Source organism: Parafrigoribacterium soli (genome assembly GCF_040227235.1).
GTDB classification, from domain to species: domain Bacteria; phylum Actinomycetota; class Actinomycetes; order Actinomycetales; family Microbacteriaceae; genus Parafrigoribacterium_A; species Parafrigoribacterium_A soli.
This window is the reverse complement of sequence record NZ_JBELNZ010000002.1, coordinates 115,344-171,977: the sequence shown is the minus strand read 5'-3', so window position 1 is coordinate 171,977 and position 56,634 is coordinate 115,344. Positions and strand designations below refer to the sequence as shown.

Here is a 56,634-nt window from a genome sequence, read left to right as displayed (position 1 = left end):
GGACCATCCAAGCAGATCGTGCAGTGCGGATGCGCGAGCGGGTGATCGCCTAGTGCGAATGTGCCGTCGCGGCGGCGCGGAGGAGTTCGATCTGGGCCGCGGGATCAACGGCGTTGAACACACTGGAACCGGCGACGAAGGTGTCCGCACCCGCCTCCGCGGCGATGCCGATCGTCTTCTCGTTGACTCCGCCGTCCACCTGGAGCCAGACATCCAGGCCGGTTCGCTGTGCAGCCGCGCGAAGCTGCGCGAGCTTCGGCATGGTCTCCTCCATGAACGACTGCCCGCCGAAGCCGGGCTCGACCGTCATGACGAGCACCTGGTCGAATTCGCCGAGCAGGTCGAGGTACGCCTCGGCCGGTGTCGCGGGCTTCAGCGCGATGCCGGCGCGAGCGCCTATCTGGCGGAGGCGCCGCGCGAGTGCTACGGCATCCGTCGTCGCCTCGGCGTGGAAGGTAACCGAGTAGGCGCCGAGCTCGGCGTACCCCGGAGCCCAGCGGTCCGCGTCGTCGATCATCAGGTGCACGTCGAGCGGCTTCGGCGTCACGGCCTGCAGGCTCTCGACCATCCGCGGCCCGAAGGTCAGGTTCGGCACGAAGTGATTGTCCATGACATCGACGTGGATGAGGTCGGAGTTCGCGATGCGTCCCAGTTCTTGCTCGAGGTTCGCGAAATCCGCCGTCAGGATGCTCGGGTTGATGCGCACTGCCATGCGATTACCCTAACCGGGACGCGCTCACTCGTGCTTCTGGAACAGGCAGATGAACATGGCGTCCGTGCCGTGGCGATGCGGCCACAGCTGCACGTGACCATCGGTCTCCGGAAGGTCGAGCGGATGCGTCGTCACGGTGTCGAGCACGGCCGAGGTGTCAAGCCGGGTCACCTTCTCACCCCGCCTTGCCAGCGCCTCGGCGACGACGCTCCGGGTCTCGCCGAGGTGCGGCGAGCAGGTGACGTAGGCGAGTATTCCGCCGGGCTTCAAGGCGGTGAGGGCGGAATCGAGCAGCGCGGACTGGAGCCTCGACAGCTCGGCGACATCGGCCGGTCGCTTGCGCCAGCGCGCTTCGGGGCGTCGCCGCAGCGCGCCGAGTCCCGTGCATGGCGCGTCGAGAAGGACGCGATCGAACTGGCCCGGGAGTTGCTTGCCGAGTTGTACGCCGTCCTGTACGAGCACCTGTGGCGGGTCAGGCAACGCGGCAAGGGCCTTCTCCACGAGCTTTGCCCGTGCCGGGGCGACCTCGTTGGCGACGAGAGTCGCTCCCCCGGCGATCGCCTCCGCGGCGAGAAGCGCCGCCTTACCGCCTGGACCGGCGCACATATCCAGCCAGCGCTCCCCTGGCGCGATCGGTCGAGCCCGGCTCAGGGCAAGCGCGGCGAGCTGGGACCCCTCGTCCTGCACTCGAGCGCGACCCTCTCGCACGGCCGCGAAGTCCGAGGGGTCTCCCCCGTCGATCGTCGCGCCCACGGGCGAATAGATCGCGTCATGCGCTCCGTCGAGTTCCGCGACCGAGGCGATTGCCGGAAGGGCGACAAGACTCACGCGCGGCGCCACGTTGTCGGCCGTGAGGAGGTCGGCCAACTCGTCGGCACGCCCCTCAGCGGTCAGGGCCTGCCGAAACGCCCTGACGATCCAGACCGGATGCGAGTGCTCGACCGACAGCCGCTCGTCCTGGCCGCGGGCGGACGTGAGCACCCTGTGCTGCCACTCCTCGCTGGAACTGCGAGTGATGGTGCGCAGAACGGCGTTGACGAACCCGGATGCGGAGCGAGACGCGACCTCGCGCGCGAGCGACACCGATTCGTTGACGGCGGCGTGCGAGGCGACCCGCATCGAGAGCAACTGGTGGGCGCCGAGCCGGAGCACGTCGAGCACCTGTGCGTCGATGCTGTCGATGGAGCGCCCGGCGGCAATCTCGATCACCGCGTCGTAGTAGCCCTGGCGGCGCAGCGTGCCGTAGCTGAGTTCGGTCGCGAAGGCTGCATCCTGGCTGTTCAGGCGCGCGCGCTGGAGCTTGACGGGCAGCAGAAGGTTCGCGTAGGCATCCGACTCGCGCACCGCAGTGATGATCTCGAAGGCGATGCGGCGAGCCTGCTGCACGTGCCCGGCGGGGGCCGGCCGCGCGTTCATTCGGCCACCGACCCGGATTTCGCGCTGCGCCCACGCCACCAGTCGATCGCGGGCATGGGCTTCTTGCCCGCCGGCTGCACGGTGAACAACTCGAGTGGACTCGTGCCGGTTCCGACGAGCACGCTGCGTCCCTCCGCTGCCAGCGCGCCGGGTTGGAGCGGCGCGGCGCTCTGCGCCGGCGCAGCCCGCAGCACCTTGAATCGTGCGCCGTCTATGGTCGTGAATGCCCCGGGCTCCGGCGTCACGCCCCGGATCAGGCGATCGATCGTGCCGACATCCGCCGCCCAGTCGATGCGGCCGTCGTCGAGCGTCAGCTTGGGAGCGAGGGTCACGTCACCCTGCTGTGCCTCCGCTCGCGCGGTGCCGTCGGCGATGGCATCGACCACGCGCAGCAGCAGTTCGGCACCGGCTTCGGCGAGCGAGTCGAGCAATTCGCCTGAGGTCTCGTGGGCTCCGATCGACTGCGTCAGCTGACCGTAGACGTCACCCGCGTCGAGTTCCTCGACGAGACGAAAGACGGATGCTCCGGTCAGGTCGTCACCGGCCATGATGGCGTGCTGCACCGGTGCCGCGCCTCGCCAGCGCGGGAGGAGCGAGAAGTGCAGATTGATCCAGCCCAGTCGCGGCGCGCTCAACAGCGGTTCACGCACGAGGCCGCCGTACGCGACGATGACGCCGAGATCCGCGTTCAGCTCCGAGATCTGCTCGGTGGCACTGCCGGTGAGTCGGTTCGCCTTGATGGCCGGGAGGCCGAGCGCGCCCGCGGCATCCGCCACCGCCGTCGGGGTCACGGTGCGGCGTCGGCCCTGCGCCGAATCCTCGCGGGTGACGACCGCCGCAATCCGGTGGCCACTCGCATGGAGCGCGACGAGGCTCGGGACGGCGACGGCGGGACTGCCGGCGAAGACAAGGGAGAGAGCTGGCACAGGAACCGTTCCTCACGGTCGGCACCGTGATCAATCAGCGAATGGCTCCGTGTCGTCGAAGCGCACTTTAAGTGTAGGCATCGGCGGCTGCCCGGCGGCACCGGCGGCACGTTTGCGGCGGCTCGTGGCATTGCGGATGACCTCGGCCCTCAGCGCAGCGGCGACCCTGGCGCCCGCGGCATAGTCAAATCTCGCGATGGCGCGCACTCCCCCGCTCGGGATTGCCACCGGACCCAGCACATCGATCGATGCTTCGTCTTCCGGATGCTCCGCCTGCGGAATGCTCGCCAGCGCTGTCTCGACCGCCGTCGCCGATCCGGTGATCGTGACGACCCGTACCGCGGGCGGGAAACGCAGTGCGCGCCGGTCGGCGAGTTCCTGACGCACGTACTCGGGTAGCTGCCAGGTCGCTAGCGCCGATGCGAGAGCGCCCCCGACACCCACCAGCACGGTCGTTGCACCGCGTGCGGCCAGTGCGGTGGCGTTGGACCACCAGCGCAGACAGTCTTCGGCGACTCGCAGACTCTCTCGCGCAACCATCCGCTCGCCATCGAGCAACAGAACCGCCCTGTAGCCACCGGCCGCCACGGGTTCGGCGCCCCTCGTTGCGATCACGAGCGCCGGCGCGGGGCCGACGGTGAGCAGCGGTCGGTCACCGTCGGCGATGATCACCCTCACACCGGGAAACGCGCGGCCCAGGTCTTCTGCGGTACGCGTCGCGCCCTGTCCGACGAGCCGCAGGCGGCGCCCCTCACAGTTCTCGCAGTGCCACTCCGCAGCGAGTGCGCCGCACCAGGTGCACGCGGGCGCCGATCGGGCGGTCTTCAGTCCGAGCGGGCCTTGGCAGCGCAGACATCGGGCGGCCTGGCCGCAATCCTGGCAGGCCAGGCGGGGTGCGTAACCCGGGCGGGCGACCTGCACGAGCACTGGTCCGTGCTCGAGGGCGGCCCGCGCCTCCTTCCACGCCGTCGTGGGAATGCGCGCCCGTGCTGCGAGCGGGTCCTGCGCCGCCTGCTGTGATGTGGGGATGACCTTCGGCGCGTAACCGCGCAGCGGCCGCAGCGTATCGAGCCACCGGAGTTCCACGAGGCGTTGCACCTCCGCGCTGCGCGAATGAGCGAAGAAGAACAGCGCGCAGCCCTGCTGTTCCTGGCGCACGAGCGCTGCGTCGCGCGAGTGCACGTAGGGGCTCAGCGGCTCGGCGTGTAAGGGATCACCGTCGTCCCAGAGCGCGATGAGTCCCAGGCGCCCCGCCGGTGCGTAGACGACCGAGCGGTTGCCCACGACGACGAGTGCGCGATCGTCGAGGCAGGCGAGCGTCGCGCGGTAGCGATCCGGATTGGACTGGCGCGCATCCAGCCTCACGATCCGTTCGGGAGGGAGCACCGCGGCCAGCGCCGCCAGCAATTGCTCCTGATCCCGATAGTCGGGTACACACAGGATGGCGGTCTGGTCGAGGGCGATCGATTCGCTCGCCGCCGCGGCCATGGCTATCGCCCACTCGCCCACCCAGGCGCCGCCCGGCAACTCCGCAACGAGTGGTGTCACTTCCACCGCGAGCCGCTTGCGGGAGGCGATCGCCTGCTCGAAGGCCTCAGGCGCGTAGCCGGGGGCCTTGGTGGGCTGGACCGGACGAAGCACCGCCGGCGGTCTCTCCTCCGAGGGCTCGGCGAGCCATGCTTTCTCGACCCGCACCTGGCGCTTCGGAACGGCGAGCCTCACGACGTCGTTCGCTGTTCCCGCGGCGCGATCCGCGACCCTCCTGGCCAGTGCCCACACCTCCGGCGCAAGGATGGGCACCGGCGAAACCACTGCGTCGAGCTCGTTCAGCGTGCCGGAGTATTCGACGGTGGAGACCAGCTCGATGATGATGCCGTCGGCGATGCGGTCAGCGGACCGCAGCGGTACGCGCACGCGAACCCCCGGCTTCGCATCCGATGCGAACTGTGCGGGCACCCGGTAGTCGAACAGGCGATCGAGTTGTGGCAGGGATGAGTCGATCAGCACCCGCGCGATGGATGCCGCTGCCATCGCTAGAGCTTTGCTGCGGTGCGCAGAGCCTCCACGCGGTCGAGTCGCTCCCAGGTGAAATCGGGAAGCTCCCGTCCGAAGTGGCCGTAACTGGCGGTCTGCGCGTAGATCGGCCTCAACAGGTCCAGCTCGCGGATGATCGCGCCCGGTCGCAGGTCGAACACCTCGCGAATGGCCGCGATGATCGTCTCGTCGTTCACACGCCCCGTGCCGAAGCTCTCGACGTACAGGCCGACCGGGGCCGCCTTGCCGATGGCGTACGCCACCTGGACCTCGAGGCGATCCGCAAGGCCTGCGGCGACCGCGTTCTTGGCCACCCACCGCAGGGCGTATGCCGCGGAACGATCGACCTTCGACGGGTCCTTGCCGCTGAACGCGCCGCCGCCGTGGCGGGCCGCTCCGCCGTAGGTGTCGACGATGATCTTGCGCCCGGTGAGCCCGGCGTCACCCTGCGGTCCGCCGATGTGGAAGACGCCGGTGGGATTGATGAGGATGCGCGTGTCGCTCGAGTCGAGGTCGATCGTCTCGAGCACGGGACGGATGACGAGCTCTTCGATGCTGTTGCGGAGTTCGGCCGTGCTGATGGATGGCGAGTGCTGGGCCGAGACGACGACGGTCTCGACGGTGCGCGGGATAGCTCCGTCGTAGCCGATGGTCACCTGGGTCTTGCCATCGGGACGCAGGAAGTCGACGACTCCGTCCTTGCGCACGGCGGCTAGTCGCTCCGACAGGCGGTGGGCGAGCCAGATCGGCAGCGGCATGAGCTCGCGCGTCTCGGTGGTCGCGTAGCCGAACATGATGCCCTGGTCTCCCGCACCCTGCAGATCGCCCGCATCGGTGCTCGATTCCTCGCGATTCTCGATCGCGTGGTCGACGCCCTGAGCAATATCCGGTGATTGAGCACCGATCGAGATGGACACTCCGCAGGAACGACCGTCAAACCAGACCTCGGACGAGTTGTACCCGATTTCCGAAATTCTGGCCCGCACGATGGCAGGAATGTCGACGTAGCCGCTCGTCGTGACTTCACCCGCGACGTGCACGAGACCCGTGGTGACGAGCGTTTCAACCGCGACCCTGGAGTGCGGGTCCTCCGTGAGCAGAGCATCGAGGATGCTGTCCGAGATCTGATCGCAGATCTTGTCGGGATGGCCCTCCGTCACGCTTTCCGAGGTGAAAAGTCGCAGTGCAGTGCTCATGTGTTGTGCCTCGCGGGGTGGTATTCGAGTGACTCAGGACAGCAGATCGAGAATACGATCGGCCACCGTCAACTTGCTCCCGGCGGCCTCGCCAACTATATCGCCGGCCCCATTGAGAACGATGACGGCGTTGTCTTCGGTCGAGAAGCCCTCGGCCCATCCGACCCTGTTGAGGACCAGCAGGTCGACGCCCTTGCGCTTCGCCTTCGCGCGACCGAGCGCAAGGAATGAGTCGGGGTCAGACTCGGTCTCCGCACCGAATCCGACGATCACCTGGCCCGCGCGTCTCGCATCAACGAGGCAGCGCAGTATGTCGGGATTCTTCACGAGGTGCAGGTCGAGCGTCTCGCCCTGCTGCTCTTTCTTGATCTTCTCGCCCTCCACGCGCTCCGGACGGTAGTCGGCGACGGCCGCGGCCATGATGATCACGTCGGCCGCATCCGCGTGTGTGTTCATGGCATCGGCCAGTTCGAGGGCACTGCCCACGGCGACGACGTTGAGGTGATCCGGTACTGCGCTCTCGAGATTCGCTCCGACGAGCGTGACCTCTGCACCCCTGGCCGCGGCGGCCTGAGCGATCGAGACGCCCTGCCTGCCGCTCGAGCGATTGCCGATGAAGCGCACCGGATCGAGCGGCTCCCGTGTGCCGCCGGCGGAGACGAGGATGCGCCTGCCCGCCAGGTCTTTCGGGCCGGCTGCCGCCAGCGCGGCGGCCAGGATGTGCTCGGGTTCCGACATTCTGCCCGCGCCGGAATCGGTGCCGGTGAGCTGGCCGGATTCCGGTCCGACGATGATGACTCCGCGCGACCTGAGGAGCGCGATGTTTGCGACTGTTGCGGGGTTGCGCCACATCTCGGTGTGCATGGCGGGCGCGATCACGAGCGGTGCCGTGCTCGCGAGGATCGTGTTGCCGAGCAGGTCATCGGCGAGACCTGCGGCCAGTTTGGCGATGCTGTTCGCCGTGGCGGGGGCGACCACGATCAGGTCGGCCGCCTGCCCGATGGCCACGTGCCGCACCTGGGCGACCCCGTCGTACAGGTCGGTGTGAACGGTGTTGCGACTGATCGCTTCGAGCGTGGGTCTGCCCACGAAGCGGAGCGCGGCATCCGTGGCGACGACGTGGACGTCGTGGCCGGCCAGAACCAGCAGCCGGATGACGCCGACCGCCTTGTACGCTGCAATACCGCCGGTGACTCCGACCACAACGTTCAGGCGACGGCCCATGCAGAGCTCCTTGCGGTTACCGCGGATTGGACGTTCTAGACAGCCGTCTCTGCGAGCGGCTTGACGACGAGCTTGTCTTCGTTGATCTCGTGCATGGCGACCGAGAGCGGCTTGTCGTCGATGGTCGAGTCCACGAGCGGGCCGACGTTGTCGAAGAGGCTTCCCTCGTGCAGGTCGGCGTAGTAGTCGTTGATCTGGCGGGCCCGCTTGGAGGCGAAGATCACCAGGGCGTACTTGGAATCGACCTTCGACAGAAGTTCGTCGATCGGCGGGTCGATGATTCCCTTGGCGCGTTCAACCATGTCGTGTACTCCTCGTGCTTCGTGAATCGATGCTGCCATCCGAGTGGAAATCGGCGCACGCATACTCAAGTCTTTTGTGGGATTGCCATCAAGTCTACGACTTCCTGCGCCGCCTGGCTGACTTCGGTGTTGACGACCTTGTAATCGAACTCGTCCTGAGCGGCCAATTCGACCTTCGCCGTCTCGAGCCTGCGCTGCTGTTCGAGCGTCTCCTCGGTGCCTCGACCGATGAGCCTGCGCACCAATTCCTCCCAGCTGGGCGGGAGCAGGAAGACCAGAACGGCGTCGGGCATCTCCGCACGCACGGAGCGAGCGCCCTGCAGGTCGATCTCGAGCAGAACACTCTTCCCCTCGGCCAGGGCCGCCTCGATGGGGGCACGCGGCGTGCCGTAGCGGTAGGCGTTGTGCACCGTGGCGGTCTCGAGCATCTGCCCGGTGGCGATGAGTCTGTCGAACTCCTCGTCGTCCACGAAGTAGTAGTTCACGCCGTCGACCTCGCCGGGTCGAGGCGCACGCGTCGTCGCCGACACGGAAAGGTGCACCTGCGGATAGTTCTCGCGAATGTAGGTCGAGACGGTGCCCTTGCCCACTGCCGTCGGCCCCGCGAGCACGACGAGCCTCGATGGTTCCGGTCCCTCCGGCCTGTGCTCCCGTTCAACGAGCCAGTCGTACAGGCTCGCTCTCTGCCTGCTACCGAGACCGGCAACCCTCTTGGATTCAGCGATCCCGAGCTCCGCCATGATCCTCCGGGCTCGGGTGGGGCCGACACCGGGGATGCTGGTGAGCAGTTCCCGCACCCGGAGACTTCCCTCGGGGCTGGGTGCGATCGCCGACCATGCGGTCTCGACGACGTCTACTGCCGTGCGCTGGCGGTGACCGATGGCGGACTTCACTGCCGCCCTGCCGCGCCGCGCAGCAACCGCTGCGCGCGAGGCGGCAATGCGGTCCACTTCTGGTGGATCTATCCGCGCCACCGCGCCACCTCTGCAGCCTGGGAACGTACCGCTGCGGCGATTCCGCCAGGACCGGCGGAGAGGATGCTGCGTGACGCGCTCACGACCACGTGGGCTGCGGCGGGGCCGAATCGGGTGCCCAACTGTTCGAAGCTCGCGCCCTGATGGCCGAAGCCGGGCGCGAGAACGGGGGTAGCGACCGCGCCGCACAGCCGCTCTAGGGCGATGCCGTAGCTGTCGAGGTTCACTGTCGCACCGAGCACGAGTCCGATCGAGCCGAGTTGCCCAAGGCGGTCTCGCTCGTTGATGGTCGCCACCTCTTCGACGATACTCGCCGCGACCGTCGCTCCGGCAGTGGGCCCGCTCTGCACGATGGAGCGCTGCAGCTCGAACGACTCCGGGTTGGAGGTGGCAGCGAGCACGAACAGGCCCTTGCCTTCCGCGTGGGCGAGTGCGATCGGAGCGCCGAGCGAGTCGACGCCCTGGTAGGCGGATACCGTCATCGCGTCGACCTCGAGGGAACTGCCGGGGGCCAGCCAGGCCTGCGCGTACGCCTCGACCGTGCTGCCCACGTCACCGCGCTTCACGTCGGCGATCACGAGGAGTCCTGCCGCGCGAGCGGAGGTGATGACCTCCTCCAGCACGAGATAGCCGGCCGCTCCGTGCCGCTCGAAGAACGCGACCTGGGGCTTGACGATCGCGACCTGTGCGGCAGCGGCATCCACGACCTTCAGCGCGAATTCTCGGAGCCCGGCCGGCGTGTTCTGGAGGCCCCAGTCCTCAAGCAGGAACGGGTGTGGGTCGATGCCGACACACAGCTGCCCTCGAGCGTCGAACGCCTCGGCCAGTCGGGCCCCGAAACTCGTGCTCACGCCAGCTGTTCCAGTCGGGCCGCACGATCCGTCGCGTAGTCCTGCAGGGACTTCACCGCGAAGCCCTCGCGCAACGACTCGATGGAGGCCACGGCGGCTCCCACCTGGGCGATCGTCGTGTACAGCGGAAGGTCGGCCGCCACCGCTGCGGCGCGGATCTCATAGCCGTCGGCTCGCGCGCTGCGGCCGCTCGGGGTGTTGATGACCATGTCGACCTCCGCGTTGTTGATCAGGTCGACGATCGACGGCTCGTTCTGCCGCGATGCCTCACCCTGGTCATACTTGCGCACGAGCTCGGCGGCGATGCCGTTGCGGCTGAGCACCTCGGCGGTGCCGAGCGTGGCGAGGATGCGGAACCCGAGCTGCTGCAGGCGCAGTACCGGCAGCACGATGGCGCGCTTGTCGCGGTCGGCGACGGACACGAACACGCTGCCGCTCTGTGGGAGCCGCACGGCCGCGGCCTGCTGACTCTTCGCGAAGGCGCGCGGAAAGTCCGCATCGATGCCCATGACCTCGCCGGTCGAGCGCATCTCCGGGCCGAGGATCGAGTCGATGATCTTGCCCTCCTTGGTGCGGAAGCGCTTGAACGGCAGCACGGCCTCCTTGACAGCCACGGGCGAATCCATCGGCACGATCGCACCGTCGTGGCGCGGCAGCATCCCCTCGTCCATGAGTTCGGCGATGCTGGCACCGGCCATGACGCGCGCGGCCGCCTTCGCGATCTGCGTTCCGGTCGCCTTCGCGACGAACGGCACCGTCCTCGACGCGCGCGGGTTCGCCTCGAGCACGTAGAGCACTCCCGCGCCGATCGCGAACTGCACGTTGAGCAGGCCGCGCACTCCGATTCCGTCGGCGATCGCCCTGGTCGCCCTGCGCACGCGTTCCAGCTGCTCCCTGCCGAGGGTCACCGGAGGAAGGGTGCAGCTCGAGTCACCCGAGTGGATTCCGGCCTCCTCGATGTGCTCCATGATCCCGCCGACGTAGAGCTGCTCGCCGTCGAAGAGGGCGTCGACGTCGATCTCGATCGCGTCGTCGAGGAAGCGGTCGACGAGAAGCGGATGCGACGGGCCGATGATTCCCTGGCCGTCCATCCTGCGGAAGTAGTCCTCAAGGGATGGCCCGTCGTAGACGATCTCCATGCCGCGACCGCCGAGCACGTAAGACGGCCGCACGAGCACTGGATAGCCGATCTCCTCGGCCACCTCGAGGGCTCGGGCGAAGTCGGTGGCCGTGCCGTTGCGCGGCGCGGTGAGGCCGGCGAGGTCCAGGATGCCCTGGAAGAGCCCACGCTCCTCCGCGAGATCGATCGCCTCGGGCGTCGTGCCCAGGATGGGGACTCCCGCCGCCTTCAGGCCCTTGGCGAGCCCGAGCGCGGTCTGTCCGCCGAGTTGCACGATCACCCCGACGAGTTCGCCGCTCTGGCTCTCGGCGTGGATGATCTCGAGCACGTCCTCGAGCGTCAGTGGCTCGAAGTACAGGCGGTCCGAGGTGTCATAGTCGGTCGACACGGTCTCGGGATTGCAGTTGACCATGATCGTCTCGTACCCGGCATCCGAGAGGGCGAAGGACGCGTGGACGCACGAGTAGTCGAACTCGATGCCCTGCCCGATGCGGTTGGGACCGGACCCGAGGATGACGATCTTGCGGCGATCGCTCGGCGCGACCTCGGTCTCCTCGTCGTAGCTCGAGTAGTGGTACGGCGTGAGGGCGGGAAACTCCCCCGCGCACGTGTCGACCGTCTTGTACACGGGACGCACGCCGAAGGAATGCCGGATCGACCTGATCTCCTCCTCCTCCATCCCGCGAAGCTCGGCGATCTGCGCGTCGCTGAATCCGTGGTCCTTCGCGAGCCTCAACAGCTGGGCGTCGAGCGGCGCGAACGAGGCGACCGTGTCGGCGACCTCGTTGATGAGCACGACCTGGTCGATGAACCAGGGGTCGATCGCGGTCGCGTCGAAGACCTCTTCCACCGTGGCGCCCGCACGCAGCGCCTGCTGCACGGTGACCATGCGCCCGTCGGTCGGGGTCTTTGCCAGTTCCAGCAGCGCATCCTTGTCGCCCGGGATGCCCGTCCAGTGAAAGCTGGATCCGCGCTTCTCGAGCGAACGCAGTGCCTTCTGCAGCGCGGTGGAGTAGTTGCGTCCGATCGCCATGGCCTCGCCGACCGACTTCATGGTGGTCGTGAGCGTCGGGTCTGCGGCGGGGAACTTCTCGAAGGCGAAGCGGGGAACCTTGACGACGACGTAGTCGAGCGTCGGCTCGAAGCTCGCCGGGGTGACCTTCGTGATGTCGTTCGGGATCTCGTCGAGGCGGTAGCCGATCGCGAGCTTGGCCGCGATCTTCGCGATCGGGAAGCCCGTGGCCTTCGAGGCGAGAGCGCTAGAACGCGACACTCGCGGGTTCATCTCGATCACGATGACGCGACCGTCCACCGGGTCGATCGCGAACTGGATGTTGCACCCACCGGTGTCGACGCCGACCGCGCGGATGATGTCGATTCCGATATCGCGCAGCTTCTGGTACTCGCGGTCGGTGAGGGTGAGCGCCGGTGCGACGGTGATCGAGTCGCCCGTGTGCACTCCGACCGGGTCGACGTTTTCGATCGAGCAGACGACAACGGTGTTGTCGGCGTTGTCGCGCATGAGCTCGAGCTCGTATTCCTTCCAGCCAAGGATCGACTCCTCGAGGAGCACCTCGGTGGTCGGACTCTGGTGCAGGCCGTCGCCGACCATGCGGATGAGGTCCTCCGGCGTGTAGGCGAAGCCAGACCCGAGCCCACCCATGGTGAACGAGGGGCGGATGACGAGCGGATACCCGAGGTCCTCCGCGAAGCCGAGCGCCTCGTCCACGGTGTGCGCGATGTGCGAGCGCGCGACCTCCGCGCCGCACTCGATGACGAGTTCCTTGAAGACCTGCCGGTCCTCGCCGCGGTGGATGGCGTCGAAGTCGGCGCCGATGAGTTCCACGCCGTACTTCTCGAGAATGCCGTGCTCGTGCAGCTCGATGGCCGCGTTCAGCGCAGTCTGGCCGCCGAGGGTCGGCAGGATCGCGTCCGGCTTCTCCTTCTGGATGATCGACTCGATCACCTGCCAGGTGATCGGCTCCACGTAGGTCGCGTCGGCGAAGTCGGGATCGGTCATGATCGTCGCCGGGTTGGAGTTGATCAGGATGACGCGCACGCCCTCTGCGCGCAGCACGCGGCAGGCCTGGGTTCCCGAGTAGTCGAATTCACAGGCCTGTCCGATGACGATCGGACCGGAGCCGATGACCAGGACGGAATTGATGTCTTCGCGTTTCGGCATTACTTGTCACTTTCGCTGGTCGGGTTCGAATTCGTTTCCGCGCGCTGAGCGAGCACCAGGTCGCGGAACCGGTCGAAGAGGTAGTTCGCATCGTGTGGTCCGGCAGCGGCCTCAGGGTGGTACTGCACGGAGAACGCGGGGATGTCGAGGGCATTGAGTCCCTCGACCACGTTGTCGTTGAGGTTGACGTGGCTCACCTCGACCCGCCCGAAACCGGCGGGCGACTCCGTGACGCCGTCGATCGGAGCGTCGACCGCGAAGCCGTGATTGTGGGAGGTGATCTCCACCCGGCCCGTCGCCCTGTCGACCACCGGCTGGTTAATTCCGCGGTGACCGAACGGGAGCTTGTATGTACCGAAGCCGAGCGCGCGCCCGAGCAGCTGGTTGCCGAAGCAGATGCCGAAGAAGGGGAGCCCGCGTCGAAGTACCGCCTGCAGCAGTTCCACATGGGCATCGGATGCGCCGGGGTCGCCCGGTCCGTTCGAATAGAAGACGGCGCTCGGTTCGATCGCGAGCAGCTCGTCGATCGTGACCTTCTGCGGGAGGACATGCACGTCGAAGCCACGCGCCGAGAGGTAGTTGAGTGTGGATGCCTTCACACCCAGGTCGAGCACGGCGACCGACCCGATCCGCTCGCCCTCTGCGGGAATCGTGAAGGCCTGCGCGGTGGAGACCTGTGCGGACAGGTTGAGGCCCGTCATCTCGGCCGAGCCGCGGACGATCGCAAGCTGCTCGTCTGCCGCAAGCGCGGCATCCGCACCGGAGAAGATGCCTGCGCGCATCGCGCCGCTGTCCCTCAGCCGGCGCGTGACCGCCCTGGTGTCGATGCCGCTGATCCCGACGATGTTCTGCTCGACCAGGTCGGCATCGAGGCTGTTGGTGGCGCGGAAGTTCGACACGACCCTGGAGGGGTCGCGCACGACGAAGCCGGCAACCCAGATCCTCGACGACTCCCTGTCGACCTCGTTGACGCCCGTGTTGCCGATGTGCGGCGCCGTCATCAGCACGATCTGCCCCGCGTAGGAGGGGTCGGTGATGGTCTCCTGGTAGCCGGTCATGCCGGTCGCGAACACTGCTTCACCCAGCGTTCGACCGCGCGCTCCGTATGCTCGGCCGCCGTATCGGCTGCCATCCTCGAGAACGAGTACGGCTGGGTCTGTGGTGAGCACTAGAGACTTCCTTCCTGGTCGGCCGGGCCGACGATCGTGTCGATGGCCGCGATGAGGGCCGAGGGGTCTGGCGGCTGGACTACGCGCAGGTAACTGTCGACCGCGGTGTCTCCGAGCATCCAGGTCAGGCAGACGAGTCCGCCGGTCTCGACTACTCGGTCAATGGTCCAGGTGGCGCGCTCGACGCCGCGAAGTTCGCTCCTGGGAATGAACGCATCGGGCTCGCCCGCAAGCGACAGCACGATGCCGGCCGTTGCCACGGTCACGGATGCGCGGGCCCGATAGCCGAGACCCGACACGGTCACCCGGTTCAGCGGCTCCCCAGAGATCGTGGTCGCGACGTAGAGAAGGTCGAGGCTGATCAGTTCGTCGCCGATGTCGCGCGGCACGGGCAACGCCCGAACGAGCGAGGCCTGCCTGCGCTGCCTGGCGCGCCAGCCGAAGAACATCCCCGCAAAGATCAGCAGGATCAGTACGACGACGACAACGGTGGGAAAGACCTTATCCATGCTGTGCTCCTGCCTCACGCGCCACCCGTTCCGGGTCGAGCAGTTCGCCGTCGAGCACGGTGGGACTGCCGTTGTGGATCGTGGCGATCACGCGCCCGGGGAGCGTCCTGCCGATGTATGGCGAATTACTGCTCTTTCCCCTCAGATCAGCCACACCAAAGACGCGGGATGCTGTCGCGTCGTAGAGCGTGAAGTTCGCCGGGGCGCCCACGACGATCCCGTCGGCGTAACCACCGAGGAGACCGATCTCAGCGGGAACCCTCGAGAGCACTCTCGCGACATCCGACCAGTCGAGCAGGCCGGTGTCGACGACCGAGGCCTGCACGACCGACAGTGCCGACTCGAGCCCGACCATGCCGAACGCGGCGGCGTCCCACTCACAATCCTTCGATTCGACCGGATGCGGCGCGTGGTCGGTCGCCACGATGTCGATGGTGCCATCGGCCAGGCCGTCGCGCAGCGCCTGCACGTCTTCGGCGCGCCGAAGCGGCGGATTCACCTTGAATCGCGAGTCGTAGCCGCTCGCCAGCTGCTCGGTGAGCAGCAGGTGGTGCGGCGTCACCTCCGCCGTCACCCGGATGCCCCGGGCCTTCGCCCAGCGCACGACGTCGACGGAGCCGGCGGTCGACAGGTGGCAGATGTGCAGTCTCGCCCCGACGTGCTCGGCAAGCAGCACGTCGCGCGCGATGATGGCCTCCTCCGCGACGGAGGGCCAGCCCGCCAGTCCGAGTTCGCCCGACAGGGTGCCCTCGTTCATCTGGGCGCCCTCGGTGAGCCTCGGCTCCTGCGCGTGCTGGGCGATCACCCCGCCGAAGGTCGTGACGTATTCGAGTGCGCGGCGCATGAGCAGCGCATCCGAGACGCACTTGCCGTCGTCGGAGAAGACCCGCACGCCGGCGCGACTGCGCGCCATCGCGCCTATTTCCGCGAGCCGCTCCCCCGCCAGTCCCGCGGTGACCGCTCCGATCGGCCGAACCGTGACGTAGCCTGCCGCGTCGCCCAGCGACTTCACCTGTTCAACGACGCCGGCTGTGTCTGCCACCGGCGAGGTGTTGGCCATCGCGTGCACCGCGGTGAAGCCGCCGATAGCGGCGGCGCGCGATCCGCCCAGCACCGTCTCGCTCTGCTCGAATCCAGGTTCGCGGAGGTGGGTGTGCAGGTCGACGAGACCGGGCAGGGCGATGAGCCCGTCGGCGTCGATGACCGTTGCCCCGGATGCGGACAGGCCGGTTCCGATCGCGCCGATGACGCCGTGGTCGACGAGGATGTCGGCGGCAGACCCGTCGACGCCTGCCGCACCCCTAACGAGAATCGCAGTCATGGCTAGTTCTCCTTCGCGTCGGTCGATGCTGGGGTCGCGGGTTCGCTTCGCGATCCGCCCAGCTCCGCAGCGCCGGAGAGCAGGAGGTACAGCACGGCCATCCTTACCGAGACACCGTTGGCGACCTGCTCCAGCACGGTCGACCGGTCAGAGTCGGCGGCCGCGGAGGAGATCTCCAGGCCGCGATTCATCGGGCCGGGGTGCATCACCATGCTAGCGGCGCCGAGGCGTGCGGCCCGTTCGTCGTCGAGGCCCCACTGCCTCGCGTACTCGCGGGCGTTCGGGAAGTAGGCGGCGTGCATCCGTTCGCTCTGGATGCGCAGCATCATCACGACGTCGGGATTCGCGGCGATGGCCGTATCGAGGTCGTACTCTGTGCTGACCGGCCATTCGGCACAGCCGAGGGGCAACAGGGTTGCCGGCGCAACGAGGGTCACGGTGGCACCGAGCGTCGCGAGCAGCCAGGTGTTCGAGCGAGCGACCCTCGAGTGCAGGATGTCGCCCACGATCGTGACCGACACCCCGTCGAGCGCCTTGCCCCGGGAAGCCGGGCCGTGCAGCCTGCGGCGCATCGTGAAGGCGTCGAGCAGGGCCTGGGTCGGGTGCTCATGCATGCCGTCGCCCGCGTTGACGATCCCGGCGTCGATCCAGCCGCTCTCGGCGAGCACGGCGGGTGCACCGGAGGCCGGGTGCCGCACGACGACCGCATCCGCGCCGATCGCCGCGAGGGTCTGAGCGGTGTCTTTCAGGCTCTCGCCCTTCGAGACACTCGAGCCCTTAGCGCTGAAGTTGATGACATCCGCGCTCAGTCGCTTCGCGGCCGCCTCGAAGGAGATGCGCGTGCGGGTCGAGTCCTCGAAGAAGAGGTTCACGACGGTCTTGCCGCGCAGCGTCGGCAGTTTCCTGACCTCGCGCTGGGAGACGTCGGCCATGTCCTCGGCGATGTCCAGGATGGCGACAGCCTGCTCGCGGCTGAGGTCTCGGGTGCTCAGCAGGTGCCTCACGATGCGCTCCCCTCGTCAATGCTCACGTATTCCTCGCCGTCGATCTCGTGCAGTCGCACGTTGATGCGCTCGTGCTGCGCGGATGGCAGGTTCTTACCCACGAAATCGGGTCGGATCGGGAGTTCGCGATGCCCGCGGTCGACGAGCGCCGCCAGCCGCACGATTCCCGGCCGACCGATGTCTCCGAGGGCGTCGAGCGCAGCGCGAATGGTGCGGCCCGAATAGAGCACGTCGTCGACGAGCACGACGGTCTTTCCGTCGATGCCGCCGGCCGGCACGGATGTGGGCGCCGGCGTGCGGGTGGGATTCCGGTGCAGGTCGTCCCGATAGAGCGTCACGTCGAGGGATCCGACGAGGACGGGCGATCCGGATATCGCGGTGAGCTGTTCGGCGACGCGGTTGGCGAGAATCACGCCGCGCGTGGGAATACCGAGGATGACGAGGCCGTCCGAACCGCGATTGGACTCAAGGATCTCGTGGGAGATGCGAGTCAGCGCGCGGGTGATATCAGCTTGCTGCAGCACGATGCGTGCGGGCAATCTGACCTCCTTCCCCGCCTCTCTGGACGGAAATTAAAGGATGTCGTGTGCGGCTAGCTTAGCGGACTGTCAGGACCGCGTCTGCGCGACCCGGCCGAGAAGCCCGTTCACGAAGCCGGCAGAATCCTCGGTGCTGAAGGACTTCGCCGCCTCGACGGCCTCCGAAATCGCCACGCCGGCGGGGACCTCGTCGTTGAACAGGATCTCCCACATGCCGATCCGCACGATCGCGCGATCGATCACGGGCATCCGGTTGATCGTCCAGCCCTGCGCGTAGGTCTCGATCAGTTCATCGATCTCGTCGCCGTGCTCAGCAATTCCCTCGACGATCTGTCGCGCGTACTGCCACGACGACGAGCGCTTCGGGTCCTCGCGGTCGCGCTCCGCCTCAGTGGCTATCGCGGCGTTGAGCGAGATCTCGCGCACGTCGGCTCCGTAGAGCAGGTCGAGCGCGCGCTTGCGCGCCTTGGTTCGTGCACTCATCTGGGTATTCCCGCTCGCCTGAGGGGGCTCAGTCGTTCACGCGACCGAGGTAGTCCCCGGTGCGGGTGTCGACCTTGACCTTCGTGCCCTGCTCAAGAAACAGCGGCACCTGGATCTGGTAGCCGGTCTCGACCGTCGCGGGCTTGGTGCCTCCGGTCGAGCGGTCCCCCTGCAGACCGGGCTCGGTGTAGGTGATCTCCAGCACGACGGATGCGGGCAGCTCGACGTAGAGCGGCTCGCCGTTGTGCAGCGCGATGGTCACGTTCTGGTTCTCGAGCATGAAGTTTGCTGCGTCGCCGACCTGCGCCTCGGTGAGGGTGATCTGGTCGTAGTCGCTGACGTCCATGAACACGAAGCCGTCGCCATCCTTGTACAGGTACTGGAAGTCGCTGCGGTCGACGGTCTCGGTCTCGATCTTCGCGCCCGCGTTGAAGGTGCGGTCGACCGTCTTGCCGGTGCGCACGTTCTTGACTTTGGTGCGCACGAAGGCGCCGCCCTTGCCCGGCTTGACGTGCTGGAACTCGATAACGGTCCAGAGGCCGCCGTCCATGTTGAGAACTACGCCGTTCCTGATGTCAGCGGTTGAAGCCATACGAGTACAGATCCGTTCATGTGGGGATTGATCGAACGCCTGCCGTGAATCGGCGCGTCGAGGAGCCAAGTTTACCGGTTCAACCCAGTTTTCTATTAATGGCGTCGAGCGCGAGGCTGTACGAGTCGAATCCGAAGCCCGCGATGACGCCCGTGGCTACCGCCGAGATGACGCTCGTATGACGGAACTCCTCGCGGACGTGCGGGTTGGAAATGTGCACCTCGATCAGCACCAGACCGGCCTTGGTGACGAGGGCCGCGGCATCCCGAAGTGCGTAGGAGTAGTGCGTGAACGCGGCGGGGTTCAGGATGACCGGCGTCGCCGAATCGACGGCCTCATACAGCCACTGGATCAGTTCGGCTTCGTCGTTGGTCTGCCTCAGGTCAATCGTGACACCGGGTGCGGCATCACGCTCGAGCTGCAGGAGCAGGTCCTCCAGCGTGCCGCTGCCGTAGACGTCCGGCTCGCGCGAGCCCAGTCGGCCGAGGTTCGGTCCATTGAGGACGAGGATGCTGCTCATGACTGTCGAGCCTATAGCTCCCGCGCCCGAGGGCACCTCAGGCGCCGATCTCCTGGTACGCAGCGAACAGCAGGCTCTGATCGGGCCCGGCCAGCACCGTCGGTCTCGCCAGGTCGTCGAGCACGATGAACCTGAGCATGCCGCCCCTCGTCTTCTTGTCCCGCTGCATGACGCCGTGGAGGGTCTCCCACCTGCCGAGCGGATACGTGGTCGGCAACTGCAGCGATTCGAGGATGCTGCGGTGGCGATCCACGATCGTGTCAGAGAGCCGTCCGGCGAGCCGTGCGAGTTCCGCGGCGTACATCATGCCGATGCCGACGGCGGCTCCGTGCCTCCACAGGTAGCGCTCGGCGTATTCGACGGCGTGACCGAGGGTGTGTCCGTAGTTGAGGATCTCCCTCAGGCCAGATTCCTTGAAGTCCTCTCCCACGACGCGCGCCTTGATCTGCACCGAGAGCTCCACGATGCGTCGGAACTCCTCGCTCGCGGGATTCGTCGCGGTCGCGACATCCTTCTCGATGATGTCGAGGATCTCGGGCCGTTCGATGAAGCCGTACTTCACGACCTCACCGAACCCGGCGAGGATCTCCATCTGGCCGAGGTCCTCGAGGGTGTCCAGGTCAGCGAGGACCACGGCGGGCGCGTGGAACGCACCGACGAGGTTCTTGCCCTGTGCCGTGTTCACGCCGGTCTTGCCGCCGATCGCGGCGTCGACCATTCCGACGAGTGAGGTCGGCAGCTGCAAGACGCGCACGCCGCGCAGCCAGCTCGCGGCGACGAAGCCGGCGAGGTCGGTCGTTGCCCCTCCGCCGAAGCCGATCACGACGTCCGTCCTGGTGAAGTCGGAGAGTCCCATGACCTGCCAGCAGAACGCGGCGACCTCGATGCGCTTGGCCGGCTCGCCGTCGGGAATCTCGGCCATGAGCACCTCGTAGTCGCCCTTGAGGCTCTCCCGCAGCGCACTCGCCCTGGCACCGAGCGTCGGCGGGTGCACGATCAGCACCTTCTTCGCATCCGTGCCGATCAGGCTGGGTAGTGTGCCGAGGATGTCCCTGCCGATCACGACGTCGTATGGGTCGTTCCCGGGTACCGTGATCGTCGTTGTCGTCACTCTGACTGCTCCTTTTGCTCGTGCTGTTGCTGCTCGTGCTCTTCGTGCTCGCGCTGTGCCGCGTCCAGCTCCTGCCGCACCCAGTCCGCGATCTCCACGGCGATGTCATCGATGGAACCGGATGAGGTATCCCAAGTGCGGCTCGCGAGGCGGTCGTAGGTCTCACGGCGACTGTCGACGAGCTGCATCCAAGCGGCGATGCCGTCTCTGAGCAAGGGACGCTTTGCGCCGCCGATGCGCTTCTCCACGGCATCCGGCGACACCGTGAGCTGCACGACGCGGGCTCCGGCGAGATCGGCCTGGGTGTCCGGGTCGAGCACGGCGCCGCCGCCGAGCGCCACGACCGCGGTCCGCTCGAGTGAGCGCGCGACGGCATCGCGTTCCAGCATGCGGAAGTGAGCTTCACCGTGGCGTTCGAAGATGTCACTGATCGCGCCATGTTCGGCCACGATCAGCTTGTCGGTGTCAACGAATTCCGTGTCGAGCAAGCGCGCAACCCGCTTTCCCAGCCGGGTCTTGCCCGCGCCGGGTGCCCCGATGAGCACGAGCCTGGCGCGAACCTGTCTGTCACCCGGCATCTAATCCAGCGACCCTGATGCGGATGCCGTCTTCAGCCGATCCGGAATCGCGGCAACGTAGCCGTCGAGATTGCGTTTCGTCTCGACAATCGAGTCTCCCCCGAACTTCTCGAGCACCGAGTTGGCGAGTACGAGAGCGACCATGGCCTCGGCGACGACGCCCGCGGCGGGCACCGCGCAGACATCCGAGCGCTGGTGGTGCGCCTCGGCAGCCGCACCCGTGGCGACGTCGACCGTGCGCAGCGCGTGCGGAACCGTGGAGATGGGTTTCATGCCCGCGCGGACGCGCAGCACCGTGCCGGTGCTCATGCCGCCCTCCGTGCCGCCGGCACGGTCACTCGCCCTCGTTATGCCATCCGACGCCTCGAACAGCTCGTCGTGCGCCTCTGAGCCGCGCCTCGCCGTGGTGAGGAATCCGTCGCCGAGTTCGACGCCCTTGATCGCCTGGATGCCCATGAGGGCGGCGGCGAGCTGCGAGTCGAGCCTGCGGTCCCAGTGCGTGTATGACCCGAGCCCAGGTGGCAGACCGTAGGCCAGCACCTCAACAACACCGCCGAGCGTGTCGCCGTCGTCGTGTGCCCTGTCGACCTCGGCGACCATGAGAGCCGAGGTGGCGGCGTCGAGGCAGCGCAGCGGGTCAGCGTCGAGTCGTTCGACATCCGTCGGCTCGGGAAGCGCTGCACCCTCGGGAACGCGAACGGTTCCGATCGACAGGGTGTGGCTCACGAGCGTGATGCCCAGTTCGGCGAGGAAGGCGCGGGCTATGGCGCCGAGCGCCACGCGGGCGGCGGTCTCACGGGCACTGGCTCGCTCGAGCACGTTGCGCGCCTCCTCGAAGCCGTATTTCTGCATGCCGACGAGATCGGCGTGGCCGGGCCGGGGCCGGGTCAGGGCGGCTCCACGTCCCTTGGGAAGGGTCTCCAGGTCAACGGGCTCCGCGCTCATCACGTCGACCCAGCGCGGCCATTCCGTGTTGCCGATGCGCAGGGCGATCGGGCTGCCCATGCTCAGCCCGAAGCGCACGCCCCCCGAGAAGTTCAGCTCGTCTTCCTCGAACTTCATCCGCGCGCCGCGACCGTAGCCGAGCTTGCGCCGCGCGAGGTCTTCCCGAACGCCATCGAGCGATACCGGGACGCCCGCGGGCAGTCCCTCAAGGATCGCTACGAGTTCGGGGCCGTGTGATTCTCCTGCGGTCAACCATCGAAGCATGTAAGAATCCTCCCACAGCGCGAGGGGCACGGATCGCTCACAGCGGAGGGCGGCTCAGTGCGCGGCGATACTGGCGCGCATTGCTTCGAGTACCCGAACATCGTTGTCGAGTGGGACCTCCGGGTCTCCGCCGACAAAGATTCGCACCTGGCCGAGAGCCTGATGCATCAGCATCTCGAGGCCCCAGACGACGCGTCCACCGACGCTCTGCCACGCGGATGCGAGATGCGTGGGCCAGGGGTCGTAGGTCACCTCGAACAGGAGGCTGCCCTGCATGGTCTCCTCGCTGAAGCTGACCGAGGATGGCGCGCCGCGCGGAATGGTGCTGATGACGGCTTCGCCCTGTGCCTCAATGCGCCCGGACCCGAGCTGCTCGACGCGCACCCGCACCCCGAGCTGTTCGCCCAGTCGCTCGAGCGGAGCGGCCCGCGACGGTGTGCGAGCCGAGATGTCGACCTGGCGGGCGCCGAGTCGCGACACCGCAAGCAGGGCGGATGTGGCCGTCGCCCCCGAGCCGAGCAGCCGAACAGAAGTCAGTTCATGAACGCCCGCAGCACGAAACGCCTCGACGATGCCGTTCACGTCGGTGTTGAACCCGCGCAGGGCTCTTTCGCCGGCCACGTCGTCGAAGAGCACCGTGTTGGCCGCCCCTGTTGCGGCTGCCGTGGCGTCCACACTGTCGAGGAGGGGAATGACGGCGCGTTTGAGCGGCATAGTGAGAGAGAGTCCGCGCCAGTCGCTGGTCCGCGACGCCAGGAACTGGGGCAGAGCATCCTCGGTGAGGTCGATCGCGTCATAGACCCATGGAAGCCCGAGCGCCGCGTACGCTGCCCGGTGCAACAGCGGCGACCGGGAGTGCGAGATCGGCGAGCCGAGCACGCCGAGGCGGTTGCCGGTAGCGCTCACTTGTCGAATCCGGGGTGCGCGCGCAGCCAGCTCTGCCACTGCTTGACCGCGACCTCGTGGTCGGCGCCCGTCGTCGAGAACACGGTCTCCCCCGTCTCGCCATTGACGAGCACGAAGTACAACCACGGGCCATCGGCCGGATGCAGGGTTGCGTCGATCGCCTTCTGCCCAGGGTTGGAGATGGGGCCGATCGGCAGTCCCGGGTTGGCGTAGGTGTTGTACGGATTGCTCTTGTCGGCGCGCTCGGCCGCGGTGGTGGAGATGGTCGTTCCACCGGAACCGTAGCTCACGGTCGCGTCTGACTGCAGGTGCATTCCCTGTGCGATGCGGTTGTCCCACACCCGTGCGACCTTGTAGAAGTCCTGAGTGCTGCCGCCTTCTTTCTGGGTGAGAGCGGCGAGCGTGAGCACCCGATGGCGATCGTCGGGAGCGACGCCGGCCGCGTCGAGCTGCTTGAACATCTCATCGACCATCATCTGGAACACCTGGTGCGCGGAGAGGCCAGGGTCGAGGGAGTACGTGGCAGGGAAGAGGTATCCCTCGAGGCTCGGCGCCTGGGGCGGAAGGCCGTAGCTCTTGTAGTCGGCTGCGGCCGCCGCGACCTCGTCCTTGGTGATGCCGGTCGCCTCGCTGAGGTCTGAGAGCCTCGCAATGACGCCCTTGAGAGTGATGCCTTCGGGCAGCGTCAGCCGGGTCACAACCTTGTTCTTGGGGTCCTGGATGGCCGCCAGGGCCGCCTTGGCGCTCATCTCCTTCTTGAGCGCGTAGCTGCCCGGATGGAAGGCCACCTGAGGGTTCTGCTTCAGCAGCAGCTCGTAGAACGCCGAGACGGATTTCGTCACTCCCGCATCCTTCAGACTGCGTGCGACATCCGCCCCGATCTCGCCATTCTTGACCGTGACGACGACCTTCCCGGTGCCCGAACCCGTGAAGTCGTTCGGCTCTTCCCAGCCGAGCACGTGCCTGATCTGCGGCTGGAAAGTGAACCACACGTAGGTCGAGCCGGCAGCGATGAGAACGAGTATGGACAGGAGCACCCACAGCCAGATCAGTCGTCGGCGCGGTGGTTTCGGACGGCGAGGGTCTGCTTGCGCGACGCTCGCGCGCTCCCTGAGCTGGCGACGGGTCTGCGGACCCGGATCGCCCGCAGCGGACGGCTCCTCCGGTTGGGAGGTGAAGATGTCGTCCCAGCTCGGCTCATTCGCCACGATTCGAACCTTCTTCGGAGTGGACCAGGACGCCGGGCGGATTTCCAGCGCCGCGCTCGAAATCCAGCGCGTGTTGCAAAATTATAACGGCGGCCACCTGGTCGACCACCGAGCGGGAGTTGCGAGAGTTTCGGCCGGAGGATCTCAGCGCCTGGTGCGCGGATACCGTCGAGAGCCGTTCGTCCACGAGTCGTACGGGAACGGTCGAAGCGGCAGCGAGTGCGGCCGCGAAATCGCTCGCGTCGTTCGTCGAGGCGGTGTGCGCGCCAGACAGGGCGAGCGGCAGGCCGACGATGATCTCGACGACCTCGAGTTCGGCGCACAGTCGCAGGAGTTCAGCGAGATCTCCAGTGCCGCGCGCAACCGTGGACACCGGCGTCGCGAGCATCCCGTGGGGATCACTCCGTGCGACGCCGATGCGCACCTTGCCGACGTCTACGCCGAGCCGAACGCCAGGGCGCACGAATCAGCCCGCGACGGCGGAACGGATGGCGTCGATCGCCGCGGGGATGGCATCGAGACGGGAACCGCCGCCCTGGGCGAGATCATCCTTGCCGCCGCCTCCTCCGCCGAGGATCGCAGCCGCGGTCTTCGCGAGAGCACCAGCCCGGATGCCGCGATCGCGTGAGGCCTGGTTGGTCGCGACGATCACCGCGGGCTTCCCCGCAACGTCAGCCGCCAGCGCGATCACCGCAGCATCGCTGCCGAGGCGCGACCGCGTCGTGGTCACCAGCGCCCGCAACTCGTCCGAAGACTTGAGGGTACCCAGGTGCGTTCCGAGGAACACCACATCGCCGACCCTCGTCGCCTGGCCGATCAGCGCAGGAACGCGCTCGGCGAGGGCCGCGGTCTCGAACTCCGCAATGCGCTTCTCGGCTGCCTTGAGGCTTGCCACGAGTTCGGTGATGCGCTCCGGAAGCTGGTCGCGGGGTGTCTTGAGATTGCTCGTCAACTGGGAGACGATCGCACGCTCCGTCGCGAGCTCGCGGAATGCCTCCATGCCGACGAGCGACTCGATGCGCCGGTTCGTCGACCCGACCGAGGTCTCGCTGACGAGGCTGATGACGCCGACCTCGGAGCTGCGACCGACATGGGTACCCGCGCACAGTTCCCTCGACCAGGGTCCGCCGATGTCCACGACCCGCACCGTCTCACCGTACTTCTCCCCGAAGAGCGCCATCGCGCCGAGCGCCCTGGCCTCATCGAGCGGCATGATCCGGGTGTCCACCTCGAGGTTCTCTCGGATGGCACCGTTTGCGATGTCTTCGATCTCGGTGCGCGTTTCGGGCGACAGCGGCTTGTTCCAGTTGAAGTCGAGCCGCATGTAGCCGGCCTTGTTGTACGACCCTGCCTGGTGCGCCTCCGGACCCAGCACCTGACGGAGCGCGGCGTGGATGAGATGCGTGGCGGAGTGTGCCTGGGTGGCACCCCGGCGCCAATCCGGGTCGACGAGACTCGTCGCGGCGTCACCGACTCCGACCTCACCGGAGCGCACCTGCACGCGGTGGCTGATGAGGCCCTTCACTGGACGCTGCACGTCGAGCACCTCGAGTTCGAAGCCCTTGCCCACGATGCTGCCCGCGTCGGCCTCCTGGCCGCCAGACTCTGGATAGAGCGCCGTCTCCGCGAGGATGACCTCGGCGATGTCTCCCACGCTCGCACGATCGACCGAGACGCCGTCGACGATGATGCCGAGCACCTTCGAGTCCGTCGTGAGGTAGTCGTATCCGGTGAAGGATGTCTCGCCCGCCGCACGGAAGGCGCTGTACACGGAAAGGTCCGCGAGGAGTGTCTTCTTTGCCTTCGCATCGGCCTTCGCCATCCGGCGCTGTTCGGCCATGAGCGAGTCGAATGCGCTGCGGTTCACGGTGAGACCAGCTTCTTCGGCCATCTCGAGCGTGAGGTCGATGGGGAAGCCGAAGGTGTCGTGCAGGAGGAACGCGGTCTCGCCCGCGAGCTGAACGGATCCCTGCTTCTTCGTCTTGTCGACGGCCGTGTCAAGGATGACCGTGCCGCTCGCGAGAGTGCGCAGGAAGGTCTCCTCTTCCGCGTATGCCAGGCGGCCGATTCTGTCGAAGTCGGTCTCGACCTCGGGGTAGGCGGACTTCATGGCGTCCCTGGATGCCGGGAAGAGTTCGCCGAAGGTCGCCTCCTCCACGCCCAGGAGTCGCATCGAGCGCACGGTGCGCCGCAGGAGCCTGCGCAGGATGTAGCCACGCCCCTCGTTCGACGGCGTCACACCGTCGGACATGAGCATGAGCGCCGAGCGCACGTGGTCGGCGACCACGCGCATCCGCACGTCGTCTTCGTGCACGGCACCGTAGCGCTTGCCCGCCAACTCGGCGGCTCGGTCGAGCACGGGGCGCACCTGGTCGATCTCGTACAGGTTCTCGACGCCCTGCTTGAGGAACGCGACCCGTTCGAGTCCCATGCCGGTGTCAATGTTCTTCTTCGGCAGATCACCGAGGATCTCGAAGTTCTTGCCCGCTCCTTCGCCGCGCAGGTACTGCATGAAGACGAGGTTCCAGATCTCGACATAGCGGTCGTCATCCGTGGCCGGGCCGCCGTCGCGACCGTACTCCGGGCCACGATCAAAGAAGATCTCGGAGCAGGGACCGGCGGGGCCGGGAAGCCCCGTCGACCAATAGTTTGTATCCATGTCGAGTCGCTGGATGCGTTCCTCAGGCAGCCCCGCGATCTTGCGCCACAGCGCAAAGGCCTCGTCGTCGTCCTTGTAGACGGTGACCCAGAGGTCCTTCTCGGCAAAGCCGTAGCCGCCCGACGACTCGGGCGAGGTCAACAACTCCCAGGCGTATTCGATCGCCTGCTCCTTGAAGTAGTCGCCAAACGAGAAGTTGCCGTTCATCTGGAAGAAGGTGCCGTGACGTGGCGTCTTTCCGACCTCTTCGATGTCGAGCGTTCGGATGCACTTCTGCACACTCGTGGCGCGAGGGTACGGCGCCGGAACGAGCCCGGTGAGGTAGGGGACGAACGGGACCATGCCTGCAACAGTGAACAACAGCGTCGGGTCGTCGCTCACCAGCGAGGCCGACGGTACGACCGTGTGGCCGCGGTCCGCGAAGAAGTCGAGCCAGCGTTGACGGATTTCAGCGGTTTGCATGTGGTCCTGAGTGTGAGTGATGAATGGGCCGCCGCGCGACGTCCCGTCGAGAATGGGGTGGTTTACGCGTCGCCGCGCCTGCTGAGGTCTGCGATGACGCCCTCGGCCTCTGCGACCGCACTGCGGAGCTCCGCCTCGCGCGCCTTGTAGCCCTCGATGACGGCGTCACCGAACTCGCGGGCCTTGCTGTCCACATCCGCGAAGAAGGCGCGACCCTGCGGGGTCTTGTTGACCTGATGCGCCGCGTAGAACCCGATTCCGACGCCGACGACCAGCCACAGGATGTTCTTCATGTCAACTGCTCCTTGAGTGAGTGTGTTGTGTACGAATAGCGGAATTCAAGCTTACTTCGTGACGGCGTGGCGTCCCGAAGAGTCAGACGCCTCGCACCGAACGCAAAGAGCGGGCCGCCCGAGGGCGACCCGCTCTAAAACTACCCGTTTGCCGGGTGGTGCCGCAGGGCACCGCTCCGACTAGCGAGCTGCGTAGTACTCGACGACGAGCTGGACTTCACAGGTCACCGGAACCTCGGCGCGCTTGGGGCGACGCACGAGCCGGGCCTGCAGCTTGTCGATCTCGACCTCGAGGTAACCCGGGGTCTTCGGCAGAACGTCGACGTGACCGCCGGCCGCGGCGACCTGGAATGGCTCCATGCCCTCGCTCTTGGCGTGCACGTGAACGAGCTGGCCTGGCTTCACGCGGAACGACGGGCGGTCAACGCGCTGGCCGTCGACGAGGATGTGGCGGTGCACGATCATCTGGCGAGCCTGTGCCGTGGTGCGAGCGATGGCCGAACGCACGAGAATGGCGTCGAGACGCATCTCGAGCAGCTCCACCAGGTTCTCACCGGTCAGGCCCTCGGCGCGGCGCGCCTCCTGGAAGATGATCTTCAGCTGCGCCTCGCGGATGCCGTACTGGGCACGCAGACGCTGCTTCTCGCGAAGTCGCACGGCGTAGTCGCTGTCGGTCTTGCGCTTGGTGCGGCCGTGCTCCCCTGGTGGGTACGGACGCTTTTCGAATCCCTTTGCCGCCTTCGGGGTGAGCGGAATGCCCAACGCCCGCGACAGGCGGGTCTTGCTACGTGTACGTGACTTGGTAGACACGGTTTCCTTTCGGTACAAAATCATCGGTCTTCGGCAGTGTGTCGGCACAGCTGTGCTGAAACGGAGAAGAGGGATGCGCCGCGGGTACCGTTCGGCTAAAGAACGCTTCCCATCCATCGGGACTTTCGCAGCAGCCGCGCGCAAAAGACCCGTGTAGGCCTGTCAATGCTAACAGAAAGCGCGCGGATCACTCACCGCGGATGATTCGTCGCAGCTTCTCGAGTCGCGCACTGATCTCGCGCTCGTTGCCATGCTCGGTCGGCGAGTAATAGGTCGTGCCGCTCAGCGCATCCGGAAGATACTGCTGCTTCACGACACCAAGCTCGGAATCGTGCGAATAGCGGTAGCCCTTGCCATGCCCGAGCCGTTTCGCTCCGGCGTAGTGTGCGTCACGCAGGTGCTTCGGCACGCGACCGATCTTGCCCGCACGCACGTCGGCGAGGGCCGCATCGATACCCATGTAGGCCGCATTGGACTTCGGCGCTGTTGCGAGGTAGACGACGGCTTCGGCAAGCGGGATGCGCCCCTCCGGCATACCGATGTACTGCACCGCGTCGGCCGCGGCGATGGCCACGAGCAGCGCCTGGGGATCGGCCATCCCCACGTCTTCCGACGCGGAGACGATGATGCGCCTGGCGATGAAGCGCGGATCCTCCCCCGCCTCGATCATTCGTGCCAGGTAGTGGAGTGCGGCATCCACATCGGAGCCGCGCACCGACTTGATGAAGGCGCTGATGACGTCGTAGTGCTCGTCTCCGTTGCGGTCGTAGCGCAGCAGCGCCCGGTCCACCGCGAGGGCCACGGTCTCGGCGAGCACCACGGGTTTGCCATCCGTGCTGGTCGACGTCGCAGACAGCGCGGCGGCCTCGAGCGCGGTCAGCGCCCGGCGCGCGTCTCCAGAGGCGAGCCGGATGATGGCGGCGCGAGCCTCCGGATCGAGCACGATGCGGTCGTCGAGGCCGCGCGGATCGGTTACGGCGCGATCGATGAGGATGCCAAGGTCGTCGTCGCTCAGGGCCTCGAGCGTGAGCAGCAGCGAGCGAGACAGCAGTGGCGAGATGACGGAGAAGGAGGGGTTCTCGGTGGTCGCGGCGACGAGGATGACCCAGCCGTTCTCGACCCCGGGCAGGAGCGCGTCCTGCTGCGCCTTGGAGAAGCGGTGGATCTCGTCGAGAAAGAGGACGGTTGAGACACCGTAGAGGTCGCGCGAGGACATCGCGGCCTCCATCACCTCGCGCACGTCCTTGACGCCGGCGTTGACGGCCGAGAGCTCGACGAACTTGCGGCCCGAGCTGTGCGCGATCGCCTGGGCGAGTGTCGTCTTGCCCGTGCCGGGCGGCCCCCAGAGGATGACCGAGGCCGAGCCCTGCTCGCCACTCTTGTCCGACGCGAGGCTCACGAGCGGCGATCCGGGGGTCAGCAGATGGCGCTGTCCGGCCACTTCGTCGAGGCTTCGAGGGCGCATGCGCACCGCGAGCGGCGTCGCGCCGGCGCGCAGGCCGAGCTGGGCATCCACCATAGAATCAATGCTAGTTGCCGGTGCTGACAGCGCCGCGCTGCTGCCCAGACTAAGACGACACCCGACGGAGGATTCGTGGCACCGAGCAAGAATGCCGAGCGAGAGGCACGCGAGGCACGCGATCGGCTGCGACGGTACAACGCCCGTCAGACCGTCCACGCTCGACAGGTCCGCAGGCGCCGTCGCGACAACGTCTTCGCCGTGGCCGGCATCATCATCATCGCCGCTCTCGCCACCGTCACCCAGGTCGCATACTTCAGCACCGGGCCGGGCAGGGCTGCCGCGAAACCGACTCCATCCGCCACTGCCAGTCCGTCCGCGAGCAGCACCCCGGCGGCCGGCAGCAACGTGGGAAAGGTCCCGGCCTCCACGATCGCCGAGGGCCGCACGTGGACAGGCGAACTCGAACTCAACAGCGTCAAGCTCGGCATCGAACTCTTCGGAGATCGGGCGCCCCAGGCGACCTCCGTCTTCATTTCACTCGCGCGTGACGGGTTTTACACGACCAAGGGCAGCGCCTGCCACCGGCTGACGACGAGCGAAACTGCGAAACTCATCCAGTGCGGATCGGCCAATGGCGACGGCACGGGAGACGTGGGCTTTAGTTTCGGTCCGCTCGAGAACGTTCCTGCCGACGGCGTCTATCCCGCGGGTACCATCGCCATGGCTCGCAGCACCGACCCATACAGCCAGAGCAGCCAGTTCTTCATCACCTATGGAACCACCACCCTCGATGCCTCGACGGGCGGCTACACCGTCTTCGGCAGGGTCACCACGGGGCTCGACTCTCTCATCTCCGAGATCGCCCAGAAGGGCGTCGCGGCGAACTCATCGGCGACGAGCAATCCGAGCGATGGTGCACCCGTGGTCGCTACCAGGATTACGGCGGTGACCGTAAAGTAGTCGGTTCGATGGGCCGCGGCGTCTCAGCCGGGGTGCAATAGGCTGGTCCCCGGTCATGGACAGGTGTGGCCCGAGCAGCAAGGTGAGACACGTGGCAGCGAACGAGCAGGCTCCTTGGGGCCGCGTTGATGAGACGAGAACCGTCTTCGTGCGCGAGGCGGACGGCGAACGTGCGGTCGGGCAGTTCCCCGATGGAACGGCGGAAGAGGCGCTCGCGTATTACGAGCGCAAGTTCACCGAACTCGCGGGTCAGGTGACGCTGCTCGAGCAGCGCATCAAACGAGGAACGGCCGCGGCAGATGTCGCGAAGACCATCGCTTCGCTCAAGGCCACGATCTCCACGGCGAACGCCGTGGGCGATCTCGCTTCACTCCAGGCACGTCTCGATGCGCTCGGTGGAGCGGTCGGAGAACTCACCGAGAAGCAGACCGCGGAGGCACGCGCTGCCATGGATGCGGCGCTTGCCGAGCGTGAGGCCCTCGTGGTTGAGGCGGAGAAGCTCGCCGCACAGGACCCGGCCAAGGCGCAGTGGAAGCAGCTCAGTGCGAGCCTCGACGACATCTTTGCGCGGTGGCAGAAGCACCAGGCCGAGGGCCCGCGGCTCCCGAAGAGTGAGGGCAACGAGCTCTGGAAGCGCTTCCGCGCAGCGCGCACCGTCATCGAGACCAACCGCAAGACTTTCTTCGCCGAACTCGACTCGGTGCATCGGGACGCGAGGGCCAAGAAGCAGGAACTCGTTCAGAAGGCCGAGGCACTCGCCTCCCAGGGAGTCGCGGGCATTCCTGCCTATCGCGCGCTGCTTGAGGAGTGGAAGTCGGCCGGCCGCGCCGGTAAGAAGTTCGACGACACCCTGTGGGCCAAGTTCAAGCTCGCGGGCGACGCGCTCTACGCCGCCAAGTCCGAGCTTGATGCGCGCGACAACGAAGAATTCGCGGCGAACCTCGAACTCAAGCTCGCGTTGCTCAGCGAAGCAGAACCGCTGCTCACGGCGACCGACCGGATCAAGGCCAGGGAGACCCTGCTCTCGATCCAGCAGCGCTGGGACAAGATTGGCAAGGTTCCGCGCGACAAGGTTCGTACGGTGGAAGATCGCCTGCGCAAGGTCGAGGCCGCGGTGCGCAAACTGGATGATGAGCACTGGCAGAAGAGTAACCCCGAGCGCATCGCGCGCTCCGAGGGGCTCGCCAGCCAGCTGCAGGATGCCATCGCCAAGCTCGAGAGAGAACTAGCCGAGGCGAAGGCCAGCGGCGACGAGCGCAAGGCTCGTGAAGCACAGGAAGCCCTAGACGCCCGCAAGGTGTGGTTGGACGCGCTCGGCTAGTGCCCGGTAGCTCCTCCACAGGGGCATTCCTCTGCACAACTTCGTGCGGGCAGAGCCGGGGAGCCACGAGTTCCTGCACGATGGTCGAGTGCCACCCCGATCCCGCGCCCTCTCCCCCACGCTCTCCTGCAACGACCTTCCGCTCGCGGAGTTGCATGCGGCACGTCTCGATGGCGAGCTCGTCGTCGTCGCCGAGTGCTTCAGTCCGATCGATGAGCCTGACGATGCGTTCCACCGCGCGGGTGCTCTCGCACTGAGCGTTCAACCGAGGCTCATCGCGGAGCGCTTCTCGGCGGCGTGGGTACTCGGAGCCTGCGCGCTGCCGCCGGGCAGGCATCAGTTCTGCGTGGACTCCGGCGCGCGAGTCTGTCTGCCGGGGTCGAGCCGCCACGAGCTGCGCGAAGTCGTCATAAACGACGCAGAGGTCATCACCCTCGCCGGACTTCGGCTGACGACGCCGCTGAGGGCCGCGGTGGACATCGCACGCTCGAGTCCCGAGTTCGGGCAGTTCGAGGCTGGCGTAGTGAGAGCACTCATGGCTCTCGGCGATTTTGGAGCGAGTGACTGCGCCGCAGCGATGAACCGGAGGCGCAACCTGCCCGGTAAGCATCTGGCCGTTGCGCGTCTGCGTGCGTGCGAGACGCTCGCCGCGTGAGCTAGCCCCCGGTCACCCTGTAGACGTCGTAGACAGCATCGATGCGCCGCACGGCATTGAGCACTCGGTCGAGGTGGGTGGTGTCGCCCATCTCGAAGACGAAGCGGCTAAGCGCCAGCCGATCGCTTGAGGTCGACACGGTCGCCGAGAGGATGTTCACGTGACTCTCCGACAGCACCCGGGTCACGTCCGAGAGCAGTCCCGATCGGTCGAGCGCCTCGACCTGGATCTGCACGAGGAAGAGGCTCGATGATGACGGCGCCCATTCAACGTCGATCATCCGCTCCGGTTCGGTCAGCAGCGAGGCGACGTTGTGGCAATCCGCCTGATGCACGGACACTCCGGAGCCGCGCGTGACGAAACCGACGATCGCGTCGCCGGGCACAGGCGTGCAGCACTTCGCGAGCTTGACGAGGATGTCGGGGGCGCCACGCACGAGCACACCGGAGTCGCTGTTGCGCAGCTGGCGGCCGCGACCCTTGGTGGGGAACAGTGTCTCCGGATCTTCGGTCTCGGCTTCGGTGTGCAGCGATGCGAGCACTTTCTCGATCACCGACTGTGTCGAAACGTGACCCTCACCCACCGCGGCGTACAGAGCCGACACGTCGTCGTAGCGCATTTGCGCGGCGACCTCGCCGAAGGAGTTCTGGTTCATCAGCTTCTGCAGCGGAAGGTTCTGCTTGCGCATGGCGCGCGCGATGGCATCCTTGCCCTGCTCGATCGCCTCGTCGCGCCGCTCCTTGGTGAACCACTGCTTGATCTTGTTGCGAGCCCGGGGGCTCTGCACGAAGTTCAGCCAGTCCTTGCTGGGCCCGGCGTCAGGATTCTTCGAGGTGAAGACCTCGACGACATCGCCGCTGTTCAGGGCGGTCTCGAGCGGCACGAGCCTGCCGTTGACCTTCGATCCCATCGTTCGATGCCCGACCTCGGTGTGCACCGCGTAGGCGAAGTCCACCGGCGTCGCCCCCGCCGGCAGGCCGATCACCTTGCCCTGCGGCGTGAAGACGTACACCTCCTTGGCACCGATTTCGAAGCGCAGCGAGTCGAGGAACTCGTTCGGATCGGAGGTCTCGGCCTGCCAATCGGTGATGTGCGCCAGCCACGCCATGTCGGTGTCGCCGCTGAATCCCCCGCCGGTGCTCTTGCCGTTAACCCGCTCCTTGTACTTCCAGTGCGCGGCAACACCGAACTCCGCGCGCTGGTGCATTTCCTCGGTGCGGATCTGGATCTCGACCGCGCGACCCTGCGGGCCGATCACGGTCGTGTGCAGGGACTGATAGAGGTTGAACTTGGGCGTCGCGATGTAGTCCTTGAAGCGGCCGGGGATCGGGTTCCACCTCGCGTGGATCGAGCCGAGCACCGCGTAGCAATCGCGAACCGAACCGACGAGCACGCGGATCCCGACGAGGTCGTAGATCTCGTCGAATTCGCGGCCGCGCACGATCATCTTCTGATAGATCGAGTAGTACTGTTTGGGCCGGCCGACGACCTTGCCCTTGATCTTCGACGACTTGAGGTCGTCGCTCACCGCGTCGATCACCTGCTGCACGAACTCTTCGCGCTGAGGCGTTCTCTGCTTCACCAGGCTCTCGATCTCCACGTAGAGCTTGGGGTAGAGCACGGCGAAGGAGAGGTCTTCGAGCTCCCACTTGATCGCCTGGATGCCGAGGCGGTGAGCGAGCGGCGCGTAGATCTCGAGGGTCTCCTGCGCCTTGCGCGTGGCGGAGGCGGCGGGCACGAATCCCCAGGTGCGCGCGTTGTGGAGCCGATCGGCGAGCTTGATCACGAGCACGCGGATGTCCTTGGACATTGCGACAACCATCTTGCGCACGGTCTCGGCCTGCGCGCTGTCACCGTACTTGAGCTTGTCGAGCTTGGTCACGCCGTCGACGAGCATGGCGATCTCATCGCCGAAGTCGTTGCGCAGCCTGTCGAGCGTGTAGTCGGTGTCTTCGACGGTGTCGTGCAACAGGGCGGCAGCGAGCGTCTTTGGGCCGATCCCGAGGTCTGCGAGGATCTGGGCGACGGCCACCGGGTGCGTGATGTACGGCTCACCGCTCCTGCGCAACTGCCCGCGGTGCGCGAGTTCGGCTGCCGCATAGGCCCGCTCGATCACGCCGACATCCGCCTTGGGATGGTGGGAACGCACCGTCTTGATCAGTCGATCAACGGCGCCCGTGGGCTGCGCCTTCGAGAAGATTCGCGGCAACAGCGTGCGCAGCGACGCGGTGTTCTGGCCCTCGCGCGACTGGCCGCCGTCGTGCGTGGCGGGATTCTGTGTTGCGGTTCCCGTCATCGCCACTCCTCCCAGCCGGTCAACACAGACAAGCTAACACTCGCGACTGCGGCTGCGCCGTTCGTTCGCTCACGGCGCGTGGAGGAGTATGCGTCTCGCACCTACTCGACGATGCTGGCCTGACGAGCGGAGAGCACGCGCTTGTCCCTCTTCTTCACCGCTTCGTCGTAACCTCGCAACTGCGCATACAGCGGTGCCGCGATGAAGATTGTGGAATAGGTTCCGACGAGGATGCCGATGAACAGTGCGAGCGAGATGTCGCGAAGCGTACCCGCCCCGAGCAGGAGTGCACCAATGAAGAGGATGCCCGCAACGGGGAGGATGGCGACGACCGAGGTGTTGATCGACCTGACGAGCGTCTGGTTGACCGCATAGTTCACCGATTCACCGAATGTTCTGTGCGTCTCCGCGCCTTCCTCCATGGTGTTCTCACGGATCTTGTCGAAGACGACGACCGTGTCATAGAGCGAGTATCCGAGGATCGTCAAGAATCCGATCACGGCCGCCGGCGTTACCTCGAAGCCCAGAATGCCGTAGAAGCCCGCGGTGATGACGAGGTCGTGAAGCAGCGCCACGATGGCGGACAGCGACATCTTCCAGGTTCGGAAGTACAACGCCATCACGACGCCGGCGAGCAGCACGAACACGATCAGACCGGTGATGGCCTGCCGCGTGATGTCCTGTCCCCATGTCGCACCGATGAATGAGGTCGTCACCTTGGAGTTCTTGACGTCGTACGCCTTTGCGAGGGCGTCCTTGATCTCGACCGTCTGCGCGTCGGTCAGCTGATCCGTCTGGATGCGCACCGAGTGGTCACCGATGATGGTGACCTTCGGGTTGGCGTCCGCGACGACGCTCTTCACCGTGTCGCTCGCCAATGACTGCTTGAGGTTCGTCGTCTGCGAGACCTGGAACTGCGAGCCACCGCGGAATTCGATTCCGAAGACGAAACCGCCCCGGATGATCGGGACGATGATCGCCGTGAGGATGAGTAGCGCCGCTACGACGTACCAGACCTTGCGCTTGCCGACGATGTCGTAGGAGCGCTCGCCCGTATAGAGGTCGTTACCGAAGTTGGAGAAGCTGGCCATCAGGAATCCTTCCCCTTGCCGCCGATACTGGCCTGTTCGGCCGCCTTGCGCTCAGCAATCGTCTGCCGCTTGGCCGCCTCCCTGCTACTGCTCGACCGCTTCGCCGCCGACACACCGGCCGGCTCGCGGAACGTCGCACGCCCGCGGTAAACGGCACCCAGCGCCTTCGGGTCGAGCCCGCTGAAGCGGTGACCCTCGGAGAAGAACTTCGTGCGGGAGAGCAGCTGCAGCACCGGGTGGGTGAACAGAGCCACCACGACGATGTCGATGATCGTGGTGATACCGAGCGTCAGGGCGAATCCCTTGACATTGCCGACGGCGACGATGAAGAGGATGCCCGCGGCGAGGAAGTTGACCGTGTCGGACGCGAGGACGGTGCGGATTGCACGCTTCCAACCCGCCTCAACGGCCCCTGGCAGTGCCCGGCCATCTCGCAACTCATCACGTATTCGTTCGAAGTAGACGATGAACGAGTCTGCGGTGATGCCGATGGCGACGATGAGGCCGGCGACGCCGGCGAGCGACAGTCGATACCCCTCGCGCCAGGACAGGAGGGTGACGAAGAGGTAGGTGATCGTCGCGGCTACGACAAGCGAGGCGACGGTAACGAGCCCGAGCAGGCGGTACTGCAGGAGTGAGTAGATCACGACGAGGATGAGACCGATGAGGCCGGCAAGAAGCCCGCTCTGCAGCTGACTGCTACCGAGCGTGGCCGAGATCTGGTTCTTGCTCTGTACCTGGAACCCGATCGGAAGAGCACCGAACTTGAGCTGGTCGGCGAGCGTCTTCGCGGTCGCCTGGGTGAAGTTTCCGGTGATCTGCGGCTTGCCGTTGGTGATCACGGCATTCGTCGTCGGCGCCGAGATGACACTGCCGTCGAGCACGATCGCAAATTGGTGCCGCGCACCGGTCAGCGAATACAGCCGCGTCGTGACCGCACCGAACTCCTTGGCCCCCTTCGAGTTGAAGACGATGTTCACCGCCCACTGGTTGGTGACGGCACCCTGGCTGTTGCTCACCTGGCCGGCGGAGGCATCGGAGATGGTCTCTCCTGCCACCTCGACGGGACCGAGGATGTACTTCGTCTGCTGTTGACCCTTGTCGAGCGATGCAGGATCGTCACAGGTGATGAGAGGTTTCTTCGGGTCGGCGATGTTGGCGCCGGACTTCTCGACGCTCTTGCAGTCGAAACTCGCGAACTTCTTAGCAAGCTCCGGTGTCACCCAGGCGAGGTCGCTCGCATTCGTGGGAGTCGCGGTGCTGGTCGGCTGTGTTGAGTCCGGTGTGGATGATGCGCTCGGGTTTGCTGTGGCACCCGCGGAAGGCGTGGCGCCGGGCGTGGGAGTCGCATCGGCCTGCGAATTGGCCGCGGCATCCGTCTGCAGAACGGCGCGGAACTCGAGCTTCGCCGAGGATTCGATGCGGTCGATCGTTGCCTGATCAGCCACACCGGGGATCGAGACGACGACGTTCTGGCCACCCTGTGTGTTGATCTCGGCCTCGGAGACGCCCGAGGCGTCGATGCGCTGCCGGATGATCGACACGGCCTGGTCGAGCTGATCGGCGCTCGGCTGCGCCGCGCCCTCGGCGATCTTCGGCGCGAGGATGATCTCCGTACCGCCCTCGAGGTCGAGCGCCAGCTTCGGCGTAGGTGCTGCCCCATCGAAGAGCATGCCCGCCCCGTTGAGCCCGGCGAGAAGCGCCACTATGACGATCAGCCAGGTCAGGGAACGCCACGCTTTTCGTACCGGGGTGTTACGTGCTGCCAACGGGAACTCAGCTTTCTACGCGTGCGAGGCGTTATGTGACTACGGACGCAGCTCAAACCTCTCCCGCGCGAGTAGTGCGCGGGCACACATCAGGTTAGTGGTTAGTCAACGGCCTTTTTGCTGCTGCCACGAGCGGGCTTCTTCGGCGCCGGCTCGATACGCTCGCCGAACTCCGGCTCGCCGGCTGCGATCGCGTGGTCGGTGTTCAGCTCTGCTTCAGGCGCAGCGTCGCTTGCGTCGCCTGCCACGGCATCCGGCGTCTCGTCGTCTACGGCCTTGAGGATCGTCTGGCGGTGAATCCGCAGCACGGTGCCAGGGGTCGTCTCGATCAGCGCGATATTGCTCTCTTCGTCGAGGTCGATGAGCGTGCCGTAGAGGCCGTAGTTCGTCATGATCTCGGCGCCGGGAACGATCGTCGCCTGACGCTCTTCGGCCTGCTTCGCACGCTTACGCGAACTGCGGAACTGGAAGAAGATGAAAACGGCCAGCGCAACCGCGATAAGTATGAATTCTGTGGGCATGGTGCGAACGAGCCTTCCGAGATGGTTGGTATAGAGAGCCTGAAGTCTAGGCGCGGGTGCTGTTAAGCCAGCTTGAATTATAGGTCATCGCCGAAGAGCGCCTCGCTCGGCTTGCTCAGCCCGAAGTGCGACCACGCCCTTCTGCTGGCGACGCGGCCCCTCGGTGTGCGGGTGAGCAGCCCGATCCGCACGAGGAAGGGCTCGACCACCGACTCGATCGTCTCGGCTTCCTCGCCGACGGAAACCGCGAGTGTTCCGAGCCCCACGGGACCACCGTCGAAGCGCGTGAGGATCACGTCCATGACGGCGCGGTCGAGCCGGTCGAGTCCCAACTCGTCCACGTCATAGAGTTCCAGAGCGGCGTGAACAGCCTCCAGGCCGGAGGTGTTGTGCACGAGCGAGTAGTCGCGTACGCGTCGCAGCAGGCGGTTCGCGATGCGCGGCGTGCCCCGGCAGCGCCCCGCGATCTCGGCAAGGGCCGAGCGGTCGACCGTGAGTCCGAGTAGCGTCGCGGCGCGCGTGAGCACCTGCTCCAGCTCGTCTTCCGCATAGAACTCGAGGTGCGCGGTGAACCCAAACCTGTCGCGGAGCGGGTTGGGAAGCAGTCCAGAGCGAGTGGTCGCGCCGACCAGCGTGAACGGTGCGAGATCCAGCGGGATGGAGGTCGCGCCGGCGCCCTTGCCCACCATGATGTCGATGCGGAAATCCTCCATCGCGAGGTAGAGCATCTCCTCGGCAGACCGCGCCATGCGGTGGATCTCGTCGATGAAGAGGATCTCCCCCGGCACGAGCGAGGAGAGAACTGCGGCGAGGTCACCGGCGTGCTGGATGGCGGGGCCGCTCGACATCCGCAGGGAGCGCCCGCTCTCTTCGGCGACGATCATGGCCAGCGTGGTCTTGCCGAGCCCGGGGGGTCCGGCCAGGAGGATGTGATCGGGGGTGCGATTCTGCAGGCCGGCGGCTTGCAGCAGCAGCTGCAGCTGCGCGCGCACCTTTGCCTGCCCGACGAACTCGGCGAGAGTCTTGGGGCGCAGAGCACCCTCGAAGGCGAGCTCGGCCTCCGACTCCGGGGTCGGGCGCACGATCGCCACGGAAGGGTCATCCGAGAGCTCGGAATTCATGAGGCCTCCCCGACGCTCGACGTCTGCTGCGGTCCGAGCGCGGCAAGCGAGAGCCTGAGCAGTGCCGGCACCTCGAACGCGGCGCCGTTCGAGCCGGCAATCGCGTCGTCGAGAGCCTGCGCTGCCACCCGCTCCGACCAGCCGAGTCCCACGAGTGCCACCAGCACGCTGTCTTTCACGGCGACCTGCACGCTCGGCGTGGCGCGCTCTGCCGAGGCCGAGACGTGCATCTTGCCGGCGAGTGAGAGGACGATGAGCTTGGCGGTCTTCGGTCCGATGCCGGACACCTTGCGGAAGGCGGCATCATTCTCGGTCGCGACGGCCGCGGCGACATCGGCCGGGGCCATCACGGCGAGCACGCCCATCGCGGACTTCGGACCGACACCGGTGACCCCGCGCAGCAGGTCGAATACGGCCAGCTGTTCGGCATCCGAGAACCCGAAGAGGGCGAGGTCGTCTTCGCGCACGACGAGGGCGGTGTGCACGGCGGCCTCGGCGCCGACCCGCAGCGACAGTGCGTGCTGCGGCGTGACGGTGACGGCGAGTCCCACTCCCCCGACCTCGATGACAGCACTCGTGCCAGCCGCAGACAGGACTGTGCCACGCACCGAAGAGATCATGGTGCCAGCCTACGTTTGACCGCCGACTTCCCCGCGGAACGCTCCGCGGCGAGCCACGCCTGCTGCGCCGGTGTCGGCGTCGCTGCTTCTCCATCACCTCGCCCGCTCGAGCCGGTCAGCAACCCCGGGGTGCGCCAGGCGTGGCACAGAGCAATGGCCAGGGCGTCGGATGCGTCGGCGGGGCTCGGCAGTTCGGCAAGACCGAGCACCCGCGCCACCATCGTCGCCACCTGTTTCTTGTCCGCCGAACCGTAACCCGTGATGGACGCCTTGACCTCCGACGGCGTGTGCAGTCCTGCCGTGAGCCCATGACGCGCGGCGATGAGAAGCGCGACCCCGCTGATCTGGGCGGTGCCCATCACGGTGCGCAGGTTGTGCTGCGCGAAGACGCGCTCGATCGCAAAGGCCTGCGGTTGGTACTCGTCGAAGAGGCGTTCGATCTCGGTGCCCACGGTGAGAAGGCGCTGTTCGAGGGGCAGTTCGTGCGGCGTCCGGATGACCTCGACGCTCACCAGTTTCGCCGTGCGGGTGGCCGCGACATCGACGATGCCGACCCCGCAGCGAGTGAGGCCCGGGTCGATACCGAGGACCCGGATGGTCACAGGGTGGCCTACTCCTCCTCGTCGAGGACGGCCTGGACCTCGGCGGGGATGTCGAAGTTGCCGTAGACGTTCTGCACGTCATCGTTGTCGTCGAGCGCGTCGATGAGGCGGAAGATCTTGCGCGCGGTCTCGACATCCACCTCGATGGTGAGCCCGGGCACGAACTCGACGTCCGCCGAGTCGTAGTCGATTCCCGCCTCCTGCAGCGCGGTGCGCGCCGCCACGAGGTCGTGCGGCTCCGACACGATTTCAAAGCCCGCGCCTCGGTCGTTGACCTCCTCGGCACCGGCATCGAGTACGGCCGCGAGGATGTCGTCCTCGGTGACGCTGTCTGTCTTCGTGACCGAGATGACGCCCTTGCGGCTGAAGTTGTATGCGACGCTCCCCGGGTCACCCATCGTGCCACCGTTGCGGGTCATGATGGTGCGCACATCCGCTGCGGCGCGGTTCTTGTTGTCGGTGAGGCACTCGATGAGCAGAGCGACACCGCCGGCCGCGTAGCCCTCGTAGATGATCGTCTGGTAGTCGACGGCCTCGCCGAGCTGGCCCGATCCGCGCTTGATCGCGGAATCGATGTTGGAGTTCGGGACCGAGGTCTTCTTCGCCTTCTGCACGGCGTCGACGAGCGTGGGGTTGCCTGCCAGGTCGGCGCCGCCGAGCTTCGCGGCGACTTCGATGTTCTTGATGAGCTTGGCGAACGACTTGGCACGGCGCGAGTCCTTAACGGCCTTCTGGTGCTTCGTGGTTGCCCATTTGGAGTGACCTGACATGCTGAACATTCTAGCCAGCCGCTCGACGCCTCCCGGCCGCGCCGTGCAGGGTCAGCGGTGACTGGCGCCGAATCCCACGCTCTCGACACGGTCGAGGAAGTACTGGTGAAAACGCGTGTCGCCCGTCATCTCCGGGTGGAACGAGGTGCCGAGCAGGTTGCCCTGCTCAACAGCCACGACCCGGCCATCGTCCAGTGCAGAGACGACGGTCACATCGTCGCCCACCCGCTCGACTACGGGCGCCCGGATGAAGACCGCGTGCATCGGAACGTCGCCGACCACGGGAATGTCGAGGTCGACCTCGAAGGACGAGGTCTGCGAACCGAAGGCATTCCTGCGCACGTCGATGTCGAGACCGCCGAGGCTCTGCTGACCCTCGATCGCGTCGAGCACGGTGTTCGAGAGCATGATGAGGCCGGCGCAGGTGCCGTACACCGGCAGGCCGGATGCAATGTCCGCCTTCAGCGGTTCCGCGAGCCCGAAGAGGCGGCTGAGTTTGTCCATCACGCTGGACTCGCCGCCCGGGATGACGAGCCCGGCCACCTTGTCCAGGTCCTCTTCGCGCCGAACCGGGATGACATCCGCACCGAGGAAGCGCAGCACGGCAATGTGCTCGCGGAAGTCGCCCTGCAGCGCGAGCACACCGATCGGCGCCGTCATGCCGTGATCTTTCGGTTGCGTGAGTTACCAGCCACGTTCGGAGAGGCGGTGCGGTGCAGCGAGGTCAGCGACATTGATGCCCACCATTGCCTCGCCGAGCCCTCGGGAGGCCTCGGCGACGACCGAGGCGTCATCGAAGAAGGTCGTGGCCTTCACGATGGCCGCGGCACGCTTCGCGGGATCGCCCGACTTGAAGATGCCGGAACCGACGAACACGCCGTCAGCACCGAGCTGCATCATGAGTGCGGCGTCCGCGGGGGTTGCGACGCCGCCGGCGGTGAACAGCACGACGGGAAGCTTGCCGGTGCGCGCAATTTCGAGCACAAGCTCGTAGGGCGCCTGCAGTTCCTTGGCCGCGACGTAGAGCTCGTCTTCGCTCTTCGCCGTGAGCGCCGCGATCTCCGACTTGATGGTGCGGATGTGCTTGGTGGCCTCGGAGACGTCGCCCGTGCCTGCCTCGCCCTTCGAGCGAATCATCGCCGCGCCCTCGTTGATGCGCCGCAGCGCCTCGCCCAGGTTGGTTGCGCCGCAGACGAAGGGAACGGTGAACTTCCACTTGTCGATGTGGTTCACGTAGTCGGCCGGGCTGAGAACCTCGGACTCGTCGATGTAGTCGACCTTGAGCGCCTCGAGGATCTGCGCCTCGACGAAGTGGCCGATGCGGGCCTTCGCCATGACCGGGATCGACACGGCCTCGATGATGCCGTCGATGAGGTCGGGGTCGCTCATGCGAGCGACACCGCCCTGCGAACGGATGTCTGCGGGCACCCGTTCGAGCGCCATGACTGCGACGGCCCCGGCATCCTCGGCGATCTTCGCCTGCTCGGCGTTCACCACGTCCATGATGACGCCGCCCTTGAGCATTTCGGCGAGTCCGCGCTTGACGCGGCTCGTGCCCAGTTCTCCTGCGTTGCTGCTGTCGCTCACTATTGCCTTCCCTTTGGGCTGCCGATCGGCGCCCCGTAGCTGTGCCATCCAGTCTCAGCGGCGCGATCGTGCTGCCTTCGCGGCGTGGGGATGTGCCCCTATTCTACTGCGACTAGGGCTTCGGCCAGGCCGCGGCGACATCCGCCCGAACGCCCCCCAGGAGCTGCGGCACGGCCTTCGTTTTGGCGATGATCGGAAAGAAGTTCGAGTCGAGCGCCCAGCGCGGAACGATGTGCTGGTGCAGGTGGTCGGCGATGCCCGCGCCGGCGATCCTGCCCTGGTTCATTCCGAGGTTGAAGCCATCGCAGTGCGCGACCTCGCTGAGCACGCGCATCGCCGTCTGGGTGAGGCTACCCATCTCGGCAACCTCCTCGGCGTTGGCCTGGTCGTAGCTCGCGATGTGCCGGTACGGGCACACCAGCAGATGGCCGGTGTTGTACGGAAACAGGTTCAGCAGCACGTAGCAGTGCTCGCCGCGGGCAACGATGAGCGCCTTCTCGTCGTCGAGCGCGGGGGCGGTGCAGAAGGGGCATGCGTGCGCCTCCGGCTGCTGTCCCTCTTGGATGTAGACGAGACGGTGAGGCGTCCATAACCGCTGGAACGAGTCCGGCACGGCCGCGAAGTCGCTCGAGTTCTCGATCGGCACGTCGCCGAACTCTCCTGGCTCGTATGGACCCATGGGCTACACCTGCGCCTTCGTCGCGATCGCGGTCGTGATTCTCTCGATCGCGTCGGCGATGGGGATGCCGTTCTCCTGCGTGCCGTCACGGAAGCGGAAGCTGACCGCACCCGCCGCCCTGTCCTCTTCGCCGGCAATGAGCTGGAAGGGCACCTTGGCCTTGGTGTGCGTGCGGATCTTCTTCGGCATCCGATCGCTCGAATGGTCGACCTCTGCGCGCACTCCCCTGGCCTTGAGCTGCGCAATCACGCCGTCGAGGTAGTCGCCATATTCGTCCGCCACCGGGATGCCGACCACCTGCACCGGGGACAGCCACACCGGGAAAGCGCCGGCATAGTGCTCGAGCAGGATCGCGAAGAAACGCTCGATCGATCCGAGGAGCGCGCGGTGGATCATCACCGGCTGCTGCCTCGTGCCATCCGCCGCGGTGTATTCGAGGTCGAAAAGTTCGGGCTGGTTGAAGTCGAGCTGCACCGTGGAGAGTTGCCAGGTGCGGCCGATGGCGTCCCTCGCCTGCACCGAGATCTTCGGCCCGTAGAACGCGGCTCCGCCCGGGTCATCGACGAGTTCGAGCCCGGATTCGACGGCGACCTGTCGCAGGGTCTCTGTCGCCTCGTCCCACTGCTCGTTGCTTCCCACGGACTTCTCCGGGTCCCTGGTCGAGAGCTCGAGGTAGAAGTCGGTGAGTCCGTAGCCGCGCAGGGTTTCGAGCACGAATTCGAGCTGGCGGGTGAGTTCCGGCTTCACCTGTTCGGGCGTGACGTAGATATGTGCGTCATCCTGGGTGAGGCCGCGAACGCGGGTGAGGCCGGAGAGCGTTCCGCTCTTCTCGTAGCGGTAGACCGTGCCGAACTCCGCGAGTCGCAGCGGGAGCTCGCGATAGCTGCGGCCGCGCGCCCGGTAGATCAGGTTGTGCATCGGGCAGTTCATGGGCTTGAGGTAGTAGTCCTGCCCCTGCCGGGTGATGTTGCCCTCGTCGTCGCGCTCCTCATCGAGGTGCATGGGCGGGAACATGCCGTCCTTGTACCAGCTGAGGTGCTGGCTGACCTCGTAGAGGTGCGCCTTGGTGATGTGCGGCGTGTTGACGAGCTCGTAGTCGTTGGCGAGCAGCCGCTCGCGCATGTAGTTCTCGATCTCGGCGCGGATGATTCCGCCCCGGGGGTGGAACACCGCGAGTCCCGAGCCGATCTCCTCGGGGAACGAGAACAGGTCGAGTTCCGCGCCGAGCTTGCGGTGGTCGCGCTTCGCCGCCTCTTCCATCCGGGCCTGATACGCCCTCAACTCCTCCTTGGTCGGCCACGCCGTGCCGTACAGGCGCTGCAACTGCTTGTTCTTCTCCGAGCCGCGCCAGTAGGCGGCGGCGGTGCGGGTGAGCGCGTATCCGTTGCCGATCATGCGCGTGTTCGGCAGGTGCGGGCCCCGGCACAGGTCGCGCCACACGGTCTCGCCGGTCTTGGGATCGACGTTGTCGTAGATGGTCAGCTCGGCACCGCCGACCTCCACGGATTCGTTGTCATCCGTGCCGCCCGCACCCTCGGTGGGGTGGCCCTTCAGACCAATGAGCTCGAGCTTGTACGGCTCGCCAGCGAGTGCCGCGCGTGCCTCATCCTCGGTGACAACGCGGCGCACAAAGCGCTGGCCCTGCTTGATGATCCGTTCCATGGCCTTGTCGATGGCCTTGAGATCCTCGGGCGTGAACGGCACCTCGACGTCGAAGTCGTAGTAGAAACCGTCGGTGATGGGCGGTCCGATGCCGAGTTTCGCCTCCGGATTGATCGACTGCACGGCCTGCGCGGCGACGTGTGCTGCCGAGTGCCGGAGGATGCTGAGACCGTCCGCCGACGAGATCAGTACCGGTTCGACCACGTCGCCGGCCTTCACCGCGGCGGCGAGGTCGCGCAGCTGCCCGTCGACCCTCACCGCGACGACGCTGCGGTCGGTGAACAGCTCGAACCCCGTCGTGTCTGTCTCGGCCGTCACTGCCTCAATCGGGGACGCGGCGCTGGCGGAGGATTCAGACACTGGTGAGGTGCTCCTTACTGGGAAAAGTGGTCAGAACAACTGTAGCGTCGCAGCATGACCGTCCCCGCGAGCCCCGCCTTCGAACCCCACGACGAGCCCCACGACGCGCACCTCGCATCGCGCTTGAATTGGCTGAGAGCCGGAGTGCTCGGCGCCAACGACGGAATCGTCTCAACGGCGGGCCTCGTTGTGGGCGTCGCGGGCGCCACGGCGAACGTCGCGGCCATCCTCATCGCGGGGCTCGCCGGACTCGTAGCCGGCGCGCTGTCGATGGCCGGTGGCGAGTACACCTCGGTGAGCGCGCAGCGCGACACCGAGCGCGCCGCGCTGGCAAAGGAGCGATACGAACTCGAGCACATGCCCGATGAGGAGCTCGCCGAACTCGCCGAACTCTACGAGGCGCAGGGGCTGTCGAAAGACACAGCGTCGCGGGTCGCGACGGAGTTGACCGCTCATGACGCGCTCCGGGCCCACGCGCAGATCGAACTGGGCATCGACCCGGACCATCACGCCAATCCGTGGGCCGCCGCCCTCGCATCGATGGTGTCGTTCGCGCTCGGGTCGGTACTCCCGCTGCTCGCGATCGCATTGCCGCCGGTGAGTGTGCGCATACCGATCACCTTCGTCGCCGTGATCGCGTCGCTGTCGATCACCGGATGGGTTGCCGCACGACTCGGAGGCGCTGCACCCGGTCGAGCGATCATCCGCAATGTGTTGGTCAGCGTGGTGACCATGGTCGTGACCTTCGCCATCGGCAGCCTGGTGGGCACCCACATCGGTTGATGACGTAACGCCCCGACAAGAGTTTTCGGAGCCTTCCTAAAGTGCGCGGCACTGGGATCGAACCAGGACGGCCGCCTTCGAGCGGTCGCGGAGCGTTCGCGGTGGTCGTCGGTCGCCGGCTCGATCCTGAAATGACATAGGGCCCCGAAACGAGTTTCGGGGCCCTACTGAAGTGGGCGGTACTGGGATCGAACCAGGACGACCGCCTTGGAGTGGACGCGGAGCGTTCGCGGTGGTCGTCAGGTCGCCGGCTCGATCCAGAAAAGACGTAAGGCTCCGAAACACAGTTTCGGAGCCTTACTTGTGTGGGCGGTACTGGGATCGAACCAGCGACCTCTTCCGTGTCAGGGAAGCGCGCTACCGCTGCGCCAACCGCCCGGGATGTCGTACTGAGTGGTTTTGTTCTGAGTGTTGCTGAGTGGAGGTGGCGACGGGATTTGAACCCGTGTGGACGGCTTTGCAGGCCGCTGCCTCGCCTCTCGGCCACGCCACCATGGTGGGTTCTCACACGTTGTTGAGTTCTCAGCGTGAGACTTCACTCGAGCGGATGACGAGATTCGAACTCGCGACCCTCACCTTGGCAAGGTGATGCGCTACCACTGCGCCACATCCGCATGCCCGCATTTCTGCGTGCTCAGTGACTCTATACGAAAGCCGGAGCGTTAGCCAAACGCAGCGCGGTGTGTGTCGCGGCGCGCTCGAATAGGTGCTCCGCCTTCGTGTCGGCTAGGATCGTGTCTCGCAGAAAGAGCCGCTTCGGAGGCTTTCAGCGGGCGATTGGCGCAGTTGGTAGCGCGCTTCCTTCACACGGAAGAGGTCATCGGTTCGAGTCCGGTATCGCCCACCACAGCGCGTCACGCGGGCTCTCGCCTCGGCCGGTATCGCATGGCGACCGCGCCAGACTGAAGCTCGGCGCGGCCCACGAGATCGAGTTGGATGCGCTTGCGCAACCCAGAGAGCAACGTCGGCCCGTGTCCGGCAAGCACCGGCTGCACGAGGAACTCGTACTCGTCGATCAGGTCTGCGTCCGCCAACGCACCAGGAAGCGTGACACCACCGACCCACAGCCCTTCGCCGGGCTCCTGTGTGAGCCGATGGACCGCCTGCACCACGTCACCTCGCAGCAGCTCTGCATTCCAGTCGACTGCGGCAAGCGTGCTCGAGACGACGTACTTCTTCGCGCGATCGATGGTCTCGGCGAAGGGGATCTGACACTCCTGCACCCAGTCGGGCCATGATCCCGAGGCAGGCTTGCGCCACGCGGATTCCATCATTTCGTAGGTCACCCGGCCGAACAGCAGGGCGTCGGCGCGCGCCAGCTGATCCGTCCAGTAGCGCATCGACTCGACGTCGGGCGCGAGGCCGGCCTCGTGATGACAACAGCCGTCGAGCGTGACGTTGATCGAGTATCGAAGTGGTCTCATCGCGTGGCTCTCCTTTGAAGCGCGTGCGGGGTTGATCGCATCGTACTCAGCCGGCCAGAGCCGTGATTCAGCGACGCGGCGACAGCACCCGCCGCAGCAACCACGCGAGGATGCACGCGACCAGGAAAGACCACGCGGCCACCCCGATCGCAGCACCCGCCTGGTCCGCGATGCCGTCGGGCTGACCGGAGTCCTTCCATCCGATGCCGTTGCCGAGCAGGCCGACATAGGTGAGCCCCACCGCACCGCCCACGAGGTGGATGCCCGTGATGTCCAGGCGGTCACCGAACCGCGAGCGGCGACCGAGGGTCACGATCGCGGCGCAGGTCGCTCCGGCAAGCAGCCCGAGCAGCGCGGCCCAGGCTGGTGTCAGGATGTTGCAGGCAGGCGTGACCGCTACCACACCGCTCACGACTCCCGAGGTCGCACCTCGCACCGTCGGCCGACCCGTCATCAGGAACTGCACGACGATCCACGCGACGGCGGCCAACGCAGGAGCGATCAGCGTATTGGTCACCAAGACCGAGAACAGTGCGTCCACGCGTCCCTCCGAGCCGACGACCAGCCCGAAGGCGCCGCCCCAGATCAGCACGGTGCCGCCTAACATCCCTGCCGTGCCGCGAGCGGCTGGCACCACCGATGGCCGCAGCACCACGAGCAGGGCGAGCGCGGCAGCACCCGCGGTCACGTGGATGAGCGCTCCCCCGGCCTGATCATTGATCTGCAGGCCGGTGAACAGCCATCCGTCGGTCATGTTGAACTCGGCGTAGGCCACGGGCACGTACGCGAGGAGCGTCCACAGGGCGACGAAGACGAGCCATGGCCAGAGTGCCACCTTGTCGCCGACGGCGCAGGCCACGATCGTGAGAGTCAGCACGGCGAGCGAACCGTGGAATGCGGCGGCCGTGAAGGTCTGTGCGACGGCGCCGCCATCCGCAAGGTCGAGTGCGAAGGGATCGCCGAGAAGGCCCGGAATGAGCGGCGCGCCGAACACGAGACCGTAGCCGCAGATCGCCCACACGATCACCACGGTGACCGCGGTGACGAAGGCGCGCCTACTGCCGAGTCGACCCCGCGAATAGAACAACCACGCGCCCATTGCCATGGCGAGAACGAGTACGGCGCACAGCACCAGCAGCAGGGTGCGCTGCTCCAGCTCTGCGGCAGTTGCGGTCGCGAGAGCGCCCATCGGACCCGTCCTCTCGCAACCGCGGTTAACGATGGCGGGGGCGCCGCTCCTGCGAGCAGCACCCCCACCGTTCGTGGATAGTTTTACACGGTCTCGAGCGCGTAGCCCTCTTCACCGTGCACGATCGTGTCGACTCCCGCGACCTCATCCTCGTTCGTGATGCGGAAACCGATGGTCTTCTGGATCGCCCAGCCGATCGCATAAGCGAGCACGAAGGAGTAGATCGCGATGCCGAAGGCGGCGAGTGCCTGCGCGCCCAGCTGCTTGAGGCTGCCCGTGTCGAGCAGACCGATACCGCTGCCGAAGATGCCGATGTAGAGCGTTCCGATGATGCCGCCGACGAGGTGGATGCCGACCACGTCGAGCGAGTCATCGAAGCCGAGCTTGTACTTCAGGTCGATCGCGAGAGCACAGACGGCGCCGACCACGAGCCCGAGCAGCATGGCCCAACCGGGCGTCAGGATGTTGCAGGCCGGCGTGATGGCCACGAGTCCCGCGACGGCGCCTGAGGCCGCACCGATCGAGGTGGGCTTGCCATCCTTGATTCGCTCGACGATCAGCCAGCCGAGAATGGCGGCGGAGGGTGCCGCAAAGGTGTTGATCCAGGCGATTGCCGCGACGCCATCCACCGCCGCCTCAGACCCCGCGTTGAAGCCGAACCAGCCGAACCACAGCAGCGCGGCGCCGAGCAGCGTGAGCGGAACGTTGTGAGGCTTCGACAGGCCTTTGCGAAATCCGACGCGCTTGCCGAGCACGAGAGCCAGCGCGAGACCGGCCGCGCCGGCATTGATGTGCACGGCGGTTCCGCCGGCAAAGTCGTTGACCTTGAGACCGAAGGCTGCCCAGCCCTGGCCGAGGTTGAAGACCCAGTAGGCCACGGGGAAGTAGACAACGGTGGCCCAGACGCCGGCGAAGATCATCCAGGAACCGAACTTCGCCCGGTCGGCAATCGCGCCCGAGATCAGGGCGACGGTGATGATCGCGAAGGTCGCCTGGAAGCCGGCGAACGCGAGCGCGTTCAGGTCGGGCGACATCGCTCCGCCCTTGCCGATGCCCAGCAGGCCGGTGAGACCGAACAGGTCGCTCGGATTGCCGAGCCAGCCCGGGATGAGCGCGGGACCGAAGGCGAAGCCATAGCCGTAGAGGACCCACAGCACCCCGACGAGACCCATCGCGCCGAAACTCATCATCATCATGCTGATGACGCTCTTGGCCTTGACCATGCCACCGTAGAAGAAGGCAACGCCAGGCGTCATGAGCAGCACGAGCGCTGCGGCGACGAGCAGCCACAGCGAGTTCACGTTATTGGTTATGGCGTCGGTCGCAGCCGAAAATTCGACCATGGCGGTTACCTCTCTCTCGCGCGGACGAGCGGCTGTGGTCCGAACACTCGATCGGATGCCCGCCGTCCTGGGTATGGCGCTCAGCATCCCGCCACGAGATTTCGCCGGGCGCCGCATTCTGTTTCGGTCCTGTTACGCGCAGCGCTCGCAGGTAAACATCGTGTTTCGTCGCCGCAGCTCTCTCGTAGACTTCTCGGGATGAGGTTCCTGAGAAACGAGCGCTACGCGGCATTCCTCCTGCTCGGCGCCGCCGTTCTCGGCCTCGTGCTCGCAAACACACCGTGGGCGCCCGCCCTGCATTCGCTCCGCGACACGCATCCGTTCGCAGCGGTGCCCGGGTTGGACCTCTCGCTCGGACACTGGGTCACGGATGGCCTGCTCGCGATCTTCTTCTTCCTCGCGGCGATCGAGCTTCGGCACGAACTGAGCCACGGCGAGTTGGACAGCCCTCGTAAGGCGCTCGTGCCCGCGCTGGCGGCTGTCGGTGGCGTGATCGTGCCCGCCCTCATCTTCCTGATGCTGGTGCGCGAGCCGGGGTTGTCATCCGGATGGCCGATCCCCACGGCGACGGACATCGCTTTCGCGCTCGGCGTGCTTGCGCTCGCGGGCCGCGGACTCCCCGCGCGCATCCGGGCGATGCTGCTCGGCGTAGCCGTGATCGACGACCTCATCGCGATCCTCATCATTGCCATCTTCTTCACGACCGAGCTGCAGCCGATCCCGATGCTGCTCGCCGTGCCGCTCATCCTCGTCTTCGGCTGGCTGAGCAGAAGCGTGCGCAGGCGGGGCGGCGCCCCGCTGGTCGTCGTCCTCGTGCTGCTCGCCATCGCGGTGTGGCTGCTCGTGCACCTCTCCGGCATTCACGCCACCGTCGCGGGCGTCGCACTCGGGCTCTCCATGGGCCCGCGCAGCTCCGCCACGACTCGCCGAGCGCTCGAGCCGTGGTCGAACGGCATCATCCTGCCCCTGTTCGCCTTCGTGGCCGCGCTTGTCACCCTGCCCAAGGTCGGGTCAGAGGGCCTCAGTCCCGTCTTCTGGGCGATTCTCGTGGCGCTGCCCGTCGGCAAGCTCGTCGGCATCACCGGAGGAGCGCTCGTTGCGAGGCAACTCTCGCCGCGCAGCACCCGCGCGGCGTCCCTGCCGCTGGGAGACATCGTGATGGTGGCGGCGCTCGGCGGCGTCGGGTTCACCGTCTCGCTCCTCATGAACGAACTGGCGTTTCGGGGCCAGCCGGAGGTCGCCGTCGAGGGAACGCTCGCCGTGTTGAGCGCCTCGCTCATCGCGAGCGTCATCGGCATCGTCTTCACCGTGGCGCGGTCGCGACACTATCGGCGGCGACTGCACTAGTGCGGAGTCGTCGCGCTAGGCCGCGGCATCCGTTGTGAGCGCGATGAGCCTTGAGACGGCTCGCAGGTACTTTTTGCGATACCCGCCCGAGAGCATCTCCTCGGGGAACACCTGGTCCAGCGAGGTGCCCGTGCCGAAGACGCGCACCTGTGCGTCGTAGAGCCGGTCGACGAAGGCGACGAAACGCAGCGCATCCGTCTGGCTCTTGAACGGATGCACGCCGCGCATGCCGATGGTCTCGATGCCCTCGATCAGCTTCACATAGCGCGAGGGATGCACGGTCGAGAGGTGGGCTATGACGGCATCGAAATCGTCGACGGTGGCCACGGCCGAGCCCTCGATAGCGGCCTCGAACTGCGCTTCGTCGAGCGTGACGGCATGGCCCTCGAGGTCGCGCCGACGATAGTCGAGGCCGTCGATGCGAATCGTTGTGAACTGGGCGGAGAGGGCGTCGATCTCCCGCAGGAAGTCCTGGGCTGCGAAGCGCCCCTCGCCGAGCGCGTTCGGCGGAGTGTTCGACGTTGCCGCGATCCTCGAGCCGGTGGCCACGAGATCGGAGAGCAGCCTCGACATGAGCCTCGTGTCTCCCGGGTCGTCGAGTTCGAACTCGTCGATGCAGATGAGCGACGCACCCTTCAGCAGGGAAACCGTCGGTGCGTACCCGAGCGCGCCCACGAGCGCGGTGTACTCGATGAAGGTACCGAAGTACTTGCGGCCCGGTGCCGCGTGCCACAGCGCGGCGAGCAGATGGGTTTTGCCCACGCCGAAGCCGCCGTCGAGATACACGCCGGGTCGCACCTCGGCCTTCTCCCGCCGGCGGGAGAAGAGACCGCCGCCCTTCGCGGTGAACGCGGCGACAAAATTGCGGATGGCGGCGACGGCAGCACCCTGCGATGGGTAGTCGCGGTCGGGCCGATACGAGTCGAGGGTTGCGGAGCTAAACTGGCGAGGAGGAACGAGATGGTTGACGATCTCTTCGCCCGAAAGAGTGGGCGTCCTCACGACCAGGCTCGATGGCGAGCCGGGCACAACGGTAGTCAATCGAGACGCCTCTTATTGTGTCGAAGTCTTACGGGTGCCCTGTGTTTCGGCATCCCCCGTGCGTACATTCGCAGTACGGACTGGTCAAGCCTAACCCGACCAGCCAACTCACTGAACGCTGCCCCAGCGGCACCACCCGGAGGTAACCATGACCGTCGAGGTCGATTCATCATCCCAGTTCCAGGCTTTTGCCCACCCGGAACGACTTGTCAGCACCGACTGGCTGCAGAGCCACCTCGGCACGCCAGGTCTCGTCGTCGTGGAATCGGATGAAGACGTGCTCCTCTACGAAACCGGACACATCCCCGGTGCCGTCAAGATCGACTGGCACACCGACCTGAACGACCCGGTCGAGCGCGACTACATCGACGGCGAGGCTTTTGCGAAGCTCCTCGGCTCGAAGGGCATCTCCCGAGACACCACCGTCGTGATCTACGGCGACAAGAACAACTGGTGGGCCGCCTACGCGCTGTGGGTCTTCACCCTGTTCGGCCACGAAGACGTGCGCCTCCTCGATGGAGGCCGGGTCAAGTGGGAGGCCGAGGGGCGCGAGTACACCACCGACGTTCCGACTCCAGCCGCCGTCGACTATCCGGTCATCGAGCGCAACGACGCTCCGATCCGCGCTTACAAGGACGACGTGCTGGCTCACCTCGGCAACCCGCTGATCGACGTGCGCTCACCGGAGGAGTACACGGGACAGCGCACCACCGCACCGGCCAACCCCGAGGAGGGAACGCTGCGCGGCGGCCACATTCCGAGTGCGCGCAACATCCCCTGGGGCAAGGCGGCGGCCGAGGATGGCACGTTCCGTTCCATTGACGAGCTCAACGCGCTGTACCGCGACGGCGCCGGGCTCAAGAACGGTGATGACATCATCGCCTACTGCCGCATCGGTGAGCGCTCCAGCCACACCTGGTTCGTGCTGACGCACCTCCTCGGCCTCGAGGGCGTGCGCAACTACGACGGTTCATGGACCGAGTGGGGCAGCGCCGTGCGCGTACCCATCGTCAAGGGTGCCGAGCCCGGCGCGGTTCCCGTCCGATAGCCACACGGATGCGGGCCGGGCGCAACTCCGTCCCGCCCGCGCCGTGGCAACAGTGAAATACTGGAAAAACCATGACCGAAACCCCGCTGCCTGACTCGCTCGCGCAGATCAAGAACGACTTTCTCGAGCTCGAACAACGAGAACGTCTGATGCTGCTGCTCGAGTTCGCGAACGAGCTGCCGGAACTGCCGGAGAAGTACAGCAGTCATCCGGATCTGTTGGAGCGGGTCGAGGAGTGCCAGTCCCCCGTCTTCATCTTCGTCGAAGTGGATGCTGACAACATCGTTCACCTTCACGCGACGGCTCCCAAGGAAGCACCGACGACTCGCGGTTTCGCCTCGATTCTCGTGCAGGGTCTCGACGGGCTCACGGTGGATGAGGTGCTCGCGGTGCCCGACTTCTACCCACAGGATCTCGGCCTCACCGAGGCGGTCAGCCCACTGCGCATCCGCGGCATGACCGCGCTGCTGGGTCGCACCAAGCGCCAGATCCGCGAGAAGATCGCAGCCTGAGCGCTACCGCTCAAGTTCCTCGAGCCAGGATGTGATGGCCCCGTTCCACCTCTCCGGGTCATAGTTCCACAGCTTCGTGTGCCTCGCCGTCGCAAACGTCTCCATCCTGACGATGTCGGGACGAGCCTCCGCCAGCGCGTGCGACGCGGTCGAGGGAACGTAGCCGTCGTCGTCGCTGTGCAGCAGCAGGATGGGCAGGGTCAGCGCCTTCGCGCCCCGCACCAGGTCGAGGCGGTCCAGGTCGATCTCGCGCTGCTGCCCGGTGAGCCAGCGACCCCAGCGGTGCGACATGAGTCGCTGCGCGGCTGCCCCGACGGATCGAGGCAGGTGGACGAGCTTCGCCTGGAAGTCGAGCGCGACGCGCCAGTCGACGACGGGAGACTCGAGTACGAGCCCTCGCAGCGCCCGGGAATGACGGGAGCGCAGCGCGGTCTGCAGGGCGGTGGCTCCGCCCATCGACCACCCCATCAACACGACGTCGGTCGCGCCCCGCTCCATCGCGAAGGCGATGGCGGCGTCGACATCCTCCCACTCGGTGTCACCGAGGGAGTAGCGGCCGTCCGTGGACGCCGGTGCCTCCCCGTCGTTGCGGTAGGAGACCAGCAGGCAGGTGTACCCGGCCTCGTGGAACGCGGGGACGGCACGAAGGGTCTCGGCGCGGGTCACCGCCCTGCCGTGCACCTGGATGACCCAGCGTCCCCCACCGGTCTCGGCGGGCACCAGCCAGGCCGGCGCCGACCCGAGCGGTGTCACGACCTCGACGGACTCGAAGGCCAGGCCGAGCTCCTGCGGGCCGCGGTAGAACCATCCGGTGAACCTGCCCCGTCGCGCGCGCCCAAGGTCGCCGGACTCGACGTGCAGGATGCGACGGGTCACGGTCGTGGCGGTGCGAGAGATGATCTCCCCCAGCCGGGCGTATCCGCTGTCCGCCGAGAACCAAAAGCCGTACCTGCCGGACACGACCGAATCCGGTGTAGCGGAAAGGGTGATGGAGCCGGCGGCCAGGTCGACGCCCAGTGCGGCGACGTCCTGCTTTCTCTTGCGCGGTGGTGTGACCACCGTGCGCGCCATCACGACGGCGAGGACGCCCGCCGTGCTCGCGGCTACGAGACCGCAGGCGCCGACCGCGAGAAGTGCTCCCGCATACCAGCGAAACCGGCGGACGGCGTGCCTTCCCGAATCTGCCACGGTCAAACTTTAGTCTTCAGTCGTGCCCGCAAACGTCCCAGGACCAACGGTTCCCGCCGAGTTCAGCTCAGCGCTCGAAGCGGTTCGTCACGCGCACACGCGAGCGGAACTGGTGGTCACCGACATCCCTTCGCCCGGTGGTCTCGCACCGTTCTCAGTCGCGCTGGCCGCCGATGTCACGCCGGCCAGGCACGGATCCGATTCGGAACTCGGCACCGGCAGGTTCATCCTGCTCTACGACCCCGCAGCGCCCGAGGCCTGGGGCGGCCGGTTTCGCGTCGTCTGCTTCGCGCAGGCGCCGCTCGAAACCGACATCGGAGTCGACCCCTTTCTAGCGGATGTGGCGTGGTCGTGGCTGCTCGACGCTCTCGCCGCCAAGGGTGCCGACTACACGGCGGCATCCGGCACCGCCACGAAGACGATCTCCACGGGCTACGGCGAACTCGCCAGCCAGGGTGACGGGGCGGTCATCGAGCTGCGCGCATCGTGGACGCCGACGAGCACGGCAATAGCGTCACATGTGGAGGCGTGGGGGGACCTCTTGTGTATGCTGGCGGGGCTTCCTCCCGCGGTAGAGGGAGTGAGCATTCTGTCGACCCGCCGCGGAGGACGTGAGTAGCACGAACGACCATTCCGAATCTCCAGTGAAACCGGGTACCGAGGAAGCTGAACACAAGACCGTCGCGGTCATCGACACGCGCGACGGCTATCTCGCCGCCGTCGACCGCATTGCCGCGGGCACCGGACCCATCGCGATCGACGCCGAGCGTGCCTCCGGGTTCCGCTACTCCCAGCGTGCGTACCTCATCCAGATCTTCCGCCGCGGCGCGGGGACCTTTCTCTTCGATCCCCCGGCGATCGGCGACTTCGACGAGCTCAACAAGGCCATCGCGGATGAGGAGTGGGTGCTGCACGCGGCCAGCCAGGACCTCGCCTGCCTGCGCGAGGTAGGCCTGAGCCCCTCGGTGATCTT

The 56,634-nt window shown here is 66.5% G+C and carries 54 protein-coding genes and 4 tRNA genes (1 of these 58 cut by a window edge); 10 read left to right on the top strand and 48 right to left on the bottom strand.

Translation table 11 applies throughout. From position 1 onward, the window contains the following. Positions 1–49: 49 nt before the first annotated feature. The 28 genes from rpe to ABUA37_RS04890 form a co-directional block, all read right to left on the bottom strand. Positions 50–712, bottom strand: a complete 663-nt coding sequence (rpe, locus tag ABUA37_RS05025; protein WP_349898034.1) for a ribulose-phosphate 3-epimerase — start codon at positions 710–712, stop codon at positions 50–52. Positions 713–736: 24 nt separating this feature from the next. After that, the gene (locus ABUA37_RS05020; RefSeq protein WP_349898033.1) at positions 737–2,128 is read right to left on the bottom strand and encodes an RsmB/NOP family class I SAM-dependent RNA methyltransferase; all 1,392 of its coding nucleotides are present in this window, start codon (positions 2,126–2,128) and stop codon (positions 737–739) included. Further along, entirely contained in the window at positions 2,125–3,054 is a 930-nt protein-coding gene (gene fmt / locus ABUA37_RS05015; RefSeq protein WP_349898032.1) for a methionyl-tRNA formyltransferase, read from the bottom strand. The genes ABUA37_RS05020 and fmt overlap by 4 nt, the downstream gene beginning before the upstream one ends. A gap of 30 nt (positions 3,055–3,084) precedes the next feature. Beyond that, the gene (locus ABUA37_RS05010) at positions 3,085–5,085 is read right to left on the bottom strand and encodes a primosomal protein N' family DNA-binding protein (RefSeq protein WP_349898031.1); all 2,001 of its coding nucleotides are present in this window, start codon (positions 5,083–5,085) and stop codon (positions 3,085–3,087) included. Positions 5,086–5,087: 2 nt separating this feature from the next. Continuing rightward, positions 5,088–6,284: a methionine adenosyltransferase gene (gene metK, locus ABUA37_RS05005; RefSeq protein ID WP_349898030.1), complete on the bottom strand. Its 1,197-nt coding sequence runs from the start codon at positions 6,282–6,284 to the stop codon at positions 5,088–5,090. Positions 6,285–6,317: 33 nt separating this feature from the next. Continuing rightward, positions 6,318–7,508, bottom strand: coding sequence for a bifunctional phosphopantothenoylcysteine decarboxylase/phosphopantothenate--cysteine ligase CoaBC (coaBC, locus tag ABUA37_RS05000; RefSeq protein ID WP_349898029.1), 1,191 nt, complete (start codon positions 7,506–7,508; stop codon positions 6,318–6,320). 35 nt (positions 7,509–7,543) lie between these two features. Then, positions 7,544–7,810 carry a DNA-directed RNA polymerase subunit omega gene (gene rpoZ, locus ABUA37_RS04995; protein WP_349898028.1) on the bottom strand — a complete coding sequence of 89 codons (267 nt, stop codon included), beginning with the start codon at positions 7,808–7,810 and terminating at the stop codon, positions 7,544–7,546. Positions 7,811–7,875: 65 nt separating this feature from the next. After that, positions 7,876–8,760: a guanylate kinase gene (gene gmk, locus ABUA37_RS04990; RefSeq protein WP_349898027.1), complete on the bottom strand. Its 885-nt coding sequence runs from the start codon at positions 8,758–8,760 to the stop codon at positions 7,876–7,878. An 11-nt stretch (positions 8,761–8,771) separates the two neighbouring features. After that, on the bottom strand, positions 8,772–9,635 hold the full coding sequence (gene pyrF, locus ABUA37_RS04985; RefSeq protein ID WP_349898026.1) for an orotidine-5'-phosphate decarboxylase: 864 nt from the start codon (positions 9,633–9,635) through the stop codon (positions 8,772–8,774). Then, positions 9,632–12,937, bottom strand: coding sequence for a carbamoyl-phosphate synthase large subunit (gene carB, locus ABUA37_RS04980; protein ID WP_349898025.1), 3,306 nt, complete (start codon positions 12,935–12,937; stop codon positions 9,632–9,634). The genes pyrF and carB overlap by 4 nt, the downstream gene beginning before the upstream one ends. Next, complete coding sequence (gene carA, locus ABUA37_RS04975) at positions 12,937–14,106, bottom strand: glutamine-hydrolyzing carbamoyl-phosphate synthase small subunit (protein WP_349898024.1); 1,170 nt, start codon at positions 14,104–14,106, stop codon at positions 12,937–12,939. Before carA ends, carB begins: the two co-directional genes overlap by 1 nt. After that, positions 14,106–14,615: a PH-like domain-containing protein gene (locus ABUA37_RS04970; protein WP_349898023.1), complete on the bottom strand. Its 510-nt coding sequence runs from the start codon at positions 14,613–14,615 to the stop codon at positions 14,106–14,108. The genes carA and ABUA37_RS04970 overlap by 1 nt, the downstream gene beginning before the upstream one ends. After that, positions 14,608–15,936 carry a dihydroorotase gene (locus ABUA37_RS04965; protein WP_349898022.1) on the bottom strand — a complete coding sequence of 443 codons (1,329 nt, stop codon included), beginning with the start codon at positions 15,934–15,936 and terminating at the stop codon, positions 14,608–14,610. Before ABUA37_RS04965 ends, ABUA37_RS04970 begins: the two co-directional genes overlap by 8 nt. Positions 15,937–15,938: 2 nt before the next feature. Then, positions 15,939–16,940 carry an aspartate carbamoyltransferase catalytic subunit gene (locus tag ABUA37_RS04960; protein ID WP_349898021.1) on the bottom strand — a complete coding sequence of 334 codons (1,002 nt, stop codon included), beginning with the start codon at positions 16,938–16,940 and terminating at the stop codon, positions 15,939–15,941. Then, the gene (pyrR, locus tag ABUA37_RS04955; protein WP_349898020.1) at positions 16,937–17,479 is read right to left on the bottom strand and encodes a bifunctional pyr operon transcriptional regulator/uracil phosphoribosyltransferase PyrR; all 543 of its coding nucleotides are present in this window, start codon (positions 17,477–17,479) and stop codon (positions 16,937–16,939) included. Before pyrR ends, ABUA37_RS04960 begins: the two co-directional genes overlap by 4 nt. A 69-nt stretch (positions 17,480–17,548) precedes the next feature. Continuing rightward, positions 17,549–17,962 (bottom strand): transcription antitermination factor NusB, encoded by a 414-nt coding sequence (gene nusB / locus ABUA37_RS04950; protein ID WP_349898019.1) that lies wholly within the window; start codon positions 17,960–17,962, stop codon positions 17,549–17,551. A gap of 28 nt (positions 17,963–17,990) precedes the next feature. After that, a complete protein-coding gene (gene efp, locus ABUA37_RS04945; RefSeq protein WP_349898018.1) occupies positions 17,991–18,554 on the bottom strand; it encodes an elongation factor P in 564 nt (187 codons plus the stop codon). 79 nt (positions 18,555–18,633) lie between these two features. Then, complete coding sequence (locus ABUA37_RS04940; protein WP_349898017.1) at positions 18,634–19,074, bottom strand: type II 3-dehydroquinate dehydratase; 441 nt, start codon at positions 19,072–19,074, stop codon at positions 18,634–18,636. A gap of 37 nt (positions 19,075–19,111) precedes the next feature. Beyond that, positions 19,112–20,185, bottom strand: coding sequence for a 3-dehydroquinate synthase (aroB, locus tag ABUA37_RS04935; protein ID WP_349898016.1), 1,074 nt, complete (start codon positions 20,183–20,185; stop codon positions 19,112–19,114). After that, positions 20,182–20,763, bottom strand: a complete 582-nt coding sequence (locus ABUA37_RS04930) for a shikimate kinase (RefSeq protein WP_349898015.1) — start codon at positions 20,761–20,763, stop codon at positions 20,182–20,184. The genes aroB and ABUA37_RS04930 overlap by 4 nt, the downstream gene beginning before the upstream one ends. Further along, positions 20,764–21,972 (bottom strand): chorismate synthase, encoded by a 1,209-nt coding sequence (gene aroC / locus ABUA37_RS04925; RefSeq protein WP_349898014.1) that lies wholly within the window; start codon positions 21,970–21,972, stop codon positions 20,764–20,766. Positions 21,973–22,026: 54 nt separating this feature from the next. After that, complete coding sequence (locus ABUA37_RS04920) at positions 22,027–22,878, bottom strand: shikimate dehydrogenase (protein ID WP_349898013.1); 852 nt, start codon at positions 22,876–22,878, stop codon at positions 22,027–22,029. Further along, positions 22,875–24,086, bottom strand: a complete 1,212-nt coding sequence (mltG, locus tag ABUA37_RS04915) for an endolytic transglycosylase MltG (protein WP_349898012.1) — start codon at positions 24,084–24,086, stop codon at positions 22,875–22,877. The genes ABUA37_RS04920 and mltG overlap by 4 nt, the downstream gene beginning before the upstream one ends. Further along, entirely contained in the window at positions 24,076–24,549 is a 474-nt protein-coding gene (gene ruvX / locus ABUA37_RS04910; protein WP_349898011.1) for a Holliday junction resolvase RuvX, read from the bottom strand. Before ruvX ends, mltG begins: the two co-directional genes overlap by 11 nt. A 3-nt stretch (positions 24,550–24,552) precedes the next feature. After that, positions 24,553–27,207, bottom strand: coding sequence for an alanine--tRNA ligase (gene alaS / locus ABUA37_RS04905; protein ID WP_349898010.1), 2,655 nt, complete (start codon positions 27,205–27,207; stop codon positions 24,553–24,555). A gap of 62 nt (positions 27,208–27,269) precedes the next feature. Then, positions 27,270–27,500: a hypothetical protein gene (locus ABUA37_RS04900; protein ID WP_349898009.1), complete on the bottom strand. Its 231-nt coding sequence runs from the start codon at positions 27,498–27,500 to the stop codon at positions 27,270–27,272. Between the two features lie 180 nt (positions 27,501–27,680). Then, the gene (rpsD, locus tag ABUA37_RS04895; protein ID WP_325517700.1) at positions 27,681–28,334 is read right to left on the bottom strand and encodes a 30S ribosomal protein S4; all 654 of its coding nucleotides are present in this window, start codon (positions 28,332–28,334) and stop codon (positions 27,681–27,683) included. Between the two features lie 163 nt (positions 28,335–28,497). After that, positions 28,498–29,829, bottom strand: coding sequence for a replication-associated recombination protein A (locus ABUA37_RS04890; RefSeq protein WP_349898008.1), 1,332 nt, complete (start codon positions 29,827–29,829; stop codon positions 28,498–28,500). 75 nt (positions 29,830–29,904) lie between these two features. Between ABUA37_RS04890 and ABUA37_RS04885 the strand changes: the two genes are divergently transcribed. The 3 genes from ABUA37_RS04885 (at position 29,905) to ABUA37_RS04875 (ending at position 32,708) form a co-directional block, all read left to right on the top strand. Then, entirely contained in the window at positions 29,905–30,732 is an 828-nt protein-coding gene (locus ABUA37_RS04885; RefSeq protein WP_349898007.1) for a peptidylprolyl isomerase, read from the top strand. Between the two features lie 91 nt (positions 30,733–30,823). Continuing rightward, positions 30,824–32,053 (top strand): DUF349 domain-containing protein, encoded by a 1,230-nt coding sequence (locus tag ABUA37_RS04880; RefSeq protein ID WP_349898006.1) that lies wholly within the window; start codon positions 30,824–30,826, stop codon positions 32,051–32,053. Positions 32,054–32,141: 88 nt separating this feature from the next. After that, positions 32,142–32,708, top strand: coding sequence for a hypothetical protein (locus ABUA37_RS04875; protein ID WP_349898004.1), 567 nt, complete (start codon positions 32,142–32,144; stop codon positions 32,706–32,708). Between the two features lies 1 nt (position 32,709). On the opposite strand, the gene ABUA37_RS04870 is transcribed toward ABUA37_RS04875, so the two are convergent. From ABUA37_RS04870 to thrS, 12 genes are all read right to left on the bottom strand, one after another. Continuing rightward, positions 32,710–35,004 (bottom strand): RelA/SpoT family protein, encoded by a 2,295-nt coding sequence (locus ABUA37_RS04870; RefSeq protein ID WP_349898003.1) that lies wholly within the window; start codon positions 35,002–35,004, stop codon positions 32,710–32,712. A 101-nt stretch (positions 35,005–35,105) separates the two neighbouring features. Next, on the bottom strand, positions 35,106–36,095 hold the full coding sequence (gene secF, locus ABUA37_RS04865; protein WP_349898002.1) for a protein translocase subunit SecF: 990 nt from the start codon (positions 36,093–36,095) through the stop codon (positions 35,106–35,108). Next, the gene (gene secD / locus ABUA37_RS04860) at positions 36,095–37,864 is read right to left on the bottom strand and encodes a protein translocase subunit SecD (protein ID WP_349898001.1); all 1,770 of its coding nucleotides are present in this window, start codon (positions 37,862–37,864) and stop codon (positions 36,095–36,097) included. Before secD ends, secF begins: the two co-directional genes overlap by 1 nt. Before the next feature lie 101 nt (positions 37,865–37,965). After that, complete coding sequence (locus ABUA37_RS04855) at positions 37,966–38,385, bottom strand: preprotein translocase subunit YajC (protein ID WP_349898000.1); 420 nt, start codon at positions 38,383–38,385, stop codon at positions 37,966–37,968. Between the two features lie 77 nt (positions 38,386–38,462). Next, positions 38,463–39,506, bottom strand: coding sequence for a Holliday junction branch migration DNA helicase RuvB (gene ruvB / locus ABUA37_RS04850; RefSeq protein WP_349897999.1), 1,044 nt, complete (start codon positions 39,504–39,506; stop codon positions 38,463–38,465). Beyond that, the gene (gene ruvA, locus ABUA37_RS04845) at positions 39,503–40,126 is read right to left on the bottom strand and encodes a Holliday junction branch migration protein RuvA (protein ID WP_349897998.1); all 624 of its coding nucleotides are present in this window, start codon (positions 40,124–40,126) and stop codon (positions 39,503–39,505) included. The genes ruvB and ruvA overlap by 4 nt, the downstream gene beginning before the upstream one ends. Beyond that, positions 40,123–40,722, bottom strand: coding sequence for a crossover junction endodeoxyribonuclease RuvC (gene ruvC, locus ABUA37_RS04840; RefSeq protein WP_349898631.1), 600 nt, complete (start codon positions 40,720–40,722; stop codon positions 40,123–40,125). Before ruvC ends, ruvA begins: the two co-directional genes overlap by 4 nt. 14 nt (positions 40,723–40,736) lie before the next feature. Then, complete coding sequence (locus ABUA37_RS04835) at positions 40,737–41,498, bottom strand: YebC/PmpR family DNA-binding transcriptional regulator (RefSeq protein ID WP_349897997.1); 762 nt, start codon at positions 41,496–41,498, stop codon at positions 40,737–40,739. Positions 41,499–41,549: 51 nt separating this feature from the next. Continuing rightward, on the bottom strand, positions 41,550–42,158 hold the full coding sequence (gene pdxT, locus ABUA37_RS04830) for a pyridoxal 5'-phosphate synthase glutaminase subunit PdxT (protein WP_349897996.1): 609 nt from the start codon (positions 42,156–42,158) through the stop codon (positions 41,550–41,552). 24 nt (positions 42,159–42,182) lie between these two features. Next, positions 42,183–43,133, bottom strand: coding sequence for a pyridoxal 5'-phosphate synthase lyase subunit PdxS (gene pdxS, locus ABUA37_RS04825; RefSeq protein ID WP_407075348.1), 951 nt, complete (start codon positions 43,131–43,133; stop codon positions 42,183–42,185). A gap of 64 nt (positions 43,134–43,197) precedes the next feature. Beyond that, positions 43,198–43,764, bottom strand: a complete 567-nt coding sequence (locus ABUA37_RS04820) for an HIT family protein (protein WP_349897994.1) — start codon at positions 43,762–43,764, stop codon at positions 43,198–43,200. A 3-nt stretch (positions 43,765–43,767) separates the two neighbouring features. Beyond that, positions 43,768–45,744: a threonine--tRNA ligase gene (gene thrS, locus ABUA37_RS04815; protein ID WP_349898630.1), complete on the bottom strand. Its 1,977-nt coding sequence runs from the start codon at positions 45,742–45,744 to the stop codon at positions 43,768–43,770. 96 nt (positions 45,745–45,840) lie between these two features. On the opposite strand from thrS, the gene ABUA37_RS04810 reads away from it, so the two are divergent. Beyond that, a complete protein-coding gene (locus ABUA37_RS04810) occupies positions 45,841–46,569 on the top strand; it encodes a VIT1/CCC1 transporter family protein (protein WP_349897993.1) in 729 nt (242 codons plus the stop codon). A 306-nt stretch (positions 46,570–46,875) separates the two neighbouring features. On the opposite strand, the gene ABUA37_RS04805 is transcribed toward ABUA37_RS04810, so the two are convergent. From ABUA37_RS04805 to ABUA37_RS04795, 3 genes are all read right to left on the bottom strand, one after another. Continuing rightward, positions 46,876–46,947: transfer RNA gene (locus ABUA37_RS04805), tRNA-Val, on the bottom strand. A 41-nt stretch (positions 46,948–46,988) separates the two neighbouring features. Continuing rightward, positions 46,989–47,062: transfer RNA gene (locus ABUA37_RS04800), tRNA-Cys, on the bottom strand. A gap of 49 nt (positions 47,063–47,111) precedes the next feature. Continuing rightward, positions 47,112–47,183, bottom strand: a tRNA-Gly gene (locus ABUA37_RS04795). Between the two features lie 157 nt (positions 47,184–47,340). On the opposite strand from ABUA37_RS04795, the gene ABUA37_RS04790 reads away from it, so the two are divergent. Then, positions 47,341–47,416, top strand: a tRNA-Val gene (locus ABUA37_RS04790). A 7-nt stretch (positions 47,417–47,423) separates the two neighbouring features. Here the strand turns inward: ABUA37_RS04790 and ABUA37_RS04785 are convergent. The 3 genes from ABUA37_RS04785 to ABUA37_RS04775 all read right to left on the bottom strand — a co-directional run bounded on the left by ABUA37_RS04785 (position 47,424) and on the right by ABUA37_RS04775 (position 50,525). After that, complete coding sequence (locus tag ABUA37_RS04785; RefSeq protein ID WP_349897992.1) at positions 47,424–47,993, bottom strand: dihydrofolate reductase family protein; 570 nt, start codon at positions 47,991–47,993, stop codon at positions 47,424–47,426. A 67-nt stretch (positions 47,994–48,060) separates the two neighbouring features. Beyond that, positions 48,061–49,182 (bottom strand): hypothetical protein, encoded by a 1,122-nt coding sequence (locus tag ABUA37_RS04780; RefSeq protein ID WP_349897991.1) that lies wholly within the window; start codon positions 49,180–49,182, stop codon positions 48,061–48,063. Between the two features lie 83 nt (positions 49,183–49,265). Beyond that, positions 49,266–50,525: an ammonium transporter gene (locus ABUA37_RS04775; protein ID WP_349897990.1), complete on the bottom strand. Its 1,260-nt coding sequence runs from the start codon at positions 50,523–50,525 to the stop codon at positions 49,266–49,268. Positions 50,526–50,723: 198 nt separating this feature from the next. On the opposite strand from ABUA37_RS04775, the gene ABUA37_RS04770 reads away from it, so the two are divergent. Next, on the top strand, positions 50,724–51,872 hold the full coding sequence (locus ABUA37_RS04770; protein WP_349897989.1) for a Na+/H+ antiporter NhaA: 1,149 nt from the start codon (positions 50,724–50,726) through the stop codon (positions 51,870–51,872). Positions 51,873–51,887: 15 nt separating this feature from the next. Here ABUA37_RS04770 and zapE read toward each other — a convergent pair whose 3' ends face one another. Continuing rightward, complete coding sequence (zapE, locus tag ABUA37_RS04765) at positions 51,888–52,913, bottom strand: cell division protein ZapE (protein ID WP_407075347.1); 1,026 nt, start codon at positions 52,911–52,913, stop codon at positions 51,888–51,890. Positions 52,914–53,061: 148 nt separating this feature from the next. On the opposite strand from zapE, the gene ABUA37_RS04760 reads away from it, so the two are divergent. Together ABUA37_RS04760 and ABUA37_RS04755 are read left to right on the top strand one after the other, a co-directional pair. Beyond that, positions 53,062–53,961, top strand: coding sequence for a sulfurtransferase (locus ABUA37_RS04760; protein ID WP_349897987.1), 900 nt, complete (start codon positions 53,062–53,064; stop codon positions 53,959–53,961). Between the two features lie 71 nt (positions 53,962–54,032). Next, positions 54,033–54,473, top strand: coding sequence for a SufE family protein (locus tag ABUA37_RS04755; protein WP_349897986.1), 441 nt, complete (start codon positions 54,033–54,035; stop codon positions 54,471–54,473). 3 nt (positions 54,474–54,476) lie between these two features. Here the strand turns inward: ABUA37_RS04755 and ABUA37_RS04750 are convergent, their stop codons facing one another. After that, complete coding sequence (locus ABUA37_RS04750) at positions 54,477–55,661, bottom strand: alpha/beta hydrolase family protein (RefSeq protein WP_349897985.1); 1,185 nt, start codon at positions 55,659–55,661, stop codon at positions 54,477–54,479. A gap of 22 nt (positions 55,662–55,683) precedes the next feature. On the opposite strand from ABUA37_RS04750, the gene ABUA37_RS04745 reads away from it, so the two are divergent. Both ABUA37_RS04745 and ABUA37_RS04740 read left to right on the top strand, forming a co-directional pair. After that, positions 55,684–56,280: a DUF3000 domain-containing protein gene (locus tag ABUA37_RS04745; RefSeq protein ID WP_349897984.1), complete on the top strand. Its 597-nt coding sequence runs from the start codon at positions 55,684–55,686 to the stop codon at positions 56,278–56,280. Between the two features lie 25 nt (positions 56,281–56,305). Next, positions 56,306–56,634, top strand: the start of a protein-coding gene (locus tag ABUA37_RS04740; protein WP_349897983.1) for a ribonuclease D. It continues 895 nt past the right edge of the window; 329 of the gene's 1,224 nt are visible here — the first part of the coding sequence; it begins with the start codon at positions 56,306–56,308; its stop codon lies off the right edge, out of view.

Coding starts and splice junctions, on each gene's coding strand:
- rpe (WP_349898034.1), bottom strand. CDS start 712: ATGGCAGTGCGCATCAACCCGAGCATCCTGACGGCGGATTTCGCGAAC.
- ABUA37_RS05020 (WP_349898033.1), bottom strand. CDS start 2,128: ATGAACGCGCGGCCGGCCCCCGCCGGGCACGTGCAGCAGGCTCGCCGC.
- ABUA37_RS05010 (WP_349898031.1), bottom strand. CDS start 5,085: ATGGCAGCGGCATCCATCGCGCGGGTGCTGATCGACTCATCCCTGCCA.
- metK (WP_349898030.1), bottom strand. CDS start 6,284: ATGAGCACTGCACTGCGACTTTTCACCTCGGAAAGCGTGACGGAGGGC.
- coaBC (WP_349898029.1), bottom strand. CDS start 7,508: ATGGGCCGTCGCCTGAACGTTGTGGTCGGAGTCACCGGCGGTATTGCA.
- rpoZ (WP_349898028.1), bottom strand. CDS start 7,810: ATGGTTGAACGCGCCAAGGGAATCATCGACCCGCCGATCGACGAACTT.
- carB (WP_349898025.1), bottom strand. CDS start 12,937: ATGCCGAAACGCGAAGACATCAATTCCGTCCTGGTCATCGGCTCCGGT.
- ABUA37_RS04970 (WP_349898023.1), bottom strand. CDS start 14,615: ATGGATAAGGTCTTTCCCACCGTTGTCGTCGTCGTACTGATCCTGCTG.
- ABUA37_RS04965 (WP_349898022.1), bottom strand. CDS start 15,936: ATGACTGCGATTCTCGTTAGGGGTGCGGCAGGCGTCGACGGGTCTGCC.
- nusB (WP_349898019.1), bottom strand. CDS start 17,962: ATGAGTGCACGAACCAAGGCGCGCAAGCGCGCGCTCGACCTGCTCTAC.
- efp (WP_349898018.1), bottom strand. CDS start 18,554: ATGGCTTCAACCGCTGACATCAGGAACGGCGTAGTTCTCAACATGGAC.
- ABUA37_RS04940 (WP_349898017.1), bottom strand. CDS start 19,074: ATGAGCAGCATCCTCGTCCTCAATGGACCGAACCTCGGCCGACTGGGC.
- ABUA37_RS04930 (WP_349898015.1), bottom strand. CDS start 20,763: ATGCCGGGTGACAGACAGGTTCGCGCCAGGCTCGTGCTCATCGGGGCA.
- aroC (WP_349898014.1), bottom strand. CDS start 21,972: ATGCTTCGATGGTTGACCGCAGGAGAATCACACGGCCCCGAACTCGTA.
- alaS (WP_349898010.1), bottom strand. CDS start 27,207: ATGCAAACCGCTGAAATCCGTCAACGCTGGCTCGACTTCTTCGCGGAC.
- ABUA37_RS04900 (WP_349898009.1), bottom strand. CDS start 27,500: ATGAAGAACATCCTGTGGCTGGTCGTCGGCGTCGGAATCGGGTTCTAC.
- rpsD (WP_325517700.1), bottom strand. CDS start 28,334: ATGATTTTGTACCGAAAGGAAACCGTGTCTACCAAGTCACGTACACGT.
- ABUA37_RS04890 (WP_349898008.1), bottom strand. CDS start 29,829: ATGGTGGATGCCCAGCTCGGCCTGCGCGCCGGCGCGACGCCGCTCGCG.
- ABUA37_RS04870 (WP_349898003.1), bottom strand. CDS start 35,004: ATGACGGGAACCGCAACACAGAATCCCGCCACGCACGACGGCGGCCAG.
- secF (WP_349898002.1), bottom strand. CDS start 36,095: ATGGCCAGCTTCTCCAACTTCGGTAACGACCTCTATACGGGCGAGCGC.
- ABUA37_RS04855 (WP_349898000.1), bottom strand. CDS start 38,385: ATGCCCACAGAATTCATACTTATCGCGGTTGCGCTGGCCGTTTTCATC.
- ruvB (WP_349897999.1), bottom strand. CDS start 39,506: ATGAATTCCGAGCTCTCGGATGACCCTTCCGTGGCGATCGTGCGCCCG.
- ruvA (WP_349897998.1), bottom strand. CDS start 40,126: ATGATCTCTTCGGTGCGTGGCACAGTCCTGTCTGCGGCTGGCACGAGT.
- ABUA37_RS04835 (WP_349897997.1), bottom strand. CDS start 41,498: ATGTCAGGTCACTCCAAATGGGCAACCACGAAGCACCAGAAGGCCGTT.
- pdxT (WP_349897996.1), bottom strand. CDS start 42,158: ATGACGGCGCCGATCGGTGTGCTCGCGCTGCAGGGCGACTTCCGCGAG.
- pdxS (WP_407075348.1), bottom strand. CDS start 43,133: ATGGCACAGCTACGGGGCGCCGATCGGCAGCCCAAAGGGAAGGCAATA.
- ABUA37_RS04820 (WP_349897994.1), bottom strand. CDS start 43,764: ATGGGTCCATACGAGCCAGGAGAGTTCGGCGACGTGCCGATCGAGAAC.
- ABUA37_RS04810 (WP_349897993.1), top strand. CDS start 45,841: ATGACCGTCCCCGCGAGCCCCGCCTTCGAACCCCACGACGAGCCCCAC.
- ABUA37_RS04785 (WP_349897992.1), bottom strand. CDS start 47,993: ATGAGACCACTTCGATACTCGATCAACGTCACGCTCGACGGCTGTTGT.
- ABUA37_RS04780 (WP_349897991.1), bottom strand. CDS start 49,182: ATGGGCGCTCTCGCGACCGCAACTGCCGCAGAGCTGGAGCAGCGCACC.
- ABUA37_RS04775 (WP_349897990.1), bottom strand. CDS start 50,525: ATGGTCGAATTTTCGGCTGCGACCGACGCCATAACCAATAACGTGAAC.
- ABUA37_RS04770 (WP_349897989.1), top strand. CDS start 50,724: ATGAGGTTCCTGAGAAACGAGCGCTACGCGGCATTCCTCCTGCTCGGC.
- ABUA37_RS04760 (WP_349897987.1), top strand. CDS start 53,062: ATGACCGTCGAGGTCGATTCATCATCCCAGTTCCAGGCTTTTGCCCAC.
- ABUA37_RS04755 (WP_349897986.1), top strand. CDS start 54,033: ATGACCGAAACCCCGCTGCCTGACTCGCTCGCGCAGATCAAGAACGAC.